We start from the raw sequence: 40375 nt of genomic DNA, 5'->3' as shown, positions 1-40375 counted from the left end.
CTTGAGTTCGAGGTACGGCGGTGACGCTAAGTACGATTGCGTCTGATTGGCGAGTCATTCGGTAACGACCTTTAATGATCGGTACTTCGGTCGGGAAACCCGCGGGAACCTTCCACGATCCTAACGGCGGAGGTTCTGGGGTAGTCACCGGTGGATAACTCGTCGTGCTGGCCGCTCCGCCGGTGAGTGAATCGACACTGCACGCAGTCGTGCACAGGACCGAAAGCACAACAAAGACCGCTGCGGCAACGGCTCGTCGCGGTGGCGTCATAACAATTCTCCGACCCCCGTCGTCGATATCCGACGGCGTATTGCGATTGCAGTGGAATCTACCGCATCTGGCAATAGGGGATGTCGAGCGTTTGACTTAATCTGTGGACCAGTCGCGAGTCCTACACGAAGGCGCCGAGGGCGAAATGCCCTCGGCGCCTTGACGTTTGCTTAGATCCAGTGCTTACCGCAGATATCCCGGAACTCGTGAGATGGGGGCGAAGATGGTGGTAGATCCGGAGCCGCCCGACAAGATGCCGACAATCCTGCCGGAGCTGTTGCGAATCGGACCGCCGCTGTCGCCCTGAGCGGACCGCAAGGTTGCGGAAATGCTGTAGCCGTCATGAAGTTTCAGGAACGGGGGAGCGAGGGTGAAACCGTGTGAACCACGCAGAACCGCTCTCGGATTGGTGATCACACCACGCGTGTACCCGGTCGTCACGCCGGACTTGTTGATCCGCTGACCCTTTACGAACCGGCCGGACCAGTCGATGGCGTCGACCTGCGCCCGGGTGCCGCGTGCCAGCGTGATGACTGCGATATCCAGGTGCCGGGTATTGCCGAGGTTGGACGTCACCGTACCGATGCGCTTGCCCTTAGCGGTGTAGACCGCCTTGCCGACGTCGCCGCAGTGGCCGGCGGTGTAGGCGCGCGATGGGGAGACGACAACGCCGAGAGTGCATTTGGCGTCGGTCAAGGGTGTCTCGGGCAGGCGAATTTCCATGCCGGAACGGACCGGCGTCGCGGGCGCGGCCTGCGCGACCGCTACCGGTGCTGTTGCCGCGACCGCGGTTGCAAGTATCGCCGAAGCGAGAAATCTAGCCCTCATCTATGCCCTCCCGAGCGGTAAAGATTCAATTAAGAATCCATAACCTAGCATGACGATCGCGAATATGCGTAGTCACACTGCCGTTCGGTCGGCCGACACCGCCGTGGTGGGCTGCCCGGCGACCAGGTCTTCGAGTGAAAGTCCCCAGCGTCCGAACCTACTGTCGAACCTCGTTGCCCGACGTCGCGCGCGATCCAAGCGGTCCGTGCCGTAGAAGCGTCGGGCCCAGCGCGAACCAGGTCGGGCCAGGCGTATCGCGCCGACTAGTGCGACCAGCGGAACCAGCGTCCCTAACAGTGACGTCGAATATTTGCCCTTTATAACGCACACGACGACGGCTGCCAGCCGCACCGGCAGCCCGACCGTGACAACCAGATGGGCCGGAAGCCAGCCGGTGTCGTCGCCGAAGGGCATATACCCGAGGAGCATGAGTCCGAGGGCGGCCACCGTGAGTGTCACGACCTGAACCGACAGTTGCCCCTCCTGCGTCCAGTAGACGTCGCGCAGATGCAGGATCAGCGCGAATTCGTCAAGAACCAGGGAAGTTCCAATGCCGATCGCGACGGCGGCGATCTCACTGCCCGGCGATGCGCCGTCGAGGGCGACCGACATGATGCCGCCGACGGCCATCAGGACGATCCCGGGCACCGCGTGGTGAATATGGAGTCCGCCGCGCACGTTGTTGCGAAACGGCCCTCGGCCGGCTCGAATCATGCGTGTGATGACCCGGGTGACGATAAAGGTGGTCAGGAAGGCAACGAACAGCAGAAACAAGGGGAACTGTCCGCTGTGGACGAGCTCGGACAACTGCTCCGACATTTAGTCAGCGTAAAGCTAACGGCGGGTCGAGTTGCCCCTAACGCGCAAGACCCCGGTATCCACAGGGGATACCGGGGTCCAGGTGCGCGTGTCTTACAGGTTGGCGCCGCAGACGGGCCATGCGCCGGCGCCCTGGGTGGCCAGGACATTCTCGGCGACGCGGATCTGCTCTTCGCGGCTGGCGTTAGCCGCGCTCCCGGTGCCGCCATTGGCTTCCCAGGTGGACTGGCTGAACTGCAAGCCGCCGTAGTAGCCGTTGCCGGTGTTGGTCGACCAGTTGCCGCCACTCTCACACTGAGCGACTGCGTCCCAGTTGTGGCCGGCGGCCGATGCGGTACCGGCCAGCATGGTCAGCGGGGCAATGGCGAGAGCACCAGTGACGCCGGCACGAACTGCGAGTTTCTTGAGGCTCATATGAATGAGTCACCTTCCGTATCTGTCATCGCCGGTAGGACAGGTAGTGGCGATGAACTTTTGGACCGGAATGGACCCTACAAAATCAATTCATATCCGTCATGTTGTGTTTGTGATTACTGAGGCGCTGAATCACGAAATGATAACTATCGATTATTCGGTGAATTCGCAGCGCATACCGCCTAATTGCCTGTGAATTCTCTGGGTGGTGTTTACCTGCTAAAAGTGGCGTATCACACACGATGTTTGTGGTGTGGGCCACATAGAAACCACTCTTATCGGGCACCAGCAGGTAGTCCCAGCATCGACGTCAGGGCGCCGCCGACGATCGGTCCGAGTCCGCGGAATGATTCGGCGGTGAGCAATGAACTCGGTAGCGTCGCGACGTCGCATCCCGACGGTGTAGCCGCACCGGGAGTTAGCCGCGAGTTGATCCAGTCGAATGCGGCGCTGGCGCCGGTCATTAACACGATGCCGTGTGTCGAAGAGATTTGTGGAATCGGATTGGGCGGAAGTTGTTCGCGGCGATAGGTCACCGCGGCGCCGCCTTTGCAGTAGCTGCGGACCAGCTTGTCGGTCCCGCTGATCGGTGCGACCTCCTCGGAGATGCCGTTATAGATATAAGTCGGCACCTTGGGGGCGCGGCCGGTGATGCCTCGCGCGGCGATGGCGCGTTTGATCACCGGATCGGCCAACACGACGTCGACCGGTTTGGTCAGGTACCGCCGGTAGTCGAACCACAGGTTCGCGACGACGTTCTGGCCAACGCAGTGACTGGCGGTCGTAGCGACGATCTGTCGTCCTTGCGGTGTCATATACCTATTGAGCGCACTGCGGAACGCCGACGAATCCTTGCCGATCGCACCCAGCGCGATGGGGATTAGCCCAGCGAGCGGGGTGAAGTTCACTGACTTGAGCGATGCCGCGAGGTCGCGCTCCGGCGCGCCGAATGCCGCGCCCTTGATGTTGAGCTCAGGTGCGTAGGTCGGCTGTTCTTCGACGGCCCAACTGCTGGCGATGGCGCCGCCCGAATAGCCCCAGAGCGCCGTTGGCGTCTTCTTTGGCAATTGTTCGGGCTTGAAGTTCTGCACCGCGCGAATACCGTCGAGGACGGCGTACCCGGGCTGTCGGGGGGTGAGGAAGCGGTCTTCGATGCCGCCGTGATCAGGCATGGCAACCGCCCACCCCTTGGTGAGCCCCGCCGAGGCGAGGAGAACTTCGGCTCCCGGATTGGTGAGAGTGATCGGACCGGCCGGTGTCGAGAAGTCGATCGGCGCGCCGTGCGTCAGGCTGTATGACGGCCCGCAGACGCGCAGCGTCGAATCGGTCGCCGCCTGAAATGACAGCAGCGGGCGCTTGTGCGCAGCGCCCTCGGGGATCATCAGAGTGGTTACCGCGACGTCGGGTTTACCGGCGGCGTCGGCGGTGCGATAGAGCAGTTGCCAGGCTTGCACGCGAACCGGAAAGAGTTGCAGCGCACGGATATTGACTCGACGACTGCGCAATACCTCACCGGGCGCCGCAGCGGCGACTTTCGCCGGGACGTCGTAGAAGGCATCGCGGGGAGGTGTGGGTTGTGCCGCCGCGCTACCCGCTGTCGCGGTCAGGGCCGACGCCGCGGCGGCGGTGATCACCGCCGCGACGACGAGGCGTTTCGACAAGCGCCTGATGTGGTAACCCATGTTGGACGAACGACCCATAGTGACAGAACATACATTGTCGGCGCCGCTGTATGGCGGAACTCTGAAACTTTAGTGTTTCACTAGCCGAGGATGCCCGGGCGTAGCAATGTTTGCATGGTGTCGAGTAACTCGGACCTCGTGATCGACGGATCATTCGCGCGCTCGACGACGGCGGCGTTGACCGCCCCGATATACGCGACCCATCCGAGCCGTCCGGTGTGCGACACCGGCAGACCGTGTGCCTCGGCGTCGAGGATGACGCCCTGCAATAGTTCGGTCCACTGCTGACGCTGCTCATGGCGGTGAGCCTCGAACGCGGATGACACCCCGACGACCTCGATGAACGCGACCCGCGTGATTCGAGGGTCGCTTTCGTATACGGAGACGAACGCTCCGACGGCGGCACGCAGCACCGTTTCCAGATCGGCGTGATTGCCGAGGGCGATGGTGACCGCTTCGGAGACCGCCGTCATCGACCGTCCCTGGATTGAGTCGTAGAGGTCTCGCAGGAGATGTTCCCGGTCGGAGAACTCTTGATAGAACTGCCTCGTCGACAGCCCGGCTGCCTTGCAGATCGCCGGGACGGGCGTCGCCGCGTAACCGTTGGTGCCGAACAATTCCAATGCCGCATCACGGAATCGGAGGCGACGAGAGCGTCGACGTTCATCGACGCTCTCGCCCCCGTACGTGCGTGACTCGCCCTCCATCACGCTAACGGTAGTCGCTGACTATTTTCCGCGCCCGATCGCAGCGCCGAACAGCCCGGCCAGATCTGTTCCGATGACATTCGAGAACGTCGGCCACCACTTGGCATTGGTCGCCATGGTGAGCTGATCGGTTGTGCGGCAGCCTTTTTGGGCTGGCTTTCCGTCGAGGCGATCGCGAAGCCACAGGAGTGCGAGCGGCGCGCCCGATACCTCGGCGATGATGTGCTCGGACAGATGATCGCGGGTGTAGGCGACCTGTGCCTTCGGATCTCGGCAGTATTTGGCGACCAAGGTATTGACCTGCCCGACCGGAATGATCTCGTCGAGCGCGGAGTTCCACATGTACATCGGCATCGACGGAGTCGACTTACCCATCCGGGTGTCATCGAACACCTTCTTGACGGCCGGGGCGTTGAGCGGGTCGCCCGGCCAGTTGAGGAAGCCGGTGATGTTCAGGAAGGGCAGGAGTGAGCTGGTGTACTGCACGCACAGCGGCTCTTTTACCGCCATCAGAGCCTTGCCTGCCGGATTCATCTGGCGGTCGAGGAATCGTTTGAAGTCCGGGTATTCCTTACTCAGGCCCAGCACGGCACCCATCACCAAGCCACTGGTGACATTATTCTGAGCTGCCTTCAGGACCACCTTGAGGTCGGCCGGGATGCCTCCCTCGGCGGCTCCGACGATATTGAGTTCTGGCGCGTAGGAAGCCTTGAGTTCGGCCGCGTGACCGGTGACGATCGCCCCGCCGGAGTATCCGTACATCCCTATCGGTGATGAATCGGTGATCCCGATGGGAGAGAAGTTCTTGGCGGCACGCAGACCGTCGAGCGTGATGCGGGCGCCCAGCGGGCCGGCGGCGTAGGCGTTATTCGGGCCCTGGTGGTCTGGTATGGAGAGGGCCCAGCCCTGAGCGAGCATGCCCTGCGCGATAAGCATCTCGGCGGGAACCACGATCTGTCCGGCGAAAGAACTCACCGCCCACTGTTGCACCGTGTACGACGGTGAGCAGTATCCGGCGGTGGAGTCCTCGGCCAACTGCACCGACACCACCTTGCGTGGGCCTTTGGTGCCGCCGCGCGGCTTGAGGAGTGTAGTTACGGCGGCGATCGGGTTGTCGTGGCTGTCGGTCGAGCGGTAGGACACCTGCCAGCCGTCGACGTTGAGGGGGATCACGCCGAAGGTCGCGACGTTGATCCGCCGCGCCGCCAAGATCTGTCCCGGCTGCGCGGCCGCCACCTTTGCCTTCGACGGGTTGTAGAACGCCCTGTCGAGTTCCGGCGGCAGGGGGACGGCGGGTGCGGGGGTGACCTGCACGGTGCTCGGCTTCGGCGCCGATGTCGTTGTCGGCGCGGCGATGGCGGGCGCGGTGCCCAGGCTGATGGCAGCGGCCATCGTGATGGCAAAGACGGCAAGGATGCGGGCTCTCAAAGTTTTCCCCAACTCTAAGTGTGAAACGTTGATGTTTCACTTTGACGCAACCTACCGTACTGTGTCACGCAACACAACAGCCCTACCGACGTGATGTCGGTAGGGCTGTCGTCGGATTGTGCGGCTGGCTACTTCAGCTCGGCGCTGCTCTTGTTCAGCACGCGTCGTGCGATAACCAGATTCTGGATCTGTTGCGTGCCTTCGAAGATGTCGAGGATCTTCGAGTCGCGTGCCCACTTCTCCAGAAGAAGACGTTCGGAGTAGCCGAGCGTGCCGACCAATTCAACCGTCTTGTTCGTGATGTCGGTGACGGTGCGTCCGGCCTTGGCCTTCGACATCGATGCCTCAGTGGAGTTCGGCTGCTTGTTGTCAGCCATCCAGGCGGCCCGCATCGTATGCAAATACGAAGCCTCCCAATCACTTTCGAGGCGAATAAACTCGGCTGCCGCAGCGTGCTGATCGGCTGCCGGACGGTCGTAATCGATCTCGATGCCCTCGTCCTCGAGGATGCGACGCAGTTCTTCGAGGGCCGCGCGCGCGACACCGACAGCCATGCCGGCCACCATCGGGCGGGTGTTGTCGAAGGTCTGCATGACCCCGCCGAAACCCTTTTTGGTATCTACTTCCGGCGAACCGAGTAGATGCGACTTGGGGATGCGGCAGTCTTCGAAGCGGATGACCGCGGTGTCGGAGACGCGGATGCCCAACTTGTGTTCCAGGCGCACGATGGTGACTCCGGGATGCTCACGCGGCACCACGAAACTCTTGATCGCCGCGCGACCGGCACTCTTGTCCACGCTGGCCCACACGACGATGTGGGTCGCGCGCGAACCGGCGGTGACGAAGATCTTCTCGCCGTTGATGACGTAATCGTCGCCGTCGAGTGTCGCCGTGGCGGTGACCGCGGCCGAGTCGGAACCGAAGCTTGGCTCGGTGATGGCCATCGCGGCCCACACCTTGCCGAAGTCCTTGAGCTGGTCGTCGGTTGCCACGGCTGCGATCGCCGCGTTGCCCAGTCCCTGGTAGGGGATGGTGAGCATCAGCCCGACGTCGCCCCAGGAGGTCTCCAGAGCGTTGAGCACCGACTGCATATTGCCGCCGTTTTGGACCGTGCCCTCGGCCTTGGCCGGTTGTTTCTTCTCCTGGCTGCGACCGCCATCAGCGCCCGCACCCGCCGCACCGGCGGCGGAAAGACCGTCGTAGAGGCTGGCGAGGGTGTCGAGCTCGATCGGGTACGCGTGCTCGCGCAGGTCGTATTTCCGCGAGATGGGCCGGAAGATCTGCGCCGCGGCCTGATGGGCCTGATCGATGGTGGTGTCGAGTTTGCGTGGCAGTTCGAGGTTGATTGCCATAGTTGTTCTCTCCCCAGTACTTTCGCGGGTCCCTAGAGGACCACGATGCCTTCGCCGATGCCGGCGCCACGCAGGTCGCGGTACCAACGCTCAACCGGGTGTTCCTTGGTGAAACCGTGGCCGCCGAGCAACTGCACGCCGTCGAGGCCGATCTGCAGACCCTTGTCGATGGTGAGCTTGCGGGCCAGCGCGGCCTCGCGAGCGAACGACAGGCCCTGCTCGGCGCGAGCGGCGCCGCGCAGCGTGACCAGGCGGATCGAGTCCACCTCGGTGGCGATATTGGCAACCATGAAGGCAACCGCCTGGCGGTTGGCGATCGGCTCACCGAATGCCTCACGCTCGTTGACATAAGGAATCACGTAATCGAGCACGGCGCGGGCGGTGCCCATCGCCAGCGCCGACCAACCCAGGCGCGAGAGCCGCACGACGTCGCGATATGCCGCGAACGCCTCGTCACCTTCGGCCTCACCCAACAGTGCGCCAGCCGGAACCGCGACATCCTGCAGCAGCAACCGGCCCATTCCGGCGGCACGCACACCCATGCCGGGATCGGCTTCGACGATCAGTCCCTTGGTGTCGGATTCGACGATGAACAGCGCCGGCCGACCGTCGAGCTGTGCGCCGACGATGAACAGCTCGGCCGAACCGGCTGCCGGGACAAAGGACTTCACGCCGTTGAGGCGGTAGCCACTGGGCACGCGAGTTGCCTTGGTGGACAAGCTAAACGCGTCGAAGAGCGGCTTAGGCTCAGCGATCACGACGGCCGACTGCGGCACATTCTCTCCCGCGAAGTCGGGCAGGTAGGTGCGCTGTTGGGTGTCGGAACCGAAGTTGGTGAGGGTGGTGGCGACACCGCTCGGCGCGAGCAGCGGAAGTGCCAGTCCCATATCGCCGTAGGCCATCGCCTCGGCGACCAGCGCGTTGGTCACGATGCCGCGTTCACTCGCCGCGCCGTCGAATTCCTCGGGCACGTTGATCATGGTGATGCCCAGCTCGGCCGACCGCTTGAGGATGTCCTCGGGCGCGGTGGCCGCGGTGTCGGCGTCGTAAGCAACCGGACGCAGGATCTCGGTGCTGAACTCCTTGACGGTGTCAGCGATCATCTGCTGCTCGTCGTCGGGGGTGAGGTTGAAGTAGTCCTTCGGCGTCGTCGGCAGACGCTTGGCCTTGCCATCGCCGCCCTGCACGGCCTTGAATGCGCGGTTCGCGGCGCCAAGTGTCTGGAACCCCGTCTTGGTGCCCTCGTAGGCGATCCGGTTAATGGGTTCGCGCAGCTTGTACTTGTCGACGAAATCCGACCCGGTCACGGTGGATAGCACACGCATGGCCGCGCCGATTGCGGAGCGCTTGCGCGGGTTTTTGCCGACCGCTGAGGTGTCGTTGGGCTCGGTGGAGGTTGTCATTGTCACCAACTGCTTCTCGATGTGGGTGGATATGGTTGGCTGGCGTTTGCACCAGCGAAGACGGAGTTCTTACTCCCTAGTAAGTACCAACCTTACTACTCAGTAAGGAAGATGTCACGTGTGGCCCGATAGATTGGTCTCATGCATCCCGATCAACCCCCGCTCGTCCCGGCGGAGCGTTCCGCGTGGGTATCGGCGCTGCCCGCGGTAGCGGTGTTCGGTGCGGGAGCCGCGATCTTCGGCATCGCAGGTGCGTGGTCGCCCGCCGGCGTTACCTCTGGACCGAGTATGTGCCCGTTCCGCGAGATGACCGGGTGGCCGTGTCCGGCATGTGGTCTGACCCGCAGTTTTGTGATGCTTGCGCACGGCGACGTATCGCAGGCGTTTTCGTTCAACTTCTTTGGCCCGATCTTCTTTGTCGTCGGTGTGGTGGCCGTGGTGGTCGCCGGTTGGTCCCTGGTGGCGCGGCGTCCGGCGGTTCTCAGCAGATTCGGGTCGTGGCTGGCCAAACCGGCGACAATGGTGGTCCTGGGACTCTGGATGGCCTATGGAGTCGTGCGGATCATCGACACGATTCGTGGCACCATGTGGTTCCCGACGATCACTTAGGTGCCAGTGCCGCCAGTTCCTCTTGTGCGGCCGCGAGTTCTCGACTCAACTCGTCAACCCGGCGCTGCGCCTCATCTCTAGCGGCATTGAGCACCGACGATGCTGCGTCTAATGCGGCGGCGTCATCGAGTTCATGTAAAGCTGCCTCCACCGAATCCGGTGTGATGGTTCGGGATCGAGTGGGTTTGCGTCCACCGCGCGTGACCGATACCGACCACGCGTTGTCGGGCGAACCGAAAATCGTCACGGTGACCGCAGCCGGTGGCTTCTTTCCGCCGGTGCGGCGTGCGGACTTCGAGGGCGATGCGGGTTTTGCTGGTGCGGCAGGTTTCGGCGATGTCGCGGTCGGTGTGGCTGGCTTTGTGGGCGTTGTCGCCGGGGCCCTTGTTGCCGGGGTTGACGGCGGCCGGACTCGCGGCGTCAATGACGTCTTTGCTTTCGCAGGCTTAGCTGCTTGGGGCGCAACATTTTTGGTCATTCGTAGTTCGTCCGCCTCGTAGGGGAGTGCGTCGTCGACGCCACGCGGCTTGACCGTCACCGTTTCTCCTGACACCGCCAGCACCCGCGCGGACGCGCCCGGCGTCAGGCCCAAACTCGGAGTGCCTTCGCGGAGATACACCAACGGCTGTTTACCTTCGGCGACAGCGGCTGTGAGCGCGGCGAGGTCATCTGGTGTCAGTGACTCCGATCCGGAGCGACGCGGTGGCATGGTGCGGACCTTTCATCGAAGGGGTGTCATATCTACTGTCCCATATGAGACCGACATTGTTCGCACGGTTGTGCGAAGGCGTTCGCGCCGAAGCTACCCCACAGCTGAACTGGGGTCAGCGACAATAATTGTCGCGAACCCGCGAATATCCCGGGGGTATTTCTTCCCACGAGCCGTTCGCGGCTGCAATGATCGATCTATGCGCCTGACTCACTTCGGACATTCCTGCCTGCTCGCCGAATTCGATGACACCAGAATCCTTTTCGACCCGGGGACGCTGTCGTCCGGCTTCGAGGGGGTGACCGGGCTCAACGCCATCCTGATCACTCATCAACACCCCGACCACGCCGACGTCGAGCGGCTGCCCGCGCTGGTCGAGGCAAATCCGGACGCGGTTCGCTACGCCGACCCCCAGACGACCGCGCAGTTGAACGAATCGGGATCGGCAGGACAGTGGACCGCTGCTCATTCCGGAGACGGTTTCGCTGTCGGCTCGGTGACCGTACGCGTGACCGGCGGACGTCACGCGGTGATTCACCCGGCCATTCCGGTCGTCGACAACGCTGCCTACATCGTCGACACTGAATCGAAAGTCGGCGCATTGCTGCACCCCGGCGACTCTTTCTACATACCGTTCGAGAAGATCGACGTCCTCGCCCTGCCCGCCGCCGCGCCGTGGATGAAGCTCAGTGAGTCGGTCGACTATCTGCGCGGCGTCGCGCCGCGGGTCGCGGTGCCGATCCACCAAGCGGTGCTCTCGGCGGCGGGGATCGCGGTGCACAACGCGCGTCTAGACGAAATGAAAGATGCCGCAACACAATTCGTGGTCTTAGAAGAGCGAGTCGCGGCAGAGGTGTAAGGCTGCCTCGGGTGGTCGAGTGCCGTCGCCGAGGTAACAAGGTAGCCCCCCGGGTGGTCGAGTGCCGTCGTCCGAGCTTGCGAGGTCGCCGGTGTATCGAGACTTGGTGAGGTGATCGTCGGCCGTAGCCACGGTGTGCGAAAAGAAACTTCGATGCACTGACGCGCAATTCGGCGGAGTATCGACATGGTCAGGGTGACGAATTGCGATGGCGTCCGTAGCCTCGGGGCGTGTCTGTTTTAGCTTTTCAATTCACGGACACCTCGCGCGACTGGCTGATCGACAAGCCGGTTCACATCGCGGTTTACGTGGTTCTCGCGCTGGTCGTCCGATATGTCCTACACCGCGCCGTTGACCGCGCTACCGGCCCGCGTCACGACAGACGGCGATGGCGACCGAGGCTCCGGCAGCGTGGTGCTGGACCCGGAGTCAGTGTCGACCTCGATGCCGCGGCGTCGGACGACACGGCCCCGACAGGTGGCGCCGTCGGCGCTACGCTGCGCAAGGTTCGCCGCAACCGCACGCCGGACCAAGAGCGCGAGGCGCGTCTTCGTGAAGCGCGCCTGCGCGAACGACGAAACCAGCGGGCCGGCACGATCGGGTCGGTGTTGAAGTCCGCGGTGTCATTCGCCGTACTCATCTGGGTGATTTTGCAAATCCTGGCGATTCTCGGTGTCAATGTCGCACCGTTCATCGCCTCGGCCGGAATCGTCGGCGTAGCACTGGGTTTTGGTGCGCAGAACCTGGTTCGCGATTTCCTGTCGGGGCTGTTCATGCTGTTTGAAGATCAGTATGGCGTTGGCGACGTCGTAGACCTCGGCGACGCCGTCGGCACGGTCGAATCCGTGGGCCTACGGGTCACGACGGTGCGCGATAAGTTTGGCACGCTGTGGTACTGCCGCAATGGCGAGATCCAGCGCGTAGGCAACTGCAGCCAGGATTACGCGGTGGCCTTCCTTCAACTGCCCATTTCTTACACCTCCGACGTCGATGTGGCCTGCCGGGTCGCGTTGGCGACCGCGCGTGCCGCCGTGGACGGCGAGTTGCTGCGCGACGATATCCTCGCCCCGCCGGAGATGTTGGGTGTTGATGATTTGGGACCTGACACGGTCACCCTGCGGTTAACCGTGACGGTGCGGGCCAATACGCAGTGGGCGGTCGAGCGAGAATTGCGACGTCGGATTTGGGCGGCGTTCGAGGAGAACGGAATCTCTGCGCCGTATCCAAATGGGTTGCCGGTCAGCGCTTTACAGAGCATCGGGTCGGCGAGCTAAGTGCTAGTCCCCACCAAGCGCACTGAGAATGTCGTCGTGCAGGAGGCCATTGGTGGCGACAGCGCTCCCGCCGTGGGGGCCGGGATCTCCCGCTAACGAGGTGAATCGTCCGCCGGCCTCGCGGACCAGGATGTCGAGCGCGGCCAGATCCCACAGGGAGACTTCTGGTTCGGCGGCGACATCCACTGCCCCTTCTGCGACGAAGCAGTAATTGAGGAAGTCGCCGTAACCGCGTACCCGCCAAACCGCGTCGGTCAGGTCGATGAACTTGTCGCGTAGGCCGATATCGCGCCAGCCGGACAAACTGGAGAAGGCGAGACTCGCGTCGCCAAGGAAGCCCACCCCCGACGTCGAAATGCGTTGTGGTGCAGCGTCTCCGACTCGGACGAACGCGCCAAGGTCGGCGCCGGCCCACCAGCGGCGGCCCAGTGCTGGCGCCGATACCACCCCGACGACCGGCACGCCGTCGTCGAGCAAAGCGATCAGAGTTGCCCACACCGGAACGCCGCGAACGAAATTCTTGGTGCCGTCGATCGGGTCGACGATCCATTGCCTTCCCTCGAACGACGCCGTGCCGCCGAACTCTTCGCCAAGGACGGCGTCGTCGGGTCGATGCTGCGAGAGTAGTTCGCGCACAAGGGTTTCAGCGGCCAAGTCGGCGTCGGAGACGGGCGTCAGATCCGGTTTGGTGTCCACCCGCAGGTCGATCGACCCGAAACGGGGGAGGGTCAACGCGTCAGCCGCATCGGCGATCGACAACGCGAGTGTGAGGTCATCGGCGACGTCGGAGCGAGTGGCAGAGTCGGACATGACGACTAGGGTAGCGAGCATGTGGATCCAGATCGCGTTCGCAGTCATCCTTGCCGCCGGTGCCGTGGCGCTCATTGTCCAGTTGCAGCGCGGTCGCCGTCCGCGGCAGCTGTCGCCGCAGCAGTCCGCTCAATTCGAGTCCGGCACCCTGACCGTGACCGGGGTCAGCGACCGTCCCGACGACGCCGACTCGAAAGGCGAGGTTTACGCCACTATCTCCGGCACCATCGTCGGGCCGACTATCCCGCCGACCGATGTCTACACCACGACAGTGCTCAACCTCGAGCGAGATCCGTGGCCCCGGCCAGGCGACGACCTTCCGGTGCACTACAAGCCCGGCAAGGTGGACTCCACCTGGCGGATCGGAACGCTGCCACCCGCGTAGGTGCGGCCAGTGGCCGGTACCCTGGTTAACCGTGCATCCCGACGTAATCTCAGATCTCGAGTCCCTGGACACCACCTTGACCACTGTGGAGAAGGTGCTCGATCTGGACGAGCTGGGTCGTCGGATCGACGAGTTAGAGATGCAGGCATCCGATCCCGATCTGTGGAATGACCAGGACCACGCGCAGAAGGTGACGAGCGAGTTGTCGCATGCGCAGAGCGAACTGCGCAAAGTCAGCGAATTACGTCAGCGCCTCGATGACCTGCCGGTTCATTACGAACTCGCCGACGCCGAGGAAGGCGACGACCGCACCGCCGCCATCGCCGACGCAGATGCCGAACGCGCGTCACTGCGCGCCGACATCGAGGCGATGGAAGTTAAGACGATGCTCGCCGGCGAATACGACCCACGCGACGCCCTGGTCAATATCCGGTCCGGCGCGGGCGGCATCGACGCCGCGGACTGGGCGCAGATGTTGATGCGGATGTACATCCGCTGGGCCGAACAACACGGGTACGGCGTCGAGGTCTACGACACCTCCTACGCCGAAGAGGCTGGCATCAAGAGTGCGACGTTCACCGTGAAGGCTCCGTATATGTACGGCACGCTATCGGTGGAGCAGGGCACTCATCGCCTGGTCAGGATCAGTCCGTTCGACAATCAGGGGCGCCGGCAGACCTCGTTCGCCGAAGTCGAGGTGCTGCCCGTCGTCGACACCACCGACCATATCGACATCAACGAGAACGACCTGCGCGTCGATGTGTACCGGTCGTCGGGCCCGGGCGGGCAGTCGGTCAACACGACCGACTCGGCAGTGCGGCTCACCCATATTCCGACCGGCATCGTGGTGACCTGTCAGAACGAGAAGAGTCAGTTGCAGAACAAGGCAGCCGCGATGCGGGTGTTGCAGGCCAAACTTCTCGAGCGCAAGCGTCAGGAGGAGCGGGCTGAGATGGACGCGCTCAAGGGAGATGGCGGATCGAGCTGGGGTAACCAGATGCGTTCCTATGTGCTGCACCCGTATCAGATGGTGAAAGACCTGCGGACCAACGTCGAGGACAATAATCCGACGAACGTGCTCGACGGCGCGTTGGACAAATTCATCGAGGCCGGCATCCGCTGGCGGATGGCCAATGCCGATGGGTAGCGGCTCAGTGATTGCCACGCAGGATGTGCTGGCGAACCTTTCCGCACCGGCCGGCACCAGCAGGTTGATTCGCTGGTTCGCGACCAATGGCGTCGAGATCGCGTTGTGGGTGTTGGCTGCTGCCATCATCATTCGCTTCGTTAATTGGGCGCTGGCCCGCTATGAGAAGAAGATTGACCGCGAGTTCGACGGCAGCGACCTGATCGTTCGTACCGAGTCGACCAAACACCGTCGTGCGTTACTGCAGGTGCTGGCCTGGACAACGATCGGCATCGTCGTCTTAGTGGCCGGGCTTCAGATTCTGATGTGTTTCGGGCTGCCCGTCACCAGCCTCGTCGGTCCGGGCGCCGTCGTCGGTGCGGCACTCGGCTTCGGTGCCCAGCGGGTGGTGCAAGATCTGCTCGCGGGCTTTTTCATCGTCACCGAGAGGCAGTACGGCTACGGCGACGTGGTGGAACTCGCCTTGACCGGTGGCAGCGTGGCCGAGGGGACCGTCGAGGATGTCAACTTGCGAGTGACCAAGCTACGCACGAGCGACGGCGAAGTAGTTACGGTGCCCAACGGGCAAATCGTGAAATCGACGAATCTGTCGAAGGATTGGGCTCGCGCCGTCGTCGACATTCCCATTCCCGCCGAAGCCGATATTGGTGAGGTCAACGAGATCCTCGCCCGCGTCGGGACAGACTTCTTCAACGATCGGCACATGCACAAACTCTTGCTCGACGCACCCGCACCTCTCGGTGTCACCAACCTCGAACTCGATTCGATGACGGTGCGAATGGTCGCGCGGACGCTACCGGGTAAGCAGTTCGAGATCAGCCGCGCCTTGCGCGCACGGATCATCCGGGCGCTCGCGCGCGCGGGCATCACTATCGCGCCGGGCCGAGATGTGGTGTCGGCATCGACGCCGCCGACCGGACTGGATGTGGAACAAGGACACGGCGATGACTGACGAATCCGATACCCCGCAGAGTGACGCCACCACGCCCCGTCGTCGCGACTACCGCCATATCTATGGCACGCGTATCCGGACCACGACGGCCGCGATGGTTTTAGCGTTCGTGGGGCTACTCGTGCTGTATGGCTCGGCGCTTTCTTACTACGAGACACAGGACGCGGAGAACGCCACCAATCAGGTGCGTCGCCCCGCGGCGACGAGTGTGACGCCCGAGGACACCCAAACGCCGACGCCGACCACATCGACGACGAGATCATCGGAACGGCCGAGTACATCGTCGACCCATTCGACGGGTCAGCGCTCACCGGAGGGTAGTACGGCGACATCGACAACGCCGACAGTGCCGGGTGTCCCCGGTCTTCAGATTCCCACTGAACTGGTCCCACAGACGCAAACCCAGCCCCAAACGCCCCAGTCGCAGGTGCCCACCCGGTAACACGCCGGGGGAGTGGAAGCCTGAGGAGAGTTCTCAGTCGTCATCGCTACACTGGCATCTCGTGATCAAGCTGTCGGACGTCACGATGAAGTACAAAGCCTCGGCCCGCCCTGCGTTGTCGAATATGACCCTCGAACTAGGCAAGGGTGAATTCGCGTTTCTGATCGGTCCCTCCGGTTCGGGTAAGTCGACCTTCTTTCGAGTGCTGCTCAAGGAGGATAAGCCGTCGTCGGGCGAGGTTTACGTCGGGGATTTCCATGTCAACGCGCTCAAGGCCCGGATGGTGCCCAAGTTGCGGCAGTCGATTGGCTGCGTGTTTCAGGACTTCCGCCTGCTGCAGCAGAAATCTGTCGCCGAGAACGTGGCGTTCGCACTCGAGGTGATCGGCAAATCACCCGCCACGATCGCCAAGGCAGTTCCCGAGGTGCTGGAATATGTCGGCCTGGAAGGCAAACTCAACCGGATGCCCTACGAGCTGTCCGGTGGTGAGATGCAGCGCGTCGCCATCGCGCGGGCCATTGTGAACCGGCCCTTGCTGCTACTCGCCGATGAGCCGACCGGCAACCTCGACCCAGATACCAGCCAAGAGATCGTCGATGTGCTCGACCGCGTCAACCGCCGCGGGACCACCGTCGTCATGGCTACTCACGACCGGCAGATCGTCGATGCGATGCGACGTCGGGTCATCGAATTCGACGCCGGGCAACTGGTCCGCAACGACGTTCAGGGCATCTACGGCATCGGCTGACGCCCGCCGATATTGAGCCCAACCACGGGAATTTGAGGAGAGCATGCGAGCGAATTTCATCATCAGTGAGGTCCTGAACGGACTGCGTCGCAACGTCACCATGACGATCGCGATGATCCTGACGACCGCGATCACACTGGGGATGTTCGGCGCGGGGCTGCTGGTCATCCAGATGGCCGATAAGAGTCAGAAGATCTTCCTCGACCGCGTTGAAATGCAGTTCTGGATCAACGACGATGTCGCCGATCGAGATCCCAATTGCACGCAAGATCCCTGTGCGGCCCTGCGCACACAGCTCCAGAACGAGCCCGGGGTAGCGAAGGTGACCTTCATCGATCGTGCCGAGGCATTCAAGATCGCCAAAAATACGTTCAAAGACACCCCCGACATCGTCGACGAGACGACTCTGCCCGCATCCCTGAAAGTCCGGATGAGCGATCCGGGTCGCTTCGGTGAGGTGCTCGACAAGTATCAGAAGGCCCCCGGCGTCGACGGCGTGCTGGATCAGCGCGACCTGGTGAAGCGAATATTCAGCGTGCTCGACGGCGTGCGCAACGCGGCGTTCGTTATCGCGATGGTGCTGGCCATCTCGGCAATCATGTTGATTATCAACATGGTTCAGATCGCCGCGTACACCAGACGCACCGAGGTCTCGATTATGCGATTGGTCGGCGCGACGCGCTGGTACACCCAACTGCCGTTCCTGCTGGAAGCGGTATTCGCCGCGCTGATCGGATCGCTGCTCGCCATCGGTGGGCTCTTCGCCGCGAAGGTGCTGTTCTTCGAAAACGCGCTCCACGATCTATACGGCGTAAATATCCTTGCGCGCATTACCAATTCAGACGTATTGTTCGTGTCCCCATGGCTGGTTCTCGGCGGCATCTTGCTGGCCGGCGTCACCTCGTATGTCACGTTGCGCTGGTACGTTCGCGAGTGATCTAGCGGTGGGCGCCCGCAGCGTGCGGGCACACCCGGACAAGGAACGGCTAGGACAGTGGTGAAGGAAAAGGGTCGCACGGTAATCGCGACCAACCGCAAGGCGCGGCATAACTACGCGATCATCGATACCTATGAAGCGGGTATCGCGTTGCTCGGTACCGAAGTGAAGAGCCTGCGCGAAGGCAAGGCGTCGTTGGTCGACGCCTTCGCCACCGTCGACGACGGCGAAATCTGGTTGCGCGCTTTGCATATCGCCGAATATGGGAACGGATCGTGGACCAATCACGCGCCGCGACGTAATCGCAAGTTGCTGATGCATCGCCGGGAGATCGACAATTTGATCGGCAAGATCCGCGACGGCAACCTCACCCTGGTGCCGCTGTCGATGTACTTCAGTGACGGTAAGGTCAAAGTAGAATTGGCCCTTGCCCGAGGCAAGCAGGCGCACGACAAACGACATGACATCGCCCAGCGCACGGCCCGACGCGAGGTCGAGCGCGAAGTGGGACGCCGCGTAAAAGGTATGTAGGAGAACCCTTTTCAAGTGCGACGACGGTTAATCCGCCTGAGCCTGGCGCTGACAGCTCTGCTGTCGGTGGTCATCGTCACCGCTTGTGTAGCCGACCCGCCAACCCGAGTCGGCGGAGACGGCGTCGCAGTGCCGGGCGTCGCGCCGACTCCACCGATGGGCTGGAACAGTTGGCAACCCTTCGGGTGCGCGGTAACCGAAGCTCAGATCCGGGCGCAGGCCGACGCGTTGGTCTCTTCCGGGCTGCGCGATGCGGGGTATCGCTACGTCGTCGTCGATGATTGCTGGAATGCGTCAGCACGAGCCAATGATGGTGCGCTGCAAGCAGATTCGACGCGTTTCCCGAGTGGGATGGCCGCACTCGGGGAGTATCTGCACGAACGCGGTTTGAAATTCGGGGTGTATGTCGGCGCCAGTGATAAGACCTGCACGCAGTATCAGGGGCACTATCCCGGTGCGACGGGCAGCCGTGGCGTTGAAACACGTGATGCCGCGACGTTGGCGTCGTGGGGCGCCGACTTCGTCAAGGCCGATTGGTGTTCGAGTAATGGTCGGCATGACGATCAGGTCCAGGCGTTTACCGCGTGGCGAAACGCGTTGCGCGCGGTCGGGCGGCCGATGGTGTTGAGTATCAACCCGAATAGCGGAGTGTCGGGCACACCGCCCGGACAGACTTACGACTGGGGCGGTGTCGCGACGATGACCCGCGTGACCAACGACATCGCGCCCACCTTCGACAGCGTGCTGGGTATCGCCGACGCCGTCGGGTTGGTCGCGCCGCGCACCCGCATCGATGCCTTCAATGATCCGGACATGTTGGTCGTCGGCCAGGGGTTGAGTACTCCGCATGCCCGCACGCATATGTCGTTATGGGCCATGATGGCCGCGCCCCTGATGCTCGGTACCGATCTCACGCGGTTGTCGACGAGCGACCTGTCGCTCGTCGCGAACAAGGCGATGGTGGCCCTCGATCAGGACGCGCGGGTGGTGTCCGGAGCGCCGGTCGCCGGGGATGCGCAGGTGTGGTCGAGGGCGATTGGGCACAAGGGCCTGGCCGTGTCGATGACCAACCGGACGTCGAAGGCGACGACCATCACCGTTTCGCTGGCGTCGCTGGGATTGACCGGAGATACGGTGGCCGGCGTCGATGTGTGGACGTCAAAGCGGTATCAAGCGCGCGATGGTGCGTTGTCGGTGCGGGTTGCCCCCGGAGATACCGCGTTACTGGAGATCGTCTGACGGTGCCGCTGCCTATCGGCGGTGGCTAGTTTTCGCTGGTAGAACCTGTGGAATCGCCGCGCGGATTAATGGGATGAAGTTGCCGGCGAGTGTTGTTAGAATTAATAGTCCGCCACACCAGTGGTGGATCCCTCTCGGGGCTGAACGGTTTCGACTGCGTGCGTCGAGATGGGGGAAGCGTGTCGGTGCAGGCTGGAGACCACCGTATGAGCGTCGCAGCAACCAATTAAGCGCCGATAAGAATCAGCGCGACTACGCCCTCGCTGCCTAAGCAGCCAGGCTAGTCTGTCGGCCCGGACGTGCTCTCAGTCCGGTCCCCGGCATCATCTTCGAGAGCTCACCGTCCTCGCCGGTCGCGGGGGAGGACGGGACAATCAACAGCGACTGGGATCGTCATCTCGGCTTGTTCGCGTGACTGAGAGATCCGAGTAGAGGCGCAGCGAACTGCACACGGAGAAGCCCCATCAACACGACGAAGGACCCGGGTTCGATTCCCGGCAGCTCCACCGAAGCGTCCTACCTGTTTACACGGGTAGGGCGCTTTTTTGGGCCTCGTTGGGGCTGCGGCAACGTTGGCTTGTAATAGGTGGCGGTTGCCGACCTCGATAACCTTCTGTCCGGATTTTTGGCGGAATCCCGGTGCGCTGCTGGGCAATCTGGCGCAATCAAAAATCACCGGCTTGACTGGGCGACCTTGGCGCTTTGAACACGATGCTCACCCACACTCGGAGACATCGTCAACGGGTATGCAGTCACGCCAATCAATAGTGCGGTGCAGAAGGTCAAAGACTGGTTCTCGACGCTGACCGGTTGGCAGACAACAACATCGGGGGCTCTGTCAACGGCATCAGCTGGCGTCGTCTTCCTCGATTCACGGATCACCGTTGTGGAAGGGCGAGGGATGCGGACACAACACAACACGTCAGGTACATGGGCCAACCCGCCCCCGACGATCCGGCGGCGGATGACAGTGATTTGCATCGGCGGCGGAGACGGCGGCAAAAGGTGGAACCACCGGCATCGGTGGGCAACCTGCCCGCCAATTTCCCGGCGGGCAAAACGGTGGCTGATGGAAAAAGGACTTCTGGACCGACGAACTACCCACCTCGGTACCGTTCACGATCGGTGTGGGCGGGGCCGGGGCAACGTCAGGAAACTCGCACGGCGCCAACGGAACACTCACCATCTTCGGATCGAGTGGTACTGAGTATTTGCGTTCGGTACGTGGTGCGGGCGGTTACGAGCGTGACGATGGGTTCATTGAGCCGTCAGCGGCCACACCCGGCAACGGTGGCGCATCCGGATTCGTCATCACCGGAGACACAACCTCCTACGCGCTGTCGGCCGAAGACGGGGCACCCTCGGCGTTCGCCGCAGGAGGACGGCGGGGCGCCTCCAACGGAGATGGCCTAGCCGGAGATAACGCACCCGCCGGGTCACCGTCTGGTGGTGGCGGAGGCGGGGGAGGACAGTACGCCACCGGTTGGTTCGCCTCCGGCGGAGTCGGCGGACCAGGCGGCTTTCCCGGTGGCGGCGGGGGCGCCGGAGCCATCAAAAACGGTGGTCCCGGCGCTAACGGCACCTTACTGATCACCATCTACGACGAGTAAGGACACTTGTTTCGTCGCGGCGGTCCGGGTCGCGAACTAGACTATTGCTCTTCGCTTCTCGTTTCTGCGCGTGTCGCGAAATCAGTGTCTTCGTGGGCGGTGAGAAGGAGATGGTCGAACTCGACCCGCATATCTGACGACACAGTTAGCGACGCCATGCGTTCGCAGATCACCGCAGCGAGGTCACGGACTTTTGTGTTGGTCTCTTGGGATCGCCAGGTTAACAAGTCGAACGCCTGGTCCTCGTCAAGGTGATAGACCACTTGGAGTGCGCCCTTAGCCTGCTCGATGTGCCTACGGTGGGTAAGAAGAACTTCAAGGCGCTCGTCATTGATAGGTAAGGGCCTGAGCGCTCGCCCCTCACTCGACAAAACGATGTAATACCCGGAGGTGCCGATGCACTCTCTAGCGTCGTTGAGGATGGTGTCTGCGATGACGTGAACGGGGATATCGTTGCCGCGTGTGTCAATGATGCGGTGGTGACTGCTGAATGCGGCTCGGTCCCGTCGAACCGAATCTATGAGTTCACCCATCCGCCACTTGTGGTCTGGGTGTTTGTGTTCAAGGAGAAGTTCTGTCGTCGGCGTGACCGCATCGGCAGAGCAGTATCCGTGGATGCGGGCAACCTCGTCCGACCACACCCAACGATCATCATCGAAGTAGTACCAGAACTGTCCTGCCTCAGGCGAAGATGCTGCGGCAGAGGAAGTTTCGGGCGGCCCCGCACTGTCGGTCACCGTTCAGACACTTAGCCCACCGAGATGAGGACGAAGCCAATTGGAACCCAACCGCAACCGGAACCACGCTGCATTCCCGGTTGCGGGGAACTGGGGCGATCAAGAACGGCGGCAACTATGCTAACGGCTAACTACTAGGTAGCCGTTCGCGGAATCTAGACAATATCGCTGTCGATTGAGTGCAGGTCTACTACTCGTTACAAAAAGCGCACCACCTCGTACCGTTGTTGCCGTGTCGGTACGGGGTGGTGCGCTAACTGTCGGAGTGATTGTCGTGTTGTGACTACAGTTCTTCGTGGAAACTAGCCTGAGTTGCGTGGACGAACGAGTATGTCAGATATTGCTTGTCCGATTGTCTCTGGGTCGCAGCGCGCCTCTTTTTGGTATTCATAGACTGCTTTTTCAGGATCCTCTTTGAGGCGTGCTCTCAAGTCTGAACTCACGGAACTTGTCGGTACGGCCGCTAGGGTGAGCCTGTGACGGTCTGCGAGTTCCATTCGAATGCAATAGCCGGTGATGGTCAATTCGGAATCGCTTTTCCCCTTAAGGGCTTCCGGTTTATTGGTCGCCGACACCACGGTCAACCCGCCGGCCTTCGCGAGGGTGTTGTCGACTTCAGGTGACCCCAGGTCGGCCTTTGCCTGAGAAACCGTCTGTCCGACTAGTTTCGTGAGCCGATAATTCTCCCAGTCGTCGTAGCGGCTGGTGACAGTTGCTCCCGTAGACGCCGACTTCTCGGAGTTAAGTGTGATGAGTCCTAAAGGGCGACCGAAACCAAGCACGAGCACTAAATAGATTATAGCTAAGGCCACTACGACGAGGCCTGCTGTACGCCATTTCGTCAATTTGATGACAGTCATGTTCAGCCCTTCCACTGAAGGTGCGACCCCATCGGACCGCGAACCGGACGAGAACCACCTGTGGGGACCCATTGGTAGGCATGGTATCGGGTAATGACTCCGTCTTTTTCGGAGACGATGTCGTAGCTCCACAATTCCCATAGTTGGTAGTAGGCCACTTCCTCGCCGGGTTTGAGATCACCAGGGGCTGTGAACTCCCCGCCGCGCGTAGTCCCATTTGTGCTCCCAGTTTCGGTTGTCTTGGTGGTGCCCATCGACCCGCCGATGTCAATACCGCCAGCCCCGCCGCCTAGACTGCCTTCTGCTGACGACTCAGTCGACGCCGTCTGAGAAGTTTCGTTACTCAATTGCACAGTCTGTTTGCACTCGCCGACCGCCTTGCGGTCCGGACGTTGACACATCCCGACAGGAGCTTCGCCCGGCTTCGGTGCGATCGACACCAACCGACGGTTCTCAATGCGATAGTCATAGTCTGTATAGCACCGTTGCCAAAGGCCGGGCCTAGCCTTGTGAGTACCGTCGGCACATCCCCAGGTATCGAGCCAGCCGTCTGGGGAGTTGGCGTCTCCCTCCAAGATGCGATTGATGCTATCGCGTTTGCAGTACTTACACCCGTCGTTAATGGGATCGCTGGGGGGAGGCGTGTCGAATGCAGATGTGTAGTGGTAACCGCTATCAATGATGGGCAGTTTGGTGATATCCCGTAGGGAGGTCGGGCTCTGGACGGTGGGCCGCGGGGACGTAGTGTTTCCTGCCGCAGGGGTCTTTGGTGCGGGGGGTGCAGCTGTAGTCGAAGCGTCAGAAGGCGGCGGCGTGGTTTTCACCGAAGTTCCGCCTGGTGCTTTGACGATGGGTGTTTTGCCGGGGCCGGGTATGTCGGTGGGTGCGTGGACGCCCATGTTGGGGCCGGGGCCTGGTGTTGCCGATGTAGTGCCGGGCAGGGTTGCCGGTGGTGCGGTGCTGGGTGTTGTGGGCGTAGTGGTTTGTGGGTCGTGGCAGGTGTAAGGCACCGGTGGCGCTGGCGCATCGGAGATGGTCTTACCCGGGTGCGCAGCGACCCAGGATTGTTTCCACGCACTGTTGTAGGCGTTGGTTTCGCGCGCGCAGCGTTCAGCGGGCGTTTCCGCCGACGCGGTAGGGATGGCGACCACGGCAGCGACGAGTGCTGCCCCGAGTGCGAGGACAGCGACGACACGGGCAATGAGGCCCGTTAACCGTCTAGTGTTTGGTGAGTGTGACATTTCTGTTGTCCCCCTTTGGGTTAGAGCCACATGCGGGCTGAGTAGACGGTGGTGGTGTCGTCAGAGGTTTTGGTAGACACCGAGAATCGAGCAATCACCCTGACCGTGGTCGGTCCTACACATCCATCAACAGAGACTCTGATTCTTTTGGCTCGGATGGAGGCGTGATCGGTTTGGAGGGTCTTCTTGCCGAGGCTGAATTCGCTGATCTTGCCGGGAGCGAGTTTGGAGGTGACGCTCGGCGAGACTGAGGCGCTTCCGCCGATCTGTGCGCTCGGCATGCCGCTGATGGTGACGCTGGCATTCGGCCCAATCGAGGTAGCCAACCCCAAGGTCGCACCATCGGACACGTCGACCTGGCAGCCGATCACTAAGACTTGTTCGAGGATTGCTGATTGGACGTCTTCGCGACCGGCGCCGGAGATGGTGCCTTTCACTCGGGAGGAGACCCATCCTTCGCGGGAGGCGAAACTGTTGGCCACGTTCGACATCGGGTTGACCACCAACTCCGACGCGCGTAGATCAACTTTCCAGCCGTCATCAGTGACCAGATGATCATGTTTGGACGCTAACGGTGTGGGCGTGGCTGACGCCGGTCCCGCTAACCCTGATGCTGTAAGACCACCAGCTATGACGAGGGCAGCGATCCCCCCGACCCGACGTAACATTCGGTTCTCCCTTTTCCGACACTGCATAGTGATGCAGTTAATGAACTCTGCTCAATATGAGCATAGCCACCCGATCCGCGCAAGTCATGTTTCAATTTAATACACTAAAGTGCAGGTCAGGGGTCAAAAGTTCGTTTCCGGACCGGAAAATAGTGTGGGAAAGTGAGGCCACAACGTGGCGAGACGAAGCGATGACCTCGCATCGCAGGTGCCGTTCGGTGTGTTGTTGGAAGGGTTGTTTGCGGCGACGACCACCGGGACAGGACGGCCAGTGGCCGCAAAGTGGATTAGTGCCCGCACCGTGCGTGCGGGGCCGGTGGCTGTGGGTGAGTCGTATCTAAGTCAGCTCCGTAGCGGTGTCGCGCTTATGCCATCTTTTTGGACCGTGGAGGCTTTGGCGGCGGCGTTCGATGTCGACATCGCCTACTTCACCGCCGAGTTTCACCACAGGTACGCACACGCCACCGTGGCTGAACGCGTATGGCGTGCCCGCGCCGACCGCACCAACCACCACTACCTGCTCGCCCAGGCGATGACCGATCTACCCCAGCAACAACAAGACGACATCACCACACTGATCGACCTCCTGCATCAACAACAACACACCGTGCTCCCTCCTGCTCTGCCCGAACCATCCGCCCCACCCCCGCAACCACAGCAGCGAGCGAGCAACCCCGAGATCGACATGTGGTTGCACGCTCACAACGCCGATCTCCCCGATGCTCAACGCGACCAGTTCGACCACGCCTGGCACGAGGTCACCACTCGCTACACCACACACACCGAGCGCGACGCGGCACTGACTGCAACACTGCACTACCTCACCGGCAAGACAACCCCTGTCGACGCACAGGCCGCCCTCAAACGCGCGCGGGCCGAACTCAAAGCGGCCACCGCAGCCGCCCAACAAATCGACACCCTTACTGGCGGAGCACCTGCCTAGTCAGCGCAGTAGGTCGCGGACCAAGTTTGGACACATTTTGGACACAAACCTCACGTAAAGAAGCGGAATCATTCGCAGTGGTCCGGAAAGAAATAGCAGATCAAAGTCGATATTTGACAAATGAGCTGCGATTATGCTTAGCTATATTGCCAGATTCGATTCCCGGCAGCTCCACCGAACCTCCCGTTTGTCTCAGCAAGCGGGAGGTTTCGTCTTTCGGCAGATCTTTCTGAGATTTTCATCCCCGTGAGCAGGTGCCGAGGGCAATATGCCCTTTGATAGCCCTAAGGGGGACAAAATTTTCAGCTTGTCGCCACTTAACCCAAATCTGACTCCTGCGGGCCGCGGTCTTCCAGCCCCGGTGACCACGGACCAAATCCAGATCTGTGCCTAATCCCCATAATGAGGTAATCTGTCTGGGACAGTCGAGGAGCCGTGAGGGGTGTTCCTCGAAAACTGCATACGACTAGGAGTCGACGATGACAGCCACGGCAACTCGCGCTGATCATGACCGCGCGGCGGGTCCGGTAACGCCGGACACGACCGTTCTGATTATCGGTGCTGGCTTCGGCGGAATCTGCACCGGCGTTGAACTCAAGCGGGTGGGGATTGACGATTTCATCATCATCGACCGCCACGATGGAGTTGGTGGCACGTGGAAGGCGAACACCTATCCTGGTGTCGCAGTTGATGTTCCGGCCGTGTACTACAGCTTCTCGTTCGAGCCGTACCCCAAGTCCACTCGGGTCTTCCCACCAGGACAAGAGGTGATGGAGTACGCCGATCACGTCGTCGACAAATACGACCTGCGTCGGCACCTCCAGCTGTCCAATACCGCGACGCGCACCGAATGGGATGAGGCCAACAACCTTTGGCGCGTGGAACTCAACAACGGTGAGCGCACTATTACCGCTCGATTCGTCGTTGCCGCGCTCGGCTTCTTGGAAGTTCCGAAGATGCCCGATTTCCCCGGGCTCGACAAGTTCAAGGGCAAGGTAGTCCACTCGGCCCGCTGGGATCACGACTACGACTACAACGGTAAGAAGATCGCAGTGGTTGGCACGGGCGCATCGGCTCTGCAGTTGGTTCCCGAGGTCGCGCACATGGCCTCCCATCTCACCGTTTTCCAGCGCACGCCGATTTGGGTTGGTCCCAAGCCCGACTTCCCGATCGACTGGGGCGCCGATTATCTCCTGCGAATTCCGTTTGTCCGCAAGACTGTTCGCGTGATCGTCTCTATCGTTCTCGACATCGCCCTCGGCGGCGCTATTGCCTACCTCAAGCCGCTGCAACGTATTGCGCCCAAGGTTCGGCCGCTCGCGGTGTTCGGCGCTCGGCTGTACTACGGTGCGATGGTTCGAGACAAGAAGTTGGTGTCGCAGTTGTCGCCGGACTACATGATCGGATGTAAGCGTCCCTCGCTGTCGAATAAGTACTTACCGACGTTCAAGCGCGATGATGTTGCGCTGGTTACTGATTCGGTTACCGAGGTCACCGAGAAGGCTATCGTTACCGCCGACGGTAAGCACCATGAGATCGATGTCCTGGTGTGCGCCACCGGCTTTCACGTTGGCGACCACAAGTTCACTCCCGAATTCCCGGTTCTCGGCGAAGGTGGCGAGCACCTGGGCGACTTCTGGAATGAGAAGCGATTCCAGGCGTACCAAGGTGTTTCGGTGCCGGGGTGGCCAAATGTCTTCCTCATCGACGGGCCGTACGGCTACTCGCCGAACTCGCAGATCGCCGCGATCGAATGCACGGCCGGGCACGCCCGTCGGGCGATCGAGGAAGCCGTCCATCGCGGTGCGACCAGAGTCGAAGTCAAACAAGAGCCGCACGACGAGTATTTCCAGCAGTGCTTCAGCCGGCTCAATGACACCGACTGGGCGCAGAAGTTGTGCTCGGGGACCAACACCTACTACATCAACTACCAGGGTGACATCTTGCTGCGGCCGAGCATGATGGCCGAAGCGTGGTTGCGGAACAAGTACTTCCCGCATGAGCACTACAGTTACACAGCGCCAGCAACCGGAGGTGCCGAGTTGCCGTCGCGTCGCGGGATGATCAGTCGCGCCATCGACGCGATCAAGACGTACCCGGCGCGGAAGGTCTTTCGCAGCGATCTGAAGTAGTCCGGCCATAGCGTCGGTCTACGCCCATACTTCGCGCCGATGAGAAGTCCTACTTCTCATCGGCGCGATGCCATTCTCCGAGATCTGCGAACGCCGAAAAGTCGTGTACTAACCAGTAACTATGAGCTAGTCTGTCCCAGACAGGCGAGGGCCACGAGGGGTGCTCCTCGAATTCGCGAATGCCTAGGAGTTGACAATGACAGCCACGGCCACTCGTTCCAAGCGCGGCAGGTCAGCCGCCGAGCCCGTAAAGCTAGACACGACCGTTCTGATAATCGGCGCCGGATTCGGCGGAATTTGCACCGGCGTTGAGCTTAAGCGGGCGGGGATAGATGACTTCATCATCATCGACCGCCACGACGGAGTTGGCGGAACATGGAAGGCGAACACCTATCCCGGTGTCGCAGTTGATGTTCCAGCCGTCTACTATAGTTTCTCGTTCGAGCCGTACCCCAAGTCCACCCGCGTCTTCCCGCCTGGTGCCGAGGTAATGGGATACGCCAATCACGTCGTCGACAAATACGACCTGCGCCGGCATCTCCAGTTATCGAACACCGCGACGCGCGGCGAGTGGGACCCGGAAAACCACGTCTGGCGGGTCGAGCTGAATCACGGCGAGCGCACGATTACCGCTCGGTTTATCGTCCCCGCACTCGGTTTCCTCGAAGTTCCGAAGATGCCCGATATCCCGGGGCTCGACAAGTTCAAGGGCAAGGTCGTGCACTCGGCACGGTGGGATCACGACTATAACTACGACGGCAAGAAGATCGCCGTCATCGGTACCGGAGCCTCTGCGCTGCAACTCATTCCAGAGATGGCGAAGATTGCCTCTCACCTGACAGTTTTCCAGCGAACGCCGATTTGGGTCGGCCCCAAACCGGACTTTCCGATTCGCTGGGGCGGCGACCAAATCATGAGTGTGCCGTTCATCCGCAAGGCAATTCGCGTTGTGGTGTCTCTGGGGCTCGATGTCGCGCTCGGTGGAGCAATCGCCTATTCCAAACCGCTTCAGCGGATGGCACCCAAGGTTCGACCGCTCGTGGTGCTCGGCGCACGGATCTATTACGCCGTGATGGTCCGCGATCGTAAGCTCGCATCTCAGTTGTCCCCGCAATACATGATCGGCTGCAAGCGCCCGTCGCTGTCGAATAAGTACTTGCCGACCTTCAAGCGCAAGAACGTGGATCTGGTTACCGACTCGATGACCGAGGTCACGGAGAAGGGGATCGTTACCGCCGACGGTAAGCATCACGACATCGATGTTCTGGTGTGTGCCACCGGTTTTCACGTCGGTGAGCATAAGTACACCCCGGAGTTTCCGGCGCTCGGCAGGGGCGGCGTCGATCTCGGCGACTTCTGGGACCAGAACCGCTTTCAGGCTTATCAGGGTGTTTCGGCGCCAGGCTGGCCGAACGGATTCCTCATCGATGGGCCTTACGGTTACTCGCCCAACTCGCAGATCGCCGCGATCGAATGCACAGCGGCGCACGCTCGGCGGGCGATCGTCGAGGCCTTGGACCGCGGCGCCACCTGTGTCGAAGTCAAGCAAGAACCGCATAACGACTACTTCGAGCAATGCGTTAGTCGGCTTAACGACACCGACTGGGCGCAGAAACTGTGTGCGGGGACCAACACCTACTACATCAACTACCAGGGTGACATCTTGTTGCGGCCGAGCATGATGGCCGAGGCCTGGCTGCGGAACAAGTACTTCCCACACGAGCACTACAACTACACAGCGTGGCAGGACGGGGAAGAACGCGAGATGCCTTCTCGCCGTGGCGGCCTCAGCAAAGCGATCGATGCCGTCAAGACGTACCCGGCGCGAAAGGTGTTCACCCGCTAGGCAGTTGGGTGGTCGAGTGCCGAGGAGCGTTAGCGACGAGGTGTATCGAGACCGGTAAGTCATATTCCTTGGTTACCTTGGTCGTTCGACTCCCGTGGTCTCGATACACCGCTCGACTCGCGGGCTCGTCGGGCGGCACTCGACCATCGATGGGGGTCGCTTTCAGGGCTGGTTTGGGCGGGGTTCGACCATTGATGGGGTGGCTTTCAGGGCTGGTTTCGGTCGGGGGTTGACCATTGGTTAGGGGCGACCTTCACTGGGTGGACGAGGTGTATCGAGACCCGCGAGGCGATCGATGCTGTCGAGACGTACCCGGCGCGAAAGGTGTTCACCCGCTAGGCAATTCGTGTCAACTGGGTATCGGATCAGACAGTTGATACGCGACCAGCGTTATCAATCCGATGACGATGCCGAACCCGATACTGGTCCCCACGACTGCGCCGGCGAGAAGCAGTAACGCTTCTCGCCGGCGCGACGTCGCGAACAACGCTGCCGTCAGTGCCACCGGAATCAGAAGTGGGACGAGCCAGACCCATTCCGACAGATTCGATGGTTGCACGATCAGCAGCACCAGGTAGCCGAGGGCGACGATCGTGGGACCCGCAAACAGGCCCAGGGCGAATGTCATGAGACCGCCGCGCTGGGTGCGTTGGTCCGGCATAACCCCGAAGTCTAGGGATGTTCCACCGCCGGTCCCGGATAAATCATTCGGCCGACGGACGCGGCTCGCGCAACATTCGCGCCGCTAGTCCCATCGCCGCCACCATGAGCACCGCGCCGATCGCTGCGGTCACCCCGACGCCCGAGGCGAACGCGTCATTGGCGCTGCGCACCAACGAGTTCGCCTGTTCGGCTGGTAGTTGCGCCGCGGCTTGATGGGCGCCGCCCAAGGTGTCGGCGGCAGTGGCGTTTGGACCGCTCAGGTGCGATCGGTAGATCGCATTGAGGATACTTCCCAGCACCGCGGTGCCGAGTACGGCGCCGAACTCGTATGCCGTTTCCGAAATCGCTGACGCCGCACCGGATTTCTCCGCGGGGACAGCCGAGATGATCAGATCGTTCGAGACCGTCTCCGTTGCGCCGATGCCGATTGCCAACACAACGAACGCGCCGATCAGCATCACCAAACTGCCTGTGCCACCCGCGATTAACGCGTAGCCGACGGCCGAGAACCCCAGGCCGAAACACACTACGACCACGGGTCGCCACCGTTTCACCGCGGGAACGGACAACAAGCCCGCCGCGACCATTCCGATGAGGCCGGGAACTAGAACCAGTCCGGCGGTCATTGGACTCAGGCCGTGGACCAACTGCAGCTCCTGCGAGGCGAAGTACAGGAATCCGACGAGTGCGAATACGGACAGCAGATTCACCAGGACCGCGCCGCTGAACGCTCCACGTGTGAACAGCGACATATCCAGCATCGGCGTCGGCAAACGTAGCTGGCGTCGGACGAAGAGGAAACCCATCGCCAGACCGAGGATGAAGATTGCCAAGGCGCTAGCGGTAATCCCATCGGTCGCGAATTCCTTGATGCCGAACACAAGGGCTGCCATCGCGACGAAAACCATTGCGATAGAGGCGAAGTCGATCGGCCCCGGACTTTCGTTGCGTGATTCGGGCAGGAAGATCGGCCCGAGTATCAGCAACGGCACCAACACCGGCACGGCGAGGATGAAGACCGAGCCCCACCAGAAGTGCTCCAAGAGGAAGCCGCCCACGATCGGGCCTAGCGCGGCACCCGCGGCAAAGCCCGCCGCCCAGATCGCGATGGCGAAACGCCGCTCGTTGCGATCGGTAAAGATGTTGCGCAGCAACGACAGTGTCGACGGCATGAGCATCGCACCGAAGATGCCCATTGCCGCACGGGTGGCGATCAGTGCACCAGCGCTGGGAGCGAACGCTGCCACCACCGAAACCACGGCGAAGCCAGCACCGCCCAGCAATAACATTCGACGTCGGCCGAACCGGTCGGCGAATGACCCCATCGGAACCAGCAGCGCCGCGAGGACGAGCGGGTAGATGTCGATGATCCACAGCATTTGAGTGCTCGACGGTGCCAGAGTCGTCGAAATCTGCGGAAGTGCGAAGCTCAGCACGGTGTTGTCGATCGACACGAGCAGGACGGGTAACAGCAGAACCGCCATCGCGAGCCACCGTCGGCGCGAGGTTGAATCCTGCGTGGATGTATCCGGCGCACCGCCCTTCGAGTGGCTTGTGCTGGTATTCCGCAGCGCGGAAGTCATGTGCGCTCTCCTGATGTCGTTGCGAGTCTCCTGACTATCGATACTGTACCGTCTGGACGGTATTTCTTTCAATGTGACTCTCGTTAAGTAGGGTTGTCGCCGTGCCGCCACAACCTGCCGCCCGTGTGAAGGTGCTCTACGCCTACGCCGAGATCCTCGTCGAGAGTGGCGAGCGTGCCGCGACGCTCGACGCCGTGGCCAGCCGAGCGGCGGTGTCCAAGGGTGGGCTGCTGTATCACTTCGCATCGAAGTCGGCGCTCGCCGACGGTCTCGCCGAGTTACTAGACGAGCTGGTTGCCGAGGATGTCGTGGCGATGCGTGCCGCCCCGGACGGGCCTATTGATTACCTACTGCGGACGTCGCATCATCTCGACGAGCGCTTCGAACTGATCTACCAGGCTGTGACGCGCCTGGCGATGGGATCGCATACGCGGGCCAAGGCGGCTATCGAATCGGCCTATGCCCGCTGGCAACAGGAGCTCGTCGATGTCGGCGCCGACCGCGCTGTCGCCGCCACCATATTGCTGATCGCCGACGGACTTTCGGTGCGCAGCACCGCTTTTGGTCCCGACGGATCAGCGGGCCTGGGCGGCGTGGCGATTGACGAGATTGTCGCGGTGGCCCGCGAGATTGATCGAATCAGACGGTGAAGTTAGTTGTGCCCTTGACGAGTCAGCCCTCGACTTTGGCGACAGCTTTCGCGAAGTACTTTTCGAACTCGGCGAGATCGGCTTCGGTGGCGCTGGACGCAGCCGCTTCCGGGAGGACCATCATGGTCAGGCTGGCAGTTACGTCGCGGCGATTCGCATAACCGACTAGCGTGCTGGAAATCGTTGTGCCATCGGCTTGTTTGGTCACCGTCTGTCGTAGGACGAAGGTATTGGGAATAGGCGTGCGGACTTCCTCGAAGGTCATCTCCACCGGGATTCCCTGCGTGGTCGCGGTTTGTTTCGAGCATCGGTCAGAGACTGAACGCGCGACGGCATCGCGATCGTATTGCGGTTTGAGAACGAGATTGGTGAAGAGGGTTCCTTGTCGGGGAACAGCGTTGACGCCGTCGATGTCGGTGGTGGGCACATTGACTATCTTCAGTCGCGCGGCGCACTCCGGATCGTCCGAGTCGGCGGCCGAGCGGCTGGTGGTGGCTTTGCGCAACTCTTCCTGGTTTACGTGCTGAAATTTAGTGTCCGCCGGGAAATCTTCGGACGTCAGTAGGTACTGCTGCATCGAACTCGGTTGAGAACTCGGCTGCTCGTGCGCCGACTCTTTCTCGGCGGTGGCGCATCCGGCGAGCAGTGTGATAGCCAGCGTCGAGGCTACGGTCGCGAAGCGAATTGTCACCGGGCAATACTAAACGCTGTCTGGGTCAGGGTGGTCAGATTGGGCAGTCCGGACAGCTCGGTGTCGCAAGTAATGACGACACCGAGGCGTCGATTCTCAATGCACTTGCCGCAGAAGATCTTTGACGAATCTAATCGGCGCCGACTGCCATAAGCCGATGTGGTCGAGCATCGCGTGGCCGCCGCCGGCCACCTCGACATACGTGGCGTCGACTCCGCGGGCGGCGAGCTCGGCGATGCCCTTGCGCGTGCGATGGGCATAGGTGGTGGTGTCGGAGCTGCCGTGCAGAGCCAAAACCTTTGCGCCGCCGTGGATCTGGCGCCAGTCTGCGAACTGCCACCATGGCGCGAGCGCCACCACGCCGATGACCCGGCGATCGCTGCCGAGCTGCGCCGCGATCCGTCCACCCATCGAATGGCCGACGACGACGATCGGTCCGCCGGGATTGTCGGCGGCCAGAGCATCGAGCGCGGCGCGTGCGTGCCACATCGGACTGGCCTGCTGGCCGTTCCAGCCGTAGACCCGGTAGCGGGCCTGGGCTACGCGCACCCGCGAGCCGAACCGGGCACGTAGCGCCCAGGTAAACGGGTACATCCGCAGGGCGGACGCCTGCAGGGGCGAGAACGGCCGATAGCTGAAGTCGGTGCCGCCGGGCAGGACGAGGATCGACAGTGCCGGTCGTCGGGAGGGGAGCAATCGTGTCATTAGGTCATTCGCGGGTTGACTGGGCATCGACGTCACTTTATGTGAGGTCGCCCGACACTCCAACACTGTTTGGCTGAGCCGCAGGTTGTCATCGGAAAGTACTGGCACAATATCCTCCATGACTGCGCACCCTCGAGCAGGTACACCCGCCCGCCCCGAAGACCTTATCGATGTCGCCGCGGTAGAGCGCGCCTACTATCGGATCGAACCCGATCCCGCAAATCCGTTGCAGCAGGTCGTGTTTGGGACTTCGGGGCATCGTGGTTCGAGCCTTGACGGTGCCTTCAACGAGGCGCATATCCTGGCCACCACGCAAGCGATCGTCGAGTACCGGGCGTCGGCGTCGATCAGTGGCCCGTTATTTATCGGCTTCGATACGCATGCGTTGTCGATCCCCGCGTGGCGCAGCGCTATCGAAGTGTTGGTCGCCAACGACGTCGAGGTACTCACCGCCGATAAGGACAAATTCACTCCGACGCCCGCGGTCAGTCACGCCATCCTGCGGTTCAATCAGGAGCATCCGGGTGTGCTTGCCGACGGCATCGTCGTGACGCCGTCGCATAATCCGCCGCGCGACGGCGGCTTCAAATACAACCCGCCGTCAGGTGGGCCGGCCGACAGCACGATCACATCGACGATCGCCGCCCGCGCCAACGAATTGCTCGTCAAGGGTCTCCATGGCGTCAAACGCGTTCCCTTCGAGAAGGCTCGACGTTCGCGGCTGGTTATCGACTATTCCTTCTCCACCGAGTACGTCGATCATCTCGGTGACGTCGTCGACATGGCCGCCATCCGCGATTCGGCCATTCATATCGGTGCCGATCCGCTCGGTGGAGCATCGGTTGGTTACTGGGCGGAGATCGGCTTCCGGTACAACCTCGAGAACCTGACCGTGGTTAACCCGACGGTCGATCCGCGGTTCGCCTTCATGACTCTCGACACCGACGGCAAGATTCGGATGGACTGCTCTTCGCCCAATGCGATGGCATCACTCGTCGCCAACCGCGAGCAATACGACATCGCTACCGGAAATGACGCCGACTCCGACCGGCACGGGATCGTCACTCCCGATGCCGGATTGATGAATCCGAATCACTACCTGGCGGTCGCGATCGAATACTTGTTTACGCACCGCGACGGGTGGGGGGCGGACGCCGCGGTTGGCAAGACGCTGGTGTCTTCGTCGTTGATCGATCGAGTTGTCGGAGGGATCGGCAAGAAACTTCTCGAGGTGCCTGTTGGGTTCAAGTGGTTCGTCGACGGCCTGCTCGACGGTTCCATCGCCTTCGGCGGGGAGGAGAGTGCCGGCGCATCGTTCCTGAGCTTCGATGGTTCGCCCTGGTCCACCGACAAGGACGGCATCATCATGGCGTTGCTGGCGTCGGAGATCCAGGCGGTTACCGGCGAGAGCCCCAGTCAGCGGTATGCCACGTTGGTCGAGCGGTACGGAGAGTCGGCGTACGCCCGAATCGATGCGCCGGCGTCGCGCGAGCAGAAGGCGGTGCTCGCCAAACTGTCGGCAAACCAGGTGTCGGCGACGACATTGGCCGGCGAGCCCATCACCGCCATTCTCACCGAGGCGCCCGGCAATGGCGCGCCAATCGGTGGGCTGAAAGTCACCACCGAGAATGCGTGGTTCGCGGCGCGGCCGTCGGGGACCGAGGATGTCTACAAGATCTACGCGGAGTCTTTTGAAGGCTCTGATCATCTTGCCCGGGTGCAGCAGGAAGCACAGGATTTGGTCGACGGAGTGCTCGGTTAGCCGACGGTGTTTTGCCGCACAGATAACGCCTGCTCAGGCTCTTCTTAGCCGTCGAGCACTATTGTTGCTGGGGTGAGTCGTTGGGTGCCGTGGCTGAGTTTGCTCGCGCGTGTTGGGCTAGCCGCGGTCCTCGTCAGTTCGGGTGCGCTCAAGGCGATAGACCCGGATCAGTCAGAGATTGCGGTACGCGCGTACCACATCCTGCCGGAATCGTTGATCTACCCGACGTCGCTGGTGCTGCCGATGTTCGAGATCGCGCTCGGCCTGCTGGTGTTGATCGGCTTGGCCGTGCGGCCGACGGCCATCGTGTCCGCGATACTGTTCGTGGTGCTGATCGGCGTGATCGCCTCGGTATGGGCACGCGGGTACAAAATCGACTGCGGGTGCTTTGGCGGCGGCGGCGAAGACGCATCGGTCACTTGGCGTCACTATCTGACCGAGATTCTGCGCGACGTCGGCTTCCTGGCACTCGCGCTGTGGCTCAGTATTTTTCCGCGCACCCGATGGGCACTGGGTCTCGGATCTCGACTGCGAGTGTCCGTACAAGATCATGGCCACGAAATGACCGACGAGAATAAGGAACTGGTGTGAGCAGGCAGTCTGGATCAAACCCTAAGGTCCCCAAGGGATATCAACCATCGTCGACGTCGAGCACGATGACTTATGTGCTCGCCGGACTGGCCGTCGTCGTGATTGCCGGCCTGGTGATTGGCGGCGTGATCTGGAATAGCCAGCGCAACAAGGGCGGCGTCGATGACAAGGTTCTTGCCGAGAACGCATCGCTGATCGTCGGATCTGCCGAGGCCGGCCACACCATCGACGTGTTTGAAGACTTCCTGTGCCCGGCGTGCGGAGCTTTCGAGAAGCAGTCGGGCGAGGAGGTTGTGAAGGCAGTCGAAGACGGGAAACTCCGCGTGCGTTTCCACATGCTGAACTTCCTGGATTCCAAGTCGGCGTCGGGGGACTACTCATCCCGGGCGGCGGGAGCGGCGCAGTGTGTCGCTGCCGGTGAAAAGCCCGAGGTGTTCTTGAAATTCCACTCGGCACTGTTCAATCAGCAGCCACAGGAGGGGGGAAGTAGCGACTTCTCCAACGCCGACCTGGCACGTATCGCTGGCGAGCAAGGTGCTAATGCGACGACGCAGAAGTGCATTTCCGACGGCGCCAAGATTGACCAGGCAAAGGCGGCCGCTGATGCATCGCAGACGCAGCTCGCCAAGGCGTCCGGTGGACAGGTCGGCACACCAACCGTGCTGAGTGCCGGTGCTCCGTTGAATATCTCGGACGCCAACTGGTTGAAGAACCTGCTGGCCGCCAAGGCAGAGTAACGCGTCGTCGGGCGGGAGCGCTTTCCCGGTGTTCTCGCCCTGGCCGCGTCCTGGCGATTTGGCTGCGCTCGCGCAGATGGTGTAGTTTTTCCTCTTGCACCGCGGGCAAGATTGCGGGGCGAAAACTGAACACGGGGCTATGGCGCAGCTGGTAGCGCACCACACTGGCAGTGTGGGGGTCAGGGGTTCGAGTCCCCTTAGCTCCACCAAGAAGCGGCCTGGTCAGAGACTTTTCTGGCCGGGCCGTTCTTCATTTCCTACCCCCGAGTGTGCCGAGAATGTGCTAATGCGGGAAATCGCGAGGGCTGAGATAACGCGTCTGCGGCGGCGATCAGACGTTCGCGTCGGCTTAGACATCGTCCGATCAGCAGACCATGACAGCCCGTCCGCGCGGAGTGGGTCCAGTTTCTGGCGACTCATCCGGTCAAGCACCGCCAAAGTCGACACCTACTCGGGTACCGCGTCAAGCCCACAACCCGACTCCGTTCGCGTTGCCCGCGAGCTACCCCGTCATCGACATACTTCGCTACCGGTATCACCGTGAATTACATCGGGCGCGGTCAGGTCACCCTCGCCAAAGCCGGCCACTACTGGCTGCCCTTTTCCACATGGGCAACGTCGGAGTGGTACGACGGCGGCATTGGAGCGTCCAAAGGTACGTGGGTCGAAACACCCGCGACGTGGCACCTGCGCGTGAATGGCTCTGACGTCACCGGCCCGATCTCGCCGGGCAGGCCGATGCCGTTCTACCTCAACGCTGGGGAGGTCGTCGCAACCTGGTATCTCCACGCCGTCAAATCTCGGAGTCGCCGACGACACCACAGTCACCTATGTCCGCCGTCGGCGATATTTGGAGACTTGCCCACTTCTTCGGCGTCTAAATGGGCGCATAGAACCGCTCGATAGGACTACTCGATGCCAGAGAGCGTTACGTTCAGTTTCCCTGACCTGCCCAACGTGCGATTCACCGCCCGCCGTGTCCAACGACGAAGCCGGGACGCCCGCGAACTGGATCGCGATCATCGGGGCACGCACCGAAACCCCACCGCTAATTGACGAGGGCTCGGAGCCACAGCCAGTCGACTTCACGGTATGCTCGATCGGATTCGCCGGACCATTAAATGCGGAGCGGCTTGAGGCTACCGCCGCCTTGACAGCAAACCGTCCCCGACTAATGGTCGGGGACGGTTCTGTGTAATCTGTCTATTTTTCGTTGACCGCATTCCGGACATCGCGGACTGCTGCTGGAGTCTGGCTATCATCACGCTGCACGACTGCTCGAATCTGTGCGTCGGTCAATTCCTCGACTTTCCACACGCGCAGGTCTTGACCGACCCCTTTTCCGTAGACGAGATAATTCGCGTCCGGCTTGAGTTGTTCTTTGACGCCCCCGCCGCATTTCTTGAAGTCGTCGTAGACGAACCGCGTTGTGCCGGTGGGCTTCCGACCTTTTATTGTCGCTACCGGCTTGGCGGTAAAGGCTGCCGTCCTGTCCGGAAGAGCGGCGCCATCCGACCCGGCGCTACCGAGTTTCACCTGTTCAATGACGGCGACGACATCTACGGCCTTGGCTACGGCGGTGCGATTGGCGATGTTGACAACATTGTGAACCTGAACACATTGTTCAGCGTTCGCTTGTGCTCCACCGTCACTGTTGCTGCTGCACGCCGACGTCGAAAGTGCTATCCCGATGGCCGTTGCGATCGCGAGTACCGTGCTTGCTCGAATGTATGGTTGTTTCGCCATGATGTTGTCCTGTCGGGATCAGTAGTTCAATTGTTCGAGGAGTGCTCGGTCGAGTGGCGTCGGTTTTGACGGGCGACCAGGTGTGGTTGCATCCATGATCGCGGTGCCTTCACAGCTGTGTGACAGCCCGAAGGCGTGTCCGAGTTCGTGGGTGATCACCGCTTGCCGCGTAGCCTCATCATACGTGTCGAAATAGTAGCTATTGAGGACTATGGTGTCGATTCTCGGATCGTAGTAAGCGTCCCATTCCGCGTTGGGGGCACTCGAATCTTTGATCGTTAGGTCAGAGGATGAGAAAGCGCCATCTTCTCTTACGCTTAAGCCGGCGACACCATCCCACGTGCCCATCGCTCCGCGAGTCTCGCTGGTGTACTTGGTGTGCATTGCGACATCCATATCGCTGCCATCAAGTGAGTTCCACGGGTTGACGAATTCGTCGAACTGGCTTATCGGTCTTCCGGCGTTGGCATCCGATAGTGCCTTTTTACAGACTGCGGGCGAGAGGTTTTGGCCGTTGCCTGCATCCATGAACTCGGGCCGGGGTGAGTGTCGCTCGGCGGATTTGCTTGTGGGTGGTGTCGGAGCGCCTGATCGTGCGGGGCTAGGTGCAACCCCAGCCGGGGTCCGTTTGCTCTGGTCACCATTCGGTTGCGTCCGATTTGCTGGTGCTTTTACGATGGGTGTGTTGTTGTAGGTGGGTATGTCTGTGGGTGCGTGGACTCCCATGTTGGGTCCGGGGCCGGGGGTTGCTGTTGTGGTGCCGGGCAGGGTTGCTGGTGGCGGGGTGCTGGGCGTGGTGGGTGTGGTGGTTTGTGGGTCGTGGCAGGTGTAGGGCACTGGTGGTGCGGGTGCATCGCCGATTGTTTTGCCGGGGTGTGCGGCGACCCAGGATTGTTTCCACGCACTGTTGTAGGCGTTGGTTTCCCGGGCGCAGCGTTCGGCGGGTGTTTCCGCTGATGCGGTAGGGGTGGCGACCATGGCAGTTATGAGGGCTGTGCCGAGTGTGAGGACGGCGGCGACACGGGCGATGAGGCCCGTTAAGCGTCTGGTGGTGGGTGTGTGTGTCATTTTCTGTTGTCCCCCTGGTTTGGTTTAGAGCCACATGCGGGCTGAGTAGACGGTGGTGGTGTCGTCAGAGGTTTTGGTGGACACCGAGAATCGAGCAATCACCCTGACCGTGGTCGGTCCTACACATCCATCAACAGAGACTCTGATTCTTTTGGCTCGGATGGAGGCGTGGTCGGTTTGGAGGGTCTTTTTGCCGAGGCTGAATTCGCTGATCTTGCCGGGAGCGAGTTTGGAGGTGACGCTGGGCGAGACTGAGGCGCTTCCGCCGATCTGTGCGCTGGGCATGCCGCTGATGGTGACGCTGGCATTTGGCCCGATGGAAGTGGCGAGACCTAGGGTTGCGCCGTCTGATACGTCGACCTGGCACCCGATGACTAGAACCTGTTCGAGGATTGCTGATTGGACGTCTTCGTGTCCGGCGCCGGTGATGGTCCCTTTCACTCGGGAGGAGACCCATCCTTCGCGGGAGGCGAAACTGTTGGCCACGTTCGACATCGGGTTGACCACCAACTCCGACGCGCGTAGATCAACTTTCCAGCCGTCATCAGTGACCAGATGATCATGTTTGGACGCTAACGGTGTGGGAGTGGCTGAGG

General features: G+C 61.6%; 41 protein-coding genes, 1 tRNA gene and 1 other RNA gene. 22 read left to right on the top strand and 21 right to left on the bottom strand.

Going from position 1 to position 40375, the window contains the following annotated elements:
- Window positions 1–454: 454 nt before the first annotated feature.
- The 8 genes from GOEFS_RS10815 to GOEFS_RS10780 all read right to left on the bottom strand — a co-directional run bounded on the left by GOEFS_RS10815 (window position 455) and on the right by GOEFS_RS10780 (window position 8904).
- Window positions 455–1099 (bottom strand): trypsin-like serine protease, encoded by a 645-nt coding sequence (locus GOEFS_RS10815; protein WP_007317943.1) that lies wholly within the window; start codon window positions 1097–1099, stop codon window positions 455–457.
- Between the two features lie 72 nt (window positions 1100–1171).
- Entirely contained in the window at window positions 1172–1918 is a 747-nt protein-coding gene (locus GOEFS_RS10810; protein WP_007317942.1) for a hypothetical protein, read from the bottom strand.
- Window positions 1919–2011: 93 nt separating this feature from the next.
- A complete protein-coding gene (locus GOEFS_RS10805; protein WP_007317941.1) occupies window positions 2012–2332 on the bottom strand; it encodes a transglycosylase family protein in 321 nt (106 codons plus the stop codon).
- A gap of 275 nt (window positions 2333–2607) precedes the next feature.
- The gene (locus tag GOEFS_RS10800; protein ID WP_007317940.1) at window positions 2608–4032 is read right to left on the bottom strand and encodes a lipase family protein; all 1425 of its coding nucleotides are present in this window, start codon (window positions 4030–4032) and stop codon (window positions 2608–2610) included.
- Between the two features lie 62 nt (window positions 4033–4094).
- Window positions 4095–4721 carry a TetR/AcrR family transcriptional regulator gene (locus tag GOEFS_RS10795; RefSeq protein WP_040524937.1) on the bottom strand — a complete coding sequence of 209 codons (627 nt, stop codon included), beginning with the start codon at window positions 4719–4721 and terminating at the stop codon, window positions 4095–4097.
- A 21-nt stretch (window positions 4722–4742) separates the two neighbouring features.
- On the bottom strand, window positions 4743–6113 hold the full coding sequence (locus GOEFS_RS10790) for a lipase family protein (protein ID WP_050949873.1): 1371 nt from the start codon (window positions 6111–6113) through the stop codon (window positions 4743–4745).
- Window positions 6114–6277: 164 nt separating this feature from the next.
- Window positions 6278–7501, bottom strand: a complete 1224-nt coding sequence (locus GOEFS_RS10785) for an acyl-CoA dehydrogenase family protein (protein WP_007317937.1) — start codon at window positions 7499–7501, stop codon at window positions 6278–6280.
- Between the two features lie 32 nt (window positions 7502–7533).
- Window positions 7534–8904: an acyl-CoA dehydrogenase family protein gene (locus GOEFS_RS10780; RefSeq protein WP_007317936.1), complete on the bottom strand. Its 1371-nt coding sequence runs from the start codon at window positions 8902–8904 to the stop codon at window positions 7534–7536.
- 141 nt (window positions 8905–9045) lie between these two features.
- Here GOEFS_RS10780 and GOEFS_RS10775 point away from each other — a divergent pair, with 141 nt between their 5' ends.
- Entirely contained in the window at window positions 9046–9513 is a 468-nt protein-coding gene (locus GOEFS_RS10775; RefSeq protein ID WP_007317935.1) for a DUF2752 domain-containing protein, read from the top strand.
- On the opposite strand, the gene GOEFS_RS10770 is transcribed toward GOEFS_RS10775, so the two are convergent.
- Window positions 9506–10222, bottom strand: coding sequence for a DUF6319 family protein (locus GOEFS_RS10770; RefSeq protein WP_007317934.1), 717 nt, complete (start codon window positions 10220–10222; stop codon window positions 9506–9508). The two genes, GOEFS_RS10775 and GOEFS_RS10770, sit on opposite strands and share 8 nt — an antisense overlap.
- Before the next feature lie 199 nt (window positions 10223–10421).
- On the opposite strand from GOEFS_RS10770, the gene GOEFS_RS10765 reads away from it, so the two are divergent.
- Both GOEFS_RS10765 and GOEFS_RS10760 read left to right on the top strand, forming a co-directional pair.
- Window positions 10422–11081, top strand: a complete 660-nt coding sequence (locus GOEFS_RS10765; RefSeq protein ID WP_007317933.1) for an MBL fold metallo-hydrolase — start codon at window positions 10422–10424, stop codon at window positions 11079–11081.
- Between the two features lie 230 nt (window positions 11082–11311).
- The gene (locus GOEFS_RS10760; protein WP_007317932.1) at window positions 11312–12355 is read left to right on the top strand and encodes a mechanosensitive ion channel family protein; all 1044 of its coding nucleotides are present in this window, start codon (window positions 11312–11314) and stop codon (window positions 12353–12355) included.
- Window positions 12356–12358: 3 nt separating this feature from the next.
- Here GOEFS_RS10760 and hisN read toward each other — a convergent pair whose 3' ends face one another.
- Window positions 12359–13165 carry a histidinol-phosphatase gene (hisN, locus tag GOEFS_RS10755; RefSeq protein ID WP_040524942.1) on the bottom strand — a complete coding sequence of 269 codons (807 nt, stop codon included), beginning with the start codon at window positions 13163–13165 and terminating at the stop codon, window positions 12359–12361.
- Between the two features lie 19 nt (window positions 13166–13184).
- Between hisN and GOEFS_RS10750 the strand changes: the two genes are divergently transcribed.
- The 10 genes from GOEFS_RS10750 to GOEFS_RS23890 all read left to right on the top strand — a co-directional run bounded on the left by GOEFS_RS10750 (window position 13185) and on the right by GOEFS_RS23890 (window position 21156).
- Window positions 13185–13550: a hypothetical protein gene (locus GOEFS_RS10750; RefSeq protein WP_007317930.1), complete on the top strand. Its 366-nt coding sequence runs from the start codon at window positions 13185–13187 to the stop codon at window positions 13548–13550.
- Window positions 13551–13581: 31 nt separating this feature from the next.
- Window positions 13582–14697, top strand: coding sequence for a peptide chain release factor 2 (gene prfB / locus GOEFS_RS10745; protein WP_007317929.1), 1116 nt, complete (start codon window positions 13582–13584; stop codon window positions 14695–14697).
- Window positions 14684–15649 carry a mechanosensitive ion channel family protein gene (locus GOEFS_RS10740; protein ID WP_007317928.1) on the top strand — a complete coding sequence of 322 codons (966 nt, stop codon included), beginning with the start codon at window positions 14684–14686 and terminating at the stop codon, window positions 15647–15649. The genes prfB and GOEFS_RS10740 overlap by 14 nt, the downstream gene beginning before the upstream one ends.
- Entirely contained in the window at window positions 15642–16091 is a 450-nt protein-coding gene (locus tag GOEFS_RS22465; RefSeq protein ID WP_007317927.1) for an Rv3103c transmembrane domain-containing protein, read from the top strand. Before GOEFS_RS10740 ends, GOEFS_RS22465 begins: the two co-directional genes overlap by 8 nt.
- Window positions 16092–16152: 61 nt before the next feature.
- Window positions 16153–16839, top strand: a complete 687-nt coding sequence (gene ftsE / locus GOEFS_RS10730) for a cell division ATP-binding protein FtsE (protein ID WP_007317926.1) — start codon at window positions 16153–16155, stop codon at window positions 16837–16839.
- 43 nt (window positions 16840–16882) lie between these two features.
- On the top strand, window positions 16883–17776 hold the full coding sequence (gene ftsX / locus GOEFS_RS10725) for a permease-like cell division protein FtsX (RefSeq protein ID WP_007317925.1): 894 nt from the start codon (window positions 16883–16885) through the stop codon (window positions 17774–17776).
- A gap of 57 nt (window positions 17777–17833) precedes the next feature.
- The gene (smpB, locus tag GOEFS_RS10720) at window positions 17834–18307 is read left to right on the top strand and encodes an SsrA-binding protein SmpB (RefSeq protein WP_007317924.1); all 474 of its coding nucleotides are present in this window, start codon (window positions 17834–17836) and stop codon (window positions 18305–18307) included.
- A 15-nt stretch (window positions 18308–18322) separates the two neighbouring features.
- Window positions 18323–19546 carry a glycoside hydrolase family 27 protein gene (locus GOEFS_RS10715; RefSeq protein WP_007317923.1) on the top strand — a complete coding sequence of 408 codons (1224 nt, stop codon included), beginning with the start codon at window positions 18323–18325 and terminating at the stop codon, window positions 19544–19546.
- 136 nt (window positions 19547–19682) lie between these two features.
- Window positions 19683–20055: a transfer-messenger RNA gene (gene ssrA, locus GOEFS_RS22875) on the top strand.
- 618 nt (window positions 20056–20673) lie between these two features.
- Window positions 20674–21156, top strand: coding sequence for a hypothetical protein (locus GOEFS_RS23890; protein ID WP_007317922.1), 483 nt, complete (start codon window positions 20674–20676; stop codon window positions 21154–21156).
- 41 nt (window positions 21157–21197) lie between these two features.
- Here GOEFS_RS23890 and GOEFS_RS10705 read toward each other — a convergent pair whose 3' ends face one another.
- The 3 genes from GOEFS_RS10705 to GOEFS_RS10695 form a co-directional block, all read right to left on the bottom strand.
- Window positions 21198–21893, bottom strand: a complete 696-nt coding sequence (locus tag GOEFS_RS10705; RefSeq protein ID WP_007317921.1) for an ANTAR domain-containing protein — start codon at window positions 21891–21893, stop codon at window positions 21198–21200.
- 302 nt (window positions 21894–22195) lie between these two features.
- Window positions 22196–22753 (bottom strand): hypothetical protein, encoded by a 558-nt coding sequence (locus GOEFS_RS10700; protein WP_007317920.1) that lies wholly within the window; start codon window positions 22751–22753, stop codon window positions 22196–22198.
- A 2-nt stretch (window positions 22754–22755) separates the two neighbouring features.
- On the bottom strand, window positions 22756–23100 hold the full coding sequence (locus tag GOEFS_RS10695) for a hypothetical protein (RefSeq protein WP_138917975.1): 345 nt from the start codon (window positions 23098–23100) through the stop codon (window positions 22756–22758).
- Window positions 23101–23566: 466 nt separating this feature from the next.
- Here GOEFS_RS10695 and GOEFS_RS23240 point away from each other — a divergent pair, with 466 nt between their 5' ends.
- Window positions 23567–23758: a hypothetical protein gene (locus GOEFS_RS23240; protein WP_138917974.1), complete on the top strand. Its 192-nt coding sequence runs from the start codon at window positions 23567–23569 to the stop codon at window positions 23756–23758.
- A 256-nt stretch (window positions 23759–24014) separates the two neighbouring features.
- Here the strand turns inward: GOEFS_RS23240 and GOEFS_RS10685 are convergent, their stop codons facing one another.
- Complete coding sequence (locus tag GOEFS_RS10685; protein ID WP_050949871.1) at window positions 24015–24662, bottom strand: MspA family porin; 648 nt, start codon at window positions 24660–24662, stop codon at window positions 24015–24017.
- Window positions 24663–24837: 175 nt separating this feature from the next.
- On the opposite strand from GOEFS_RS10685, the gene GOEFS_RS23965 reads away from it, so the two are divergent.
- From GOEFS_RS23965 to GOEFS_RS10670, 3 genes are all read left to right on the top strand, one after another.
- Window positions 24838–25605 (top strand): helix-turn-helix domain-containing protein, encoded by a 768-nt coding sequence (locus GOEFS_RS23965; protein WP_050949870.1) that lies wholly within the window; start codon window positions 24838–24840, stop codon window positions 25603–25605.
- A 479-nt stretch (window positions 25606–26084) separates the two neighbouring features.
- Window positions 26085–27737: a flavin-containing monooxygenase gene (locus GOEFS_RS10675; RefSeq protein WP_007317916.1), complete on the top strand. Its 1653-nt coding sequence runs from the start codon at window positions 26085–26087 to the stop codon at window positions 27735–27737.
- Between the two features lie 196 nt (window positions 27738–27933).
- The gene (locus GOEFS_RS10670; RefSeq protein ID WP_007317915.1) at window positions 27934–29583 is read left to right on the top strand and encodes a flavin-containing monooxygenase; all 1650 of its coding nucleotides are present in this window, start codon (window positions 27934–27936) and stop codon (window positions 29581–29583) included.
- Between the two features lie 349 nt (window positions 29584–29932).
- Here the strand turns inward: GOEFS_RS10670 and GOEFS_RS10665 are convergent, their stop codons facing one another.
- Together GOEFS_RS10665 and GOEFS_RS10660 are read right to left on the bottom strand one after the other, a co-directional pair.
- Window positions 29933–30244, bottom strand: a complete 312-nt coding sequence (locus tag GOEFS_RS10665; RefSeq protein WP_040524932.1) for a hypothetical protein — start codon at window positions 30242–30244, stop codon at window positions 29933–29935.
- Between the two features lie 43 nt (window positions 30245–30287).
- Window positions 30288–31829, bottom strand: coding sequence for an MFS transporter (locus GOEFS_RS10660; RefSeq protein WP_138917973.1), 1542 nt, complete (start codon window positions 31827–31829; stop codon window positions 30288–30290).
- 101 nt (window positions 31830–31930) lie between these two features.
- On the opposite strand from GOEFS_RS10660, the gene GOEFS_RS10655 reads away from it, so the two are divergent.
- Window positions 31931–32479: a TetR/AcrR family transcriptional regulator gene (locus GOEFS_RS10655; RefSeq protein WP_007317912.1), complete on the top strand. Its 549-nt coding sequence runs from the start codon at window positions 31931–31933 to the stop codon at window positions 32477–32479.
- Between the two features lie 22 nt (window positions 32480–32501).
- On the opposite strand, the gene GOEFS_RS10650 is transcribed toward GOEFS_RS10655, so the two are convergent.
- Window positions 32502–33170 carry a hypothetical protein gene (locus GOEFS_RS10650; protein WP_007317911.1) on the bottom strand — a complete coding sequence of 223 codons (669 nt, stop codon included), beginning with the start codon at window positions 33168–33170 and terminating at the stop codon, window positions 32502–32504.
- A gap of 96 nt (window positions 33171–33266) precedes the next feature.
- Window positions 33267–33902 carry an alpha/beta hydrolase gene (locus GOEFS_RS10645; protein WP_050949874.1) on the bottom strand — a complete coding sequence of 212 codons (636 nt, stop codon included), beginning with the start codon at window positions 33900–33902 and terminating at the stop codon, window positions 33267–33269.
- Between the two features lie 91 nt (window positions 33903–33993).
- Here GOEFS_RS10645 and pgm point away from each other — a divergent pair, with 91 nt between their 5' ends.
- The 4 genes from pgm (at window position 33994) to GOEFS_RS10625 (ending at window position 37174) form a co-directional block, all read left to right on the top strand.
- The gene (gene pgm, locus GOEFS_RS10640) at window positions 33994–35637 is read left to right on the top strand and encodes a phosphoglucomutase (alpha-D-glucose-1,6-bisphosphate-dependent) (protein ID WP_007317909.1); all 1644 of its coding nucleotides are present in this window, start codon (window positions 33994–33996) and stop codon (window positions 35635–35637) included.
- Window positions 35638–35709: 72 nt separating this feature from the next.
- Window positions 35710–36228 carry a MauE/DoxX family redox-associated membrane protein gene (locus GOEFS_RS10635; RefSeq protein ID WP_050949868.1) on the top strand — a complete coding sequence of 173 codons (519 nt, stop codon included), beginning with the start codon at window positions 35710–35712 and terminating at the stop codon, window positions 36226–36228.
- Window positions 36225–36965, top strand: coding sequence for a thioredoxin domain-containing protein (locus tag GOEFS_RS10630; protein WP_007317907.1), 741 nt, complete (start codon window positions 36225–36227; stop codon window positions 36963–36965). Before GOEFS_RS10635 ends, GOEFS_RS10630 begins: the two co-directional genes overlap by 4 nt.
- 133 nt (window positions 36966–37098) lie before the next feature.
- Window positions 37099–37174 (top strand) — tRNA-Ala (locus GOEFS_RS10625).
- A gap of 994 nt (window positions 37175–38168) precedes the next feature.
- Here the strand turns inward: GOEFS_RS10625 and GOEFS_RS10610 are convergent.
- The 3 genes from GOEFS_RS10610 to GOEFS_RS10600 form a co-directional block, all read right to left on the bottom strand.
- Complete coding sequence (locus tag GOEFS_RS10610; RefSeq protein ID WP_007317905.1) at window positions 38169–38711, bottom strand: hypothetical protein; 543 nt, start codon at window positions 38709–38711, stop codon at window positions 38169–38171.
- Between the two features lie 18 nt (window positions 38712–38729).
- Window positions 38730–39239 (bottom strand): matrixin family metalloprotease, encoded by a 510-nt coding sequence (locus tag GOEFS_RS10605; protein ID WP_040524928.1) that lies wholly within the window; start codon window positions 39237–39239, stop codon window positions 38730–38732.
- Between the two features lie 564 nt (window positions 39240–39803).
- A partial coding sequence (locus GOEFS_RS10600; protein ID WP_007316808.1) for an MspA family porin occupies window positions 39804–40375 on the bottom strand: 572 nt, incomplete at its 5' end.

Source organism: Gordonia effusa NBRC 100432 (genome assembly GCF_000241305.1).
In the GTDB taxonomy this organism is placed as follows: domain Bacteria; phylum Actinomycetota; class Actinomycetes; order Mycobacteriales; family Mycobacteriaceae; genus Gordonia; species Gordonia effusa.
Note: the sequence above shows the minus strand (reverse complement) of the source record. Positions and strands in the feature narration are given on the sequence as shown.

Bases quoted from the DNA above. Each gene is read 5' to 3' on its own strand.
- GOEFS_RS10815 (WP_007317943.1), bottom strand. From the start codon at position 1,099: ATGAGGGCTAGATTTCTCGCTTCGGCGATACTTGCAACCGCGGTCGCG.
- GOEFS_RS10810 (WP_007317942.1), bottom strand. From the start codon at position 1,918: ATGTCGGAGCAGTTGTCCGAGCTCGTCCACAGCGGACAGTTCCCCTTG.
- GOEFS_RS10805 (WP_007317941.1), bottom strand. From the start codon at position 2,332: ATGAGCCTCAAGAAACTCGCAGTTCGTGCCGGCGTCACTGGTGCTCTC.
- GOEFS_RS10800 (WP_007317940.1), bottom strand. From the start codon at position 4,032: ATGGGTCGTTCGTCCAACATGGGTTACCACATCAGGCGCTTGTCGAAA.
- GOEFS_RS10795 (WP_040524937.1), bottom strand. From the start codon at position 4,721: ATGGAGGGCGAGTCACGCACGTACGGGGGCGAGAGCGTCGATGAACGT.
- GOEFS_RS10790 (WP_050949873.1), bottom strand. From the start codon at position 6,113: ATGGCCGCTGCCATCAGCCTGGGCACCGCGCCCGCCATCGCCGCGCCG.
- GOEFS_RS10785 (WP_007317937.1), bottom strand. From the start codon at position 7,501: ATGGCAATCAACCTCGAACTGCCACGCAAACTCGACACCACCATCGAT.
- GOEFS_RS10780 (WP_007317936.1), bottom strand. From the start codon at position 8,904: ATGACAACCTCCACCGAGCCCAACGACACCTCAGCGGTCGGCAAAAAC.
- GOEFS_RS10775 (WP_007317935.1), top strand. From the start codon at position 9,046: ATGCATCCCGATCAACCCCCGCTCGTCCCGGCGGAGCGTTCCGCGTGG.
- GOEFS_RS10770 (WP_007317934.1), bottom strand. From the start codon at position 10,222: ATGCCACCGCGTCGCTCCGGATCGGAGTCACTGACACCAGATGACCTC.
- GOEFS_RS10765 (WP_007317933.1), top strand. From the start codon at position 10,422: ATGCGCCTGACTCACTTCGGACATTCCTGCCTGCTCGCCGAATTCGAT.
- hisN (WP_040524942.1), bottom strand. From the start codon at position 13,165: ATGTCCGACTCTGCCACTCGCTCCGACGTCGCCGATGACCTCACACTC.
- GOEFS_RS10750 (WP_007317930.1), top strand. From the start codon at position 13,185: ATGTGGATCCAGATCGCGTTCGCAGTCATCCTTGCCGCCGGTGCCGTG.
- GOEFS_RS10740 (WP_007317928.1), top strand. From the start codon at position 14,684: ATGCCGATGGGTAGCGGCTCAGTGATTGCCACGCAGGATGTGCTGGCG.
- GOEFS_RS22465 (WP_007317927.1), top strand. From the start codon at position 15,642: ATGACTGACGAATCCGATACCCCGCAGAGTGACGCCACCACGCCCCGT.
- ftsX (WP_007317925.1), top strand. From the start codon at position 16,883: ATGCGAGCGAATTTCATCATCAGTGAGGTCCTGAACGGACTGCGTCGC.
- GOEFS_RS10700 (WP_007317920.1), bottom strand. From the start codon at position 22,753: ATGACTGTCATCAAATTGACGAAATGGCGTACAGCAGGCCTCGTCGTA.
- GOEFS_RS10685 (WP_050949871.1), bottom strand. From the start codon at position 24,662: ATGTTACGTCGGGTCGGGGGGATCGCTGCCCTCGTCATAGCTGGTGGT.
- GOEFS_RS10675 (WP_007317916.1), top strand. From the start codon at position 26,085: ATGACAGCCACGGCAACTCGCGCTGATCATGACCGCGCGGCGGGTCCG.
- GOEFS_RS10670 (WP_007317915.1), top strand. From the start codon at position 27,934: ATGACAGCCACGGCCACTCGTTCCAAGCGCGGCAGGTCAGCCGCCGAG.
- GOEFS_RS10665 (WP_040524932.1), bottom strand. From the start codon at position 30,244: ATGCCGGACCAACGCACCCAGCGCGGCGGTCTCATGACATTCGCCCTG.
- GOEFS_RS10660 (WP_138917973.1), bottom strand. From the start codon at position 31,829: ATGACTTCCGCGCTGCGGAATACCAGCACAAGCCACTCGAAGGGCGGT.
- GOEFS_RS10645 (WP_050949874.1), bottom strand. From the start codon at position 33,902: ATGCCCAGTCAACCCGCGAATGACCTAATGACACGATTGCTCCCCTCC.
- pgm (WP_007317909.1), top strand. From the start codon at position 33,994: ATGACTGCGCACCCTCGAGCAGGTACACCCGCCCGCCCCGAAGACCTT.
- GOEFS_RS10610 (WP_007317905.1), bottom strand. From the start codon at position 38,711: ATGGCGAAACAACCATACATTCGAGCAAGCACGGTACTCGCGATCGCA.
- GOEFS_RS10605 (WP_040524928.1), bottom strand. From the start codon at position 39,239: ATGGATGCAGGCAACGGCCAAAACCTCTCGCCCGCAGTCTGTAAAAAG.